The 57,671-nt window shown below is 52.1% G+C and carries 44 protein-coding genes and 1 pseudogene (1 of these 45 running past the window's edge); 36 read left to right on the plus strand and 9 right to left on the minus strand.

Annotated elements, in window-relative coordinates:
- Positions 1-87: 87 nt before the first annotated feature.
- Positions 88-414, minus strand: a complete 327-nt coding sequence (locus TJ79_RS27610) for a NifB/NifX family molybdenum-iron cluster-binding protein (RefSeq protein ID WP_162162980.1) — start codon at positions 412-414, stop codon at positions 88-90.
- Positions 415-541: 127 nt separating this feature from the next.
- Positions 542-1,462, minus strand: a complete 921-nt coding sequence (locus TJ79_RS21750) for a radical SAM protein (protein WP_052339857.1) — start codon at positions 1,460-1,462, stop codon at positions 542-544.
- Between the two features lie 372 nt (positions 1,463-1,834).
- Here TJ79_RS21750 and TJ79_RS21755 point away from each other — a divergent pair, with 372 nt between their 5' ends.
- The 15 genes from TJ79_RS21755 (at position 1,835) to TJ79_RS21825 (ending at position 23,787) form a co-directional block, all read left to right on the plus strand.
- Positions 1,835-2,851, plus strand: coding sequence for a LacI family DNA-binding transcriptional regulator (locus tag TJ79_RS21755; RefSeq protein WP_040952464.1), 1,017 nt, complete (start codon positions 1,835-1,837; stop codon positions 2,849-2,851).
- Between the two features lie 415 nt (positions 2,852-3,266).
- Positions 3,267-4,397, plus strand: coding sequence for a hypothetical protein (locus tag TJ79_RS21760; RefSeq protein WP_052339858.1), 1,131 nt, complete (start codon positions 3,267-3,269; stop codon positions 4,395-4,397).
- Positions 4,398-4,427: 30 nt separating this feature from the next.
- Complete coding sequence (gene wsfD, locus TJ79_RS21765) at positions 4,428-5,990, plus strand: glycan biosynthesis hexose transferase WsfD (protein ID WP_202903358.1); 1,563 nt, start codon at positions 4,428-4,430, stop codon at positions 5,988-5,990.
- Positions 5,987-7,537, plus strand: a complete 1,551-nt coding sequence (locus TJ79_RS21770) for a hypothetical protein (protein WP_040952465.1) — start codon at positions 5,987-5,989, stop codon at positions 7,535-7,537. Before wsfD ends, TJ79_RS21770 begins: the two co-directional genes overlap by 4 nt.
- 9 nt (positions 7,538-7,546) lie before the next feature.
- A complete protein-coding gene (locus TJ79_RS21775; RefSeq protein WP_040952466.1) occupies positions 7,547-8,797 on the plus strand; it encodes a glycosyltransferase family 2 protein in 1,251 nt (416 codons plus the stop codon).
- Positions 8,798-8,815: 18 nt separating this feature from the next.
- The gene (locus tag TJ79_RS21780; RefSeq protein ID WP_040952467.1) at positions 8,816-10,906 is read left to right on the plus strand and encodes a cellulose biosynthesis cyclic di-GMP-binding regulatory protein BcsB; all 2,091 of its coding nucleotides are present in this window, start codon (positions 8,816-8,818) and stop codon (positions 10,904-10,906) included.
- Complete coding sequence (locus TJ79_RS21785) at positions 10,893-11,747, plus strand: diguanylate cyclase (RefSeq protein WP_040952468.1); 855 nt, start codon at positions 10,893-10,895, stop codon at positions 11,745-11,747. The genes TJ79_RS21780 and TJ79_RS21785 overlap by 14 nt, the downstream gene beginning before the upstream one ends.
- A gap of 163 nt (positions 11,748-11,910) precedes the next feature.
- Positions 11,911-15,144, plus strand: a complete 3,234-nt coding sequence (locus tag TJ79_RS21790; protein WP_040952469.1) for a hypothetical protein — start codon at positions 11,911-11,913, stop codon at positions 15,142-15,144.
- A 146-nt stretch (positions 15,145-15,290) separates the two neighbouring features.
- Entirely contained in the window at positions 15,291-15,995 is a 705-nt protein-coding gene (locus TJ79_RS21795) for an ABC transporter ATP-binding protein (protein WP_040952470.1), read from the plus strand.
- Entirely contained in the window at positions 15,992-17,563 is a 1,572-nt protein-coding gene (locus TJ79_RS21800; RefSeq protein ID WP_040952471.1) for a putative ABC exporter domain-containing protein, read from the plus strand. Before TJ79_RS21795 ends, TJ79_RS21800 begins: the two co-directional genes overlap by 4 nt.
- A gap of 311 nt (positions 17,564-17,874) precedes the next feature.
- Entirely contained in the window at positions 17,875-18,561 is a 687-nt protein-coding gene (gene ftsE / locus TJ79_RS21805; RefSeq protein WP_040952472.1) for a cell division ATP-binding protein FtsE, read from the plus strand.
- Positions 18,551-19,456: a permease-like cell division protein FtsX gene (gene ftsX / locus TJ79_RS21810; protein WP_040952473.1), complete on the plus strand. Its 906-nt coding sequence runs from the start codon at positions 18,551-18,553 to the stop codon at positions 19,454-19,456. The genes ftsE and ftsX overlap by 11 nt, the downstream gene beginning before the upstream one ends.
- 128 nt (positions 19,457-19,584) lie before the next feature.
- Positions 19,585-20,793 carry a murein hydrolase activator EnvC family protein gene (locus TJ79_RS21815; RefSeq protein WP_040952474.1) on the plus strand — a complete coding sequence of 403 codons (1,209 nt, stop codon included), beginning with the start codon at positions 19,585-19,587 and terminating at the stop codon, positions 20,791-20,793.
- A 121-nt stretch (positions 20,794-20,914) separates the two neighbouring features.
- Complete coding sequence (locus TJ79_RS21820; RefSeq protein ID WP_040952475.1) at positions 20,915-22,384, plus strand: S41 family peptidase; 1,470 nt, start codon at positions 20,915-20,917, stop codon at positions 22,382-22,384.
- A gap of 113 nt (positions 22,385-22,497) precedes the next feature.
- Positions 22,498-23,787 carry a PDZ domain-containing protein gene (locus TJ79_RS21825; protein ID WP_040952476.1) on the plus strand — a complete coding sequence of 430 codons (1,290 nt, stop codon included), beginning with the start codon at positions 22,498-22,500 and terminating at the stop codon, positions 23,785-23,787.
- Between the two features lie 214 nt (positions 23,788-24,001).
- Here TJ79_RS21825 and TJ79_RS21830 read toward each other — a convergent pair whose 3' ends face one another.
- Positions 24,002-24,811, minus strand: coding sequence for an OmpA/MotB family protein (locus tag TJ79_RS21830; protein WP_040952477.1), 810 nt, complete (start codon positions 24,809-24,811; stop codon positions 24,002-24,004).
- The gene (locus TJ79_RS21835) at positions 24,795-25,589 is read right to left on the minus strand and encodes a flagellar motor protein (protein WP_040952478.1); all 795 of its coding nucleotides are present in this window, start codon (positions 25,587-25,589) and stop codon (positions 24,795-24,797) included. Before TJ79_RS21835 ends, TJ79_RS21830 begins: the two co-directional genes overlap by 17 nt.
- A gap of 307 nt (positions 25,590-25,896) precedes the next feature.
- Here TJ79_RS21835 and uvrB point away from each other — a divergent pair, with 307 nt between their 5' ends.
- The 4 genes and pseudogenes from uvrB (at position 25,897) to TJ79_RS21855 (ending at position 32,032) form a co-directional block, all read left to right on the plus strand.
- Positions 25,897-27,897 (plus strand): excinuclease ABC subunit UvrB, encoded by a 2,001-nt coding sequence (gene uvrB, locus TJ79_RS21840; protein WP_040952479.1) that lies wholly within the window; start codon positions 25,897-25,899, stop codon positions 27,895-27,897.
- Between the two features lie 59 nt (positions 27,898-27,956).
- Positions 27,957-30,842: an excinuclease ABC subunit UvrA gene (gene uvrA / locus TJ79_RS21845; protein WP_040952480.1), complete on the plus strand. Its 2,886-nt coding sequence runs from the start codon at positions 27,957-27,959 to the stop codon at positions 30,840-30,842.
- Between the two features lie 156 nt (positions 30,843-30,998).
- Positions 30,999-31,718 (plus strand): annotated as a pseudogene (locus tag TJ79_RS21850) (AzlC family ABC transporter permease).
- Entirely contained in the window at positions 31,709-32,032 is a 324-nt protein-coding gene (locus tag TJ79_RS21855) for an AzlD domain-containing protein (protein ID WP_040952481.1), read from the plus strand. Before TJ79_RS21850 ends, TJ79_RS21855 begins: the two are co-directional and overlap by 10 nt.
- 712 nt (positions 32,033-32,744) lie before the next feature.
- Here TJ79_RS21855 and TJ79_RS21860 read toward each other — a convergent pair.
- From TJ79_RS21860 to TJ79_RS21870, 3 genes are read right to left on the minus strand one after another with little or no spacing between them, the layout of a single operon-like run.
- Positions 32,745-33,707, minus strand: a complete 963-nt coding sequence (locus TJ79_RS21860; protein ID WP_040952482.1) for a DUF4850 domain-containing protein — start codon at positions 33,705-33,707, stop codon at positions 32,745-32,747.
- A gap of 49 nt (positions 33,708-33,756) precedes the next feature.
- Positions 33,757-35,403 (minus strand): response regulator, encoded by a 1,647-nt coding sequence (locus TJ79_RS21865; protein WP_040952483.1) that lies wholly within the window; start codon positions 35,401-35,403, stop codon positions 33,757-33,759.
- A gap of 55 nt (positions 35,404-35,458) precedes the next feature.
- Positions 35,459-37,213, minus strand: coding sequence for a cache domain-containing sensor histidine kinase (locus tag TJ79_RS21870; protein ID WP_040952484.1), 1,755 nt, complete (start codon positions 37,211-37,213; stop codon positions 35,459-35,461).
- A 270-nt stretch (positions 37,214-37,483) separates the two neighbouring features.
- On the opposite strand from TJ79_RS21870, the gene TJ79_RS21875 reads away from it, so the two are divergent.
- The 8 genes from TJ79_RS21875 (at position 37,484) to TJ79_RS21910 (ending at position 46,406) form a co-directional block, all read left to right on the plus strand.
- The gene (locus TJ79_RS21875; RefSeq protein ID WP_052339871.1) at positions 37,484-38,341 is read left to right on the plus strand and encodes an ABC transporter permease; all 858 of its coding nucleotides are present in this window, start codon (positions 37,484-37,486) and stop codon (positions 38,339-38,341) included.
- Positions 38,342-38,354: 13 nt separating this feature from the next.
- The gene (locus TJ79_RS21880) at positions 38,355-39,233 is read left to right on the plus strand and encodes a carbohydrate ABC transporter permease (RefSeq protein WP_040952485.1); all 879 of its coding nucleotides are present in this window, start codon (positions 38,355-38,357) and stop codon (positions 39,231-39,233) included.
- A 132-nt stretch (positions 39,234-39,365) separates the two neighbouring features.
- Complete coding sequence (locus TJ79_RS21885; protein WP_040952486.1) at positions 39,366-41,126, plus strand: extracellular solute-binding protein; 1,761 nt, start codon at positions 39,366-39,368, stop codon at positions 41,124-41,126.
- 96 nt (positions 41,127-41,222) lie between these two features.
- Positions 41,223-42,560 carry a glycoside hydrolase family 30 protein gene (locus tag TJ79_RS21890; protein ID WP_040952487.1) on the plus strand — a complete coding sequence of 446 codons (1,338 nt, stop codon included), beginning with the start codon at positions 41,223-41,225 and terminating at the stop codon, positions 42,558-42,560.
- Between the two features lie 58 nt (positions 42,561-42,618).
- Positions 42,619-45,363, plus strand: a complete 2,745-nt coding sequence (locus tag TJ79_RS21895) for a GH36-type glycosyl hydrolase domain-containing protein (RefSeq protein WP_040952488.1) — start codon at positions 42,619-42,621, stop codon at positions 45,361-45,363.
- A gap of 164 nt (positions 45,364-45,527) precedes the next feature.
- Positions 45,528-45,713 (plus strand): helix-turn-helix transcriptional regulator, encoded by a 186-nt coding sequence (locus TJ79_RS21900; protein ID WP_474995158.1) that lies wholly within the window; start codon positions 45,528-45,530, stop codon positions 45,711-45,713.
- On the plus strand, positions 45,714-46,163 hold the full coding sequence (locus tag TJ79_RS21905) for a hypothetical protein (protein WP_040952490.1): 450 nt from the start codon (positions 45,714-45,716) through the stop codon (positions 46,161-46,163).
- Between the two features lie 12 nt (positions 46,164-46,175).
- Positions 46,176-46,406, plus strand: a complete 231-nt coding sequence (locus tag TJ79_RS21910; RefSeq protein ID WP_040952491.1) for a hypothetical protein — start codon at positions 46,176-46,178, stop codon at positions 46,404-46,406.
- A gap of 107 nt (positions 46,407-46,513) precedes the next feature.
- Here the strand turns inward: TJ79_RS21910 and TJ79_RS21915 are convergent, their stop codons facing one another.
- Positions 46,514-47,419 (minus strand): hypothetical protein, encoded by a 906-nt coding sequence (locus TJ79_RS21915; RefSeq protein WP_052339859.1) that lies wholly within the window; start codon positions 47,417-47,419, stop codon positions 46,514-46,516.
- Positions 47,420-47,636: 217 nt separating this feature from the next.
- On the opposite strand from TJ79_RS21915, the gene TJ79_RS26245 reads away from it, so the two are divergent.
- Complete coding sequence (locus TJ79_RS26245; protein ID WP_155987991.1) at positions 47,637-49,298, plus strand: transglutaminase domain-containing protein; 1,662 nt, start codon at positions 47,637-47,639, stop codon at positions 49,296-49,298.
- Positions 49,299-49,618: 320 nt separating this feature from the next.
- Positions 49,619-49,849, plus strand: a complete 231-nt coding sequence (locus tag TJ79_RS21930) for a DUF2759 family protein (protein ID WP_040952492.1) — start codon at positions 49,619-49,621, stop codon at positions 49,847-49,849.
- Positions 49,850-50,048: 199 nt separating this feature from the next.
- On the opposite strand, the gene TJ79_RS21935 is transcribed toward TJ79_RS21930, so the two are convergent.
- Positions 50,049-51,017, minus strand: a complete 969-nt coding sequence (locus TJ79_RS21935) for a sugar phosphate isomerase/epimerase family protein (protein ID WP_040952493.1) — start codon at positions 51,015-51,017, stop codon at positions 50,049-50,051.
- 377 nt (positions 51,018-51,394) lie between these two features.
- Here TJ79_RS21935 and TJ79_RS21940 point away from each other — a divergent pair, with 377 nt between their 5' ends.
- From TJ79_RS21940 to TJ79_RS21970, 7 genes are all read left to right on the plus strand, one after another.
- A complete protein-coding gene (locus TJ79_RS21940; protein ID WP_040952494.1) occupies positions 51,395-52,264 on the plus strand; it encodes a BglG family transcription antiterminator in 870 nt (289 codons plus the stop codon).
- 21 nt (positions 52,265-52,285) lie between these two features.
- Entirely contained in the window at positions 52,286-52,780 is a 495-nt protein-coding gene (locus TJ79_RS21945; RefSeq protein WP_040952495.1) for a PTS sugar transporter subunit IIA, read from the plus strand.
- A 57-nt stretch (positions 52,781-52,837) separates the two neighbouring features.
- Complete coding sequence (nagE, locus tag TJ79_RS21950) at positions 52,838-54,316, plus strand: N-acetylglucosamine-specific PTS transporter subunit IIBC (RefSeq protein ID WP_052339861.1); 1,479 nt, start codon at positions 52,838-52,840, stop codon at positions 54,314-54,316.
- 78 nt (positions 54,317-54,394) lie between these two features.
- Positions 54,395-54,673, plus strand: a complete 279-nt coding sequence (locus TJ79_RS21955; RefSeq protein ID WP_040952496.1) for an HPr family phosphocarrier protein — start codon at positions 54,395-54,397, stop codon at positions 54,671-54,673.
- A gap of 5 nt (positions 54,674-54,678) precedes the next feature.
- On the plus strand, positions 54,679-56,415 hold the full coding sequence (ptsP, locus tag TJ79_RS21960; RefSeq protein WP_040952497.1) for a phosphoenolpyruvate--protein phosphotransferase: 1,737 nt from the start codon (positions 54,679-54,681) through the stop codon (positions 56,413-56,415).
- A gap of 171 nt (positions 56,416-56,586) precedes the next feature.
- Positions 56,587-57,153 carry an RNA polymerase sigma factor gene (locus TJ79_RS21965; RefSeq protein WP_040952498.1) on the plus strand — a complete coding sequence of 189 codons (567 nt, stop codon included), beginning with the start codon at positions 56,587-56,589 and terminating at the stop codon, positions 57,151-57,153.
- Positions 57,125-57,671, plus strand: the beginning of a protein-coding gene (locus TJ79_RS21970; RefSeq protein ID WP_040952499.1) for a PT domain-containing protein. 1,223 nt of this gene lie beyond the right edge of the window; the window shows 547 of its 1,770 coding nt (coding positions 1-547); its start codon is at positions 57,125-57,127; the stop codon falls past the right edge of the window. Before TJ79_RS21965 ends, TJ79_RS21970 begins: the two co-directional genes overlap by 29 nt.

Raw genomic sequence — 57,671 nt, forward strand, 5'->3', positions numbered from 1 at the left:
TCCCGTGTGTAAAAATGGTAATTAGTATGCAGCAAGCAGCGCCGCGTACAGGTTAAGCCGGATAGCCGTTTGTGCTATTCGCCGCCCTTAGCCTCGGGGCGCGATTCCCCTCAGCCGGATGAGATAGCGGACGAGCTTATCTATCGCATCCGGTATTAGCTCGCCGGGCGTCTCGAAAGCCTTGACGCCCCGGCGAAGAAGTGCCCGGTCCGCACCTGGACCGATGCGGCTGACCAGCGCGATGCTGCAATCGGAGAGCGCTGCCGCTGCCGCTTCCAAGGCATCCTCCTCGTGGGAGCCGTTGCCGCAAGGGCGGCGCGCTTCCCGCTCCTCCAGCAAAACGGCCCGGCCATCCGCTTCTACCCGGTAGATGAAGAAGCGCTCGGAGCGGCCAAAATGCTGGTTGATCCGCACGCCATCCAGGCTGGCGACGGCCACCCGAAAGCTGTCGCCGGCCTGCCCGGCAATGGCCGCGTCTGCGGCCTCCTTCGCTTCCGCACTTCGGCTGGGCACCTGCTCAGTTGTTCCCTCGGCCGCCCGTTCAGCCATGGGAGAAAGTCTCCTCCAGTGGCTGATCGTAGAGCTGGGAAGCGAAGTCGCGGCCCGCTCCGGGGATGCCGCAGGCATCGGCGCGGCATTGCTGGCAGTGGCGGAAGACGGGCAGATGCTCTTCCGCCGCCCTGCGGGCATCGCTTAGCTGGAAGCAATCGGGCGCGGGGATGTGGCTCAACTCGTGCTGGGGAATGAGCGGAATCACGTTGATCAGCGATGCACCGGCCGCCCGGGTCGCGGCGGCAATCTCGCCGATGTGGCTATCGTTGATTCCGGGAATGAGCACGGTGTTGATCTTGACCACGAGCCCGAGGGACGCTGCCTTGCGGATGCCCGCCAGTTGCGCTCCGATCAGCGTCTCCGCCGCCTCTCGGCCGCGGATCGCCCGGCCATCCAGCACGATGGCGGAGACGATCTGCTCCACGATGCCGGGGTCTACCCCGTTGACCGTCACAGTCACGGTTTGCACCCCGGCTGCGGCAATCCGCTCGGCCAGCCCTTCCAGCAGCAAGCCGTTGGTGCTGAGGCAGTGGATGAGCCCGGGGTGCTCCTGCCGGATCAACTCAAAAGCCTCCAGCGCGTGAGGAGTAGCCAGCGTATCCCCGGGCCCGGCAATGCCGGCTACGGTGATATCCGGGCAAAGAGCAAGCGCCTTCGTCACCGTTTCTGCCGCTTTATCCGGGGGCAGGATGCTTGCGGCTACGCCCGGGCGGTTTTCCGCCTTATTAAAAGCCCGCTTGCAAAACTTGCATTGAATGTTGCATGCCGGACTAACCGGCAGGTGCAGCCGTCCATGTTTGAAATGCCCTTCCGCGCTGAAGCACGGATGCCTGCGGGCCAAGTGCCCGTAGCGTTCTTGCTCCGCGCGATCCGCTTGTACGGCGGCGGTTCCGACACCGCATCCTCCCATAGTGGGGTTCACTCCTTTCTTTGCTCCATTTCTTTCAAATCTGCCGGTTAACGCAAAAGCCGGGCCGCATGCAGGTTTTCCTGTTTACGGTCCCGGCTTCTGGACGACCAGTCAGCTTGGGCGGAGGCTATTTTGCTCAGTGAACAATTCTTACTTATCCAATGAGATTTAATGGTTTTAATCCTATTTCATTTCTTGAACATCTGTCAATGATTTACATGCGCCGTCACTATTTTGTAAATATCTTCAAGATAAATTCTACAATCAATCCGCGCATTTGACGCGTTTTTCCGGGTAACGGTACAATGAGTCAAATGAAAATGCGGGATAATGTAACCGCAGCTCAACTATCGGCAAAAGAGAGGAACGGGTATGGCTACCATTTACGATATCGCAAAACGGACCGGATACTCGCCAGCGACAGTCTCCAAAGCGTTTAACCACTATTCGGACATCAGCCGCAAGACGAGAGATCACATCTTAAATACGGCCCGGGAGATGGGCTACCTGCCCAATACCCAAGCGCGAGCCTTGACGACGAAGCGCTCATGGACCATCGGGCTGCTCTTTTTGGAAAAGACCGGGGTGGGCTTGCGGCATCCTTTTTTCGGCGGCGTCTTGGAGGGCTTCAAACAGACCGCGGCCACGGCAGGCTATGATCTGCTGTTCTTGAGCAAGGATATCGGCGGGAAAGCCAACAGCTACCTGGAGCACGGTAAAATGCGCGGCGTAGACGGAGTCGCCGTGCTTATGTACGACGCAATGGATGCGGATTACGCAGAGTTGCTTCGAGGGGATCTTCCCTGCGTCGTGCTGGATTCGGACACGGAAGCTGCGGTTACCTTGGCCTCGGATAATGCGGCTGGATCCCGACAAGCGATCGACTATTTGTATGGGCTGGGTCACCGGAAGATCGCGCACATCGCGGGCGGACGGGGGACATTTGCCGGCACCAAACGCCGGGAAGGCTTTGAGCAGGGAGTATCGGAGCATGGTTTGGAGTTGCGTCCGGAATGGGTCGTGGAGGCTCATTTCGACTATTCGGTGGAAAGCGGGTATCGGGCGATGGAGGAACTGCTTCGTGCGGAGGAGCGGCCAACGGCGGTTTTTGCCGCTGGTGACAATTTGGCGGTGGGCGCAATCCAAGCGGCGCAAGCGGCGGGTCTTCATGTGCCGGACGATATTTCTGTCATTGGGTATGATGATATTGAACTGGCGCGCTATTTGACACCCAGCCTTACGACAGTGCGGCAGGACATGGCCGGTCTCGGCGCACGGGCGGCGCAGCTGCTCATCCACGCCATCGAGAACGGCGGATCAAAGGAGGCCGTGATTCATCCTGTTGAGCTGGTTGTTCGGCAGTCTTGCCGAGAGCCGAATAGAGGATGAGATTACACAAGATATTTGGAAAACCTAGGTTGATTCAAAAGAACCAGGTTCATCTCTAATGGCGCGGTTGTGGTCGTCACCTAAATTTTCCTTGATATGTAAAAACCATTGGCATTTGTGGGAGAAATGTCCTAGAATTATAGGTGCTTATCGTTCTCGTGGGAAAACTCTTGATCATTTCATAGGTTAGAATACACATATGCTAATCTGGAGAAATTGCAGGGGGATATGATTCTGTCCATCATCGGCCGATCGAGGGCAAATTTTCGGCGAAAAATGTCGATCGATGGTTGTTAGGGATTCGGAAAATGGGTTAATAAGCCTGTAGGACCTAGATTTCATTTTAGAAATCCGCGAGGTTTGGCTGGTTAAATGAAAGTAGAAGAATCATTCTTTAGTAGGGAGGTGGGGATCGATGAGATTGAGGCTTTTTAAGTTTGTGGTTGCCATTGCTATTCTTAGCCTGGTTGCTTCATGCGGAAAGCCGAAAATCGCGGATACTTCACCCCTCAATTCAACTTCACGACCTTCGTCAAATTACGGTGATACCATGGGAATGCAGGAATATCGGGAACGGTTGCAGCGTTTCGTGACCGATCGATTGTCTGGCGGCGATGGTGTATTTACAAATTTTATTGATACCGCTCAGAGAGATGAGGTGGCCACCGGTCATGAAGTGCTGAGCGAATCGGCCGGCATATTGCTTCGGTATTATGCGTTGACTGGGCAACAGGAGCTCTTCGATGAAGCTTGGGCGAACGCAAAACGGGTATTCACGCTGGATTCCGGGTTTAGCTACCGTTATAGTCCAAAGCTGCACAAGCGGTATTCCACGAATGCGGCGGTGGACGATCTGCGGATCATCCGCGCGCTTTCCGAGGCCGGAGCAGCGTTCGGCGACGATCGGTATGCGGAGGAAGCGAGAAGCTATGGGCAGAGATTTTATGAGCACAACGTCGTGAAGGGGTACCTGCGCGACTTTTACGACGACAGCGTTCATACGGCCAACAACTCCGTTACCCTGTGCTATATCGACTTTTCCTCCTTACAGGTGCTTCCTGTGCCGGAGAAATCCCTGCAAAAGCTGAACGCCAACATGTTGAATGTCGTCCGCGGAGGGTATCTCTCCGATGGATTCCCCTTCTATAAGACTAGCTATCTTTACGAGACACGTACATATAGCAAGGGTTCGATCAGTACCGTGCAATCTCTTCTGACGATATTGTCCCTTGCGGAAATCGGCCAACAACAGCCCGCCAGCGTCCGATACTTGAAGGATCAAATTGGAAGAGGCGCGCTATACGGGCAGTATACAGAGGACGGAAAACCAGCTAGCGATGTGCAATCGACCGCGATCTATGCCCTTGCTGCCATGATCGGGTCCGTGTTGGACGATCAAGAGTTGTATGAAATGAGCATCCGCAGGATGAACCAGTATCGGGTTAACGATGGAAATACTCCCTTGCAAGGCGGCTTCGGGGATGTGACGACCGAGCAAGCCTATTCGTTTGATAACCTGATGGCTCTGATCGCATATGCGTATTAACGAAAACGGGAAGAAAGGAATCGGTGTGCGATGGCAGACGATAAGCCGAATCGGCGTTTTAAACAGGGACTGGCACTGCTCGGTCGTTATCTATCGCCATCGTTGGCAGCAGCGTTAGGGGTAATGAGCATCACGATCATCGCTCTGTTCGTGCCGCCTTATATTGGCATGGCGGATAATGGAGACTATTTCCGGATTTTGTACGGCAATGGCCTCTACTTTAACACTCCGGATTACGACAGCCAATATTTTGGTTATTTCGTAAAAGAATTCGGTATTTTTCAATATTTCAACGAGAGCGGCGCCCCCATCTTCTCGTCCCAAACATTAATCATCAAGCTATCCATGTGGGTAAATGAACTTTTTAACGGCAAGGTGTTCGACATTCGGGTACAAGGAGCAATTTTGACCGTATTTTACACGATCGCGATTTATTTATTAGTAGAGGCCGTCACCTGGAAAGTCCCGGCGAAATTCGGCTATCCCATCGCGGCGCTTGCCGTCTTCCTTTTTGCGGATACAGGCTATACGGCTTACTTCAATTCGTTCTTCGGGGAGAGCATTGTTCTCCTATCTATGCTGTTTATTCTCGCCGCTGGCTTGCTTTTGTATCGCAAAAGATACAACGATTACGTCATGCTGGGACTCTTCTTCGCGGGAGCGCTCTTGCTTACGACGAGCAAGCAGCAAAATGCGCCCGTCGGCATCATAATCGCGGTTATGGGAGTCTTCCTGGTCTGGATTCGCCGGGGTAAGCGGTATCGGGCTGGTGTTGCTTTGGCGCTGGTCATGCTCCTGTTGGCGGGGGTGGGCACGTATACGCTCATTCCCAAGGAGTTCGTTAACATCAATAAGTATCATGCGATGACTCGCGGCATCTTGATGGGATCGGACGATCCGGAAGAAACGTTAAAGTCCTTAGGCATCGATCGGCAGTATGCCATTCTGAATAAAAGCATCTATTACGAGCTGTATACGACAGTAGATGTCGATTCGCCCATTCTGGAGCGGGACTTTTATAACAAGTATGGGTTCGGTTCGATCCTGACTTATTATGCCGCCCATCCCGGACAGGCTTTCAATATGTTGAATTTGGCGGCGAAAGGCGCGTTTCAAATCCGGCCCCCGGCTATGGGCAATTATGAAAAATCGGTTGGGAAGGCGTTCGGAGCCCAGACCACGTTCTTTTCCGGCTATAGCCTGCTGAAGGCTGCGGTTGCTCCCAAGACGATCGGATTTATCACGATATGGGTGATCGTGACAATTGGCTTATACGTCCCTTCGTTTATTGCTGCCGTAAAAGCAAGGAGATGGCGAAAGGCTCTTCGTCTGCCACTCATCGTCATGATGATTATGATGGGCTTGTCCGGCATTATGATCTCGATTGTCGGAGCGGGAGACGCCGATTTATCCAAGCACGAGTTCATGTTCACGGCTTCTTTCGATATGGTTACCTTTCTGCTGATTTCGGATGCGATCCGAAAAAGGCTATGGACGGGAGATCTTGAAACAGACAAAGATGGAGAGGATGCCTCCACCCATGGGCCAAACCCTAGGATAGGCCAGCAGGCAAATACGGTGGCAAACTTATGATACGCAACCGGAGAATCAAGTTGCTGCTCTTGTTTATGGCCCTCCTGCTTTCTTTGCCTGCTCCTCCTGTGGCACATGCATCGACAAAGGTAGAGCCAACCCATGTGCTTATCGTCTATGACAGTTTGGTCAAAGGATCATCCCGCCAAGGAAATGTGGAGGTGCTGCAGCGGCTCCTGGCGGCTTACGGAGCGAAGGTTACGATAACCGGGGTTGATGATTATCAACCGGGCACGCTTCGGCAGTATGGGAAGGTGATCGGGGTTGGCAATCGGGAGGATCTTGAGATAACCAATGCGGATTATCTTCAGGATCTCAATACCTACGAAGGTGACTATCTCCACATCGGCGAGCATCCGCCGAAGCGAGTGATGGATGGGCTGGGGATTCGTTTGCGGGAAGCCGGGCAGGAAACGATTCGACTGTCGATGGGCCCATACGCTGAGACGACACGCGAAACATCCAATGTCCCTTATATCGAACAATCCGTCGGCGAGAGATACGGCAGCATTTCTATCGATAGCAGCGGGGTACAGGCACCATATGGCGTAATGGACAAGCATCTTGCTTACGTTCCCTATATGGCTCAGGGCACTCTTAGTGAACTGGCGATGGCTTATCTTCTCAAGGATTGGCTCTCGATCGAGGGAGAAGGGCAGACCTACCTTTTGTTCAAGGAGATCTACCCATTTTCGGATCTAAGTTTGCTGACCCATATGGCGGATAAGCTCTATGATGCCGGGATTCCCTTTATCGTCAGTGTGAGGCCGGTATTTGGCAACACCGATTATCCGGCGATGAAGCGGTATCTGGAAGCGCTGAAATACGTGCAGGCGAAGAATGGAAGCATTCTCGTGAATGCGCCTGTCGTGGCATCCGGCATTCGCGAAAGGGAATCCGCTTTACCCGGTAAAATGGAGTCGTTCATCGATGTTTTGGCCCAGAACGGCATCGTGCCTCTGGGGCTTGGCGCAGACTTGTACTGGTCCTACGATAAGCTATATGCGGCAGAGGGAATGAGCTTTTTTGATTCAACGGTACTATTCGCTAATGAGAACAAACTCTATCGCGATGAGGCCGATACTTCTCTTCCTTTTCTTTCTTCGCTATATAGCATGGGAGAGGATTACCTCAGGCTCATAACGGAAGCAGGCAAGAAGGTGCAGAGTTTCCCGATGAATGCGGCGCTGACCTTCGATTTTCCTGAGGATGAGGCAGGTCTTGACCGGATTGTCGATTTCCTCATGAACAGCTGGGTGGATTTTGCAGACTACAAATATGAATCGCACCAGGTTAAGACGGATTCAAATGTCATGGCCTCTCAAAATGGAATTTTGTACTTGAATGGCCGTTCCGTCTACTTGAACGATAAGCTCCAAGACGTGAGCTCTGACTACTTGTACAAGTCTCATGAGCCCCAACGTCTGAAAAAACTTTTCAATGTGCAGAACAACTTTTTCACGGTGATGATTTCCATGACTTTGTTGATCTTCGGGATCTTCTTCGTTGTCGGGTCCCGGCGATATCGGCGCAAATTTTACAAATAGGAGATTGCTATGAACATCGTGGACGTATTGATGCTGATCGCGGTTACCTGCATCTGGGCATTGCTGCTCGTCAATGTGCTTCTGATCGTGGCCGGCTATTTATACTATTTGCAAAATGAGAACAAGCCTGTGCCGGAATTGGAAGGGGAGGCTCCGTTCGTTTCCATCATGGTGCCAGCACATAACGAGGGGAAAGTCATCGTTCAGACGGTAGAATCCTTGCTCTCGCTGAATTATCCTCATGATCGTTATGAGATTATCGTCATCAACGATAACTCTTCCGACAATAGCAGCTTGCTGCTGGGCCAGCTGCAGGCCGATCATCCCGGACGCAACCTGATCATCATCAACACGGACTCCGTTATTGGCGGCAAGGGCAAGTCCAATGCGCTTAACATCGGATTCTCGCGGAGCAGGGGAGAGTTGATCGCGATCTACGATGCCGACAATACGCCTGAAAAGAACGCACTGCGCTATCTGGTAAGCGAGATTACCCATGATCAAACGCTGGGTGCCGTCATCGGCAAGTTCCGGACTCGCAATCGCAATGCCAGCGTACTGGCGCGCTTTATTAATATCGAAACCTTATCGTTCCAATGGATGGCTCAAGCCGGGAGATGGAAGCTGTTCAAGCTATGTACGATTCCGGGGACGAATTTCATTATGCGCCGAGAGATCGTAGAGAGGATCGGTGGTTGGGATGTAAAGGCCATCGCGGAAGATACGGAAATCAGCTTTCGCATCTACCTGATGGGCTATCGGATCAAATTCCAGCCGAAATCCGTCACCTGGGAGCAGGAGCCGCAGACGGTCAAAGTTTGGTTTAAACAGCGAACCCGCTGGGCAAAGGGCAATATTTACGTCATCGTCAAAAACTTCCCTTTGTTTTTCGACCGTTCGGCCAGGCGGATACACTTCGATCTTTTCTACTTTATTTCTATATACGTTTTATTGCTCTCTTCCATCATTGTGTCTGATCTTCTGCTTATCTTGCGTGCATTTGGTTATGTACATACGACGATTGCCAGCTTCAGCACTTTCCTGTGGGTGCTAGCTATCATTCTGTTTATCACAGGCACCTTCATTACGTTGACGACGGAGAAGGGAGAAATGCGGTTATCCAATCTATGGCTCATTATGCTGATGTACATTTCTTATTGCCAGATGTGGATGCTCGTTTCTGCAAATGGCATGTATGGGTTTGTGAAGGATTTGATTCTTAAACGAGAAGTGAAATGGTATAAAACAGAACGTTATTAAACGCGGGGGAGAGAGGGCATGAACAGAAAGTTTTGGATCATCGGACTGCTGTGTCTGGTGCTGGTAGTCATTCAAACAGGCCCACAAGCGGCGTATGCTGCTGCTGATCGCGATCAGATGGCCTATTCTAGCGCTCTAACAGGCTCGAATCTTTCGATGTCGGGAGCGATGACATCCAAGCAGTTTAACTACTGGATCGAAAAGTATTGGAACGTAAGCGAGGTGAAGGTTAATCTCGATTACCAGGTGACGCAGCTGGCTAAGAATGACAGTTCCAGTATTACGCTAACTATGAATGGAACGAAATTCTATTCGTTCCGGCCCACTGTGAGCGAGGGTAAGCAGCGATTGACAGTGAATGTACCAAAGGAACTCCTTGTCCAAGGCAACAACAGCCTTTCGATCGATGGGGATGTCCGGACGGCTGTCGATTATCAAATTTGCACGCCGACGGATAGTAAAGACGATTGGCTGCAGATTTACGATACTTCGGACGTGGGGATCAGCTATAGAAATGAGGCGCTAAGTGGAGGGATAGCAGACTTTAACGACCGCTTCACGGGGATGGATACGATCCGTTCCGATTTGGGCGTGATCGCGGTGCCGGTTAAGAGTGAAGCTTCCGAATTGGAAGCGGCGGTATATGCACTTTCTGGCTTTGCCAAAGCGAACCAGCTGAAGGAACGGGTTATTCCGATCGATAGCTTTCAATCCGGCGTTCTTGTGAACAAGAAGCTTGTTGTGGCGATTGCCTTGTATGACAGCTTGCCAGCGGAGTACAAGCAATCGATAGACGGCAATGTGCTCCAGGATAAAGCCGTCATTCAAACACTGACGGCAGATGGCCGGCCGACCTTAGTCGTTACGTCAAAAAATCCGGATTTGCTGGTGAAGGCCGGCCGAATGCTAGCAAATCAGGAACTGGTGGCCCAACTGACCGGCAGTACAAAGTGGGTCGATAGCGGCACTAATGTTGATGCGCCGGCTGTCGATATTACCAAGAACATGAAGCTGACCGAGACGGGGGACAAGATCAAGGGCGAAATGCATCAGGAGAAGCAGTATTTCGTCTCCTTGCCGGCAAACCGCACAATCGCCGATGCAAGCAAAATCAGCCTTGATTTTCGGTACGCGAAGAATTTGGATTTCAATCGTTCGATGGTGACGGTTTTGCTGAACGATAAACCAATCGGCAGCAAGAAGCTGACCTCGGAGCTGGCGGACGGCGACACACTGGAGCTGCCGATCCCTCCTAATGCCGGGATAACGGGCAATTTCTCCCTCACAGTGGCGTTCGATCTGCAACTGCAAGCCGCGGGCTGTGTGGAGCCTCCAAGAGAAATGCCGTGGGCTTATATTGATCCGGATTCGGTATTGCGGCTGAATACGAAGGATAAATCCGATTTGCTGTTTAACAGCTATCCGAATCCGTATTTGCGCGATGGTAGATTTAATCAGATTGCCGTTGTGCTGCCCGGGGAGAAGGATGAGTATACGTATCAGACTATCGCCAACTTGTTTAATTTATTAGGTCAATACGCCGAGGGCAATACTGGCGTGGTTCGCTTCTATGACGAAAATGTCGCGGATAGCGAACTGCAAGATTCCAATGTGATTGCGATTGGCACCTATCTGGACAACAAGGTCATCCGGGATCATAACGATAAGTTCTATTTTAAATATGGACCAGGCGGAGAAGGGTTTCAGTCCAACGAGAAAATGAGCATTGATGCCGACTATGGAAAACGGTTGGGTGTAGTTCAGTTGATCGAGTCGCCCTATAAGGCAGGTCTAGCCTTCTTGACTGTTACGGGAGCCAGCTCCGAATCCTATTCTCTGGCTTCTAAACTACTGGATAGTGACAATTCGAGATGGAAAATCTACGGTGACGGTGTCGCCACGGATAAGGACGGAACGATTAAATCCTACCGGTTTAAGAAAGAGATTGAGCAGGAGAAGCCGGATACGGTGAAGGATTTGCTGCAAAGAACGGACGTCATGAGCTTTGTCGCTGTCGCCGCCTTGGTGCTCATCTTCGTCCTGGTTTCTCTGATCCTGCTGCTTAGCAAATATCGTAAGAAGCGGAGGGGAAGCAATGAGACGCGATAAGGGAAGTTTATTCTCGGATATTGCCTTCCTGCTGCTATTGCTCTTCTGTTTCGTGTGCATTGTATTCGTGGCGGGAGACTCCGATCATTATTTTCTCAACATTATTTTATTGAACGTCGCCTTCTTGCTGGCGGTGGTGACTTTCTTTACGTCCGCGACAACGGGGTTGGTCTTGAACATTTTGTTCATATTTGGTTACGGCACGTATTCCCTGTACCGGATTGTCGTGACAGGTGCGACGATAGGGGCGGATAGCTATTTTTGGCTGATCATGACACCGATCTTGACGGTTATTGCTTGGATGCTGACACGGTCTAACAGACAGCTGCAGGATGAAAACAACAGGCTTCGGGAAAAGAACGCATCGCTTGTCATGGTGGACGAGAATACGCGGTTAAAAAACATGCGGTCGTTCCAATCTGACGCGACGGTCTTTATGGCGATTTCGACCCGTTATAAGATCCCCCTTACGTTGTTGGTACTAAGCGTTAAGTACTGGGATGATCTCAAGCGCATCGTAAGCGAAACCGAGCTGATTGACATTATTGCGGATGTGACCAAAATAAACGAGTCAAGTATTCGCACCAACGACTCTCTGTATATGCTCAACCCGTCAGTTCCATTGTGGGGAATGCTGCTCCTAACGGACCGGGAAGGTGCGGAAGTGGTCGTGAATCGGTTAAGAGATAAGGTTTCGGCGATCAACATGAGCGAGATCGAAGATAAATATAAGGTTGAACTGGGACTTAATATAGGCACTTCCGAGTACAAATCCGATGTTCATCCGTCTCCTCTGGAATGGGTGTCGTTGGCCAAGAAGCAAATGGAATTTGACGTATAGCCGATAGATGAATAGGGAATGGGAATTGGAAAAGTAAAAGGAGGGCTGGCGCCCTCCTTTGAAATTTCAGTTCCTTTTTTCATGAAAAGTCTTGCCAACGAAACCGGTTTCGGAAATACTTAAAGGACAAATTCATTTTTGCATTGCGGAGGTTGTATTCGAAATGGCGAACTATTCTTTCGAGCAGAACACGTTTGTAATCGAGAACTATCATGAAGCGAAACCCTTTGCCAGCTTTTTACCGGGTCTAGCCGGACTGAAGGGTATTCCAATGTGGACGTTTTACGTAAACCGGGGGCAGGCGATCAGCGGTTTCGGCATCAAGGATAAAAACAGCCCGATCATGGAGTTTTCGCCGGCCAGCATCGCCTACAAGACGGTGTCAGCCAGCGGGTTTCGTACCTTCATCAAGATTGGTGGAGAGCTGTATGAGCCGTTCCAAACCTTTCGTCCCGATCCCGATATCCATCGCGTCATGCGTGTGAAGGCTAACGAGATTTCCTTGACGGAAACCCATAGCCGCCATGGGCTGAAGGTTAACGTCGTTTATTTTCATGTGCCCGGCGAGGATTTTGCGGCGCTGGTGCGGCATGTGGAGATTGAAAGCCTTGGTGACGGCCAGCGGGAGATCGAGCTGTTGGACGGCTTGCCGGAAATTTTGCCCTACGGCGTAGGAAACGGGGAGTTCAAGGAGATCGGCCATCTGCTTCGCAGCTGGATGGAAGTGGAGAATTTGCCGAACCGCATCCCCTTCTATAAAAACCGTTCCAGCACCCACGACGAGGCAGAAGTGAGCGAAGTGGTCAGCGGCCATTTCTACTTGAGCTTCTCCGATGAGGAAGATCTGCTGCGTCCCATTGTCGATCCCGACCTCGTTTTCGGCGAAAACAGTTCGTTGTCTTATCCTGACGTTTTCGCGGCTGTTCCTTTGGCGGAGCTGAGCGAGCGCATTCCTTACGCCTACAATAAAATTCCATGCGGCTTCAGCGGCAAAAGCGCAAAGCTCGCCCCAGGGGGTAAGCTGAATCTCTACACGTTGATCGGCAACGTATCTCGGGTCGAGCGGATCAATGCCAAGGCCGCGAGTGTTTGCTCCGCTGCCTATATCGCGGAGAAACGGGAGGAAGCGAACCGGTTAGTGGACGAACTGACGGCGGACATCAGCACCCGCACCGGGGTGCCGGTGATTGACGCCTACGCCCGCCAATGCTACCTGGACAACTTTTTGCGGGGTGGGTATCCATTTATTTTCGGCGGCGACGGCAACAACGGTTCAGGCACTACATCGAAGGTCGTTCATCTTTTCTCCCGCAAGCACGGCGACCTGGAGCGGGATTATAACTTTTTCTCGCTGCTGCCGGAGTTTTATTCCCAAGGTAACGGCAATTTCCGCGACGCCAACCAAAACCGGCGCAACGATGTCTTTTTCCAGCCGAAGGTGGGCACCTTCAACATCCGCATGTTCTTCAGCCTGATGCAGGCGGACGGCTATAACCCGTTGGGCGTCGAGGGTACCACTTTCACGGTTCCTGCGGCAAAAGCGGCTGAACTGGACGCTCATCTCGCGGCATCGGTCAAAAACGGTCAGGCCGATCTGACGGCTCTGGCGCGTAAAGCCTTCACACCGGGCAAGGTGATCAACCTGATCGCTGACCGGAACATCGAGCTGCTCCAGCCGGAAGCGGATTTCCTGAACGGTCTGTTGGGGCTGGCGGAGCAAAATATCGAAGCCCGCTTCAACGAGGGCTACTGGTCCGACCACTGGACCTATAACATGGACCTGGTGGATGCGTATCTGTCCGTGTTCCCGGACAAGAAAAACGAGCTGTTGTTCGGCGACGAAACCTATGCCTACTTTGACAGCCCGGTGCGGGTATTGCCTCGCAGTGAAAAATATGTGGTGAAAGACGGAGCCGTACGTCAATATGGCTCGGTTGTCCACGATGAAGAGAAGATGCAGACCCTCGGCATTGCTCTGAACGGTACCCATTGGTTGAAGACACAGCAAGGCCGCGGAGAGATTTATCGGACTAATCTGCTGGTGAAAATCCTTTCCCTGTCCCTGAGCAAATTCGCCACCCTCGACCCGTACGGCATGGGCATCGAAATGGAAGGCAACAAGCCGGGCTGGAACGATGCCATGAACGGACTGCCCGGCCTCATCGGCTCCGGCATGAGCGAAACCTTTGAGCTGAAGCGGATGCTTCAGTTCCTCGCAACCGCATGTGCGGAAGCATCCGACCGCGAAGTGCGGGTGCCGGAGGAAATCTACCGCTTCCTGCAAAAGACGGCGAACCTGGCGGAGCAGCGTGAAAAGGGCGAGCTCGACGCCTTCCCTTATTGGGATGGAGTAGCGGCGGCGCGGGAAGATTACCGGGATGAAATCCGCTTCGGCATCACAGGGGCGGAAACAGCCGTCTCCTTGAAGGATCTGCATGCGATCAGCCGAACTTTTTTGCAAGTGGTGGATCTCGGCATCGAGCGCGCGGTAGAAATGGGCGGCGGCATCGTGCCCACTTACTTCCGATTTGAAGCGGAAGAGTTCGAAACGATGCTGGACGCATCGGGGAAGCCGGCGATGAGCCACTACGGACTGCCCAAGGCAATCGTGCGCAAGTTTCAAGGCATCGCGCTGCCACACTTCTTGGAAGGGCCGGCTCGCTGGCTAAAAACGGTGGATAACGCCGAAGAGGCACGCGATATCTATAACCGCATCAAGGCGACGGACTTGTATGATCCCAAACTGAAGATGTACAAAACATCCGTCAGCCTGGAAAATGAATCTCTCGAAATTGGCCGCATCCGTGCCTTTACTCCGGGATGGCTGGAGCGGGAATCCGTATTCATGCATATGTCTTACAAGTACGTGCTGGAGCTGCTGAAAAATGGTCTCTACGAGGAGTACGAGGAGGAAATGCAGCATTCCCTCGTGCCGTTCTTGGACCCGGCGATTTACGGCCGCAGCACGTTGGAGAACTCCTCCTTCATCGCTACCTCGGTGAATCCCGATCCGCAAACGCTGGGACGTGGTTTTTATGCGCGGCTGAGCGGCTCTACGGCGGAATTCCTCAGTATGTGGGTGGGCATGATGGCGGGAACGCCCTTCCACGTAACGGAAGATGGACGTTTGGCGTTAGAGTTCAAGCCGGTACTACCCGGCTGGCTGTTCGATGCTGAAGGCCGAATTGCCTTCCGCTTCCTCGGCAAAACGGAGGTCAGCTACCGCAACCCGCGCAAAGCCTCCACATACGGAGAAAACGCCGCGCGCATCGCATCCCTGAAGCTGACCGCCGAAGATGGCGAACAACATACAGTAAACGGTTCTGTTGTATACGGCGAATGGGCGGAGAAAGTACGCAATGGCGAGATTGCCGCCATCGAAATCGAACTGCGATAAGACTGGTAAGCTAATAGAAGGGCCATGCCCTGCACATCGTGCAGAGCGTGGCTCTTTTTAACATGCCGTTTCTATTCTTCCAATAATATCTAATAATAGGTATACTTTTGAAAGGATGCTTTATTGCGGAAAAGGGGGCGGATGAGATGCTGCTTGTGAAAGATGTTTCAAAACGGTATGAGAACACCCTGGCGGTCGATCGTGTGAGCTTTGAGGTGGAACCTGGCGAACTGGCGGTATTATTGGGACCCAACGGAGCGGGCAAAAGCACGACGATCAAGTGCATCATCGGTCTGTTGAACGGAGAGGGCGAGATCAGAATCGACGGACATCCCAACAAAAGCCTGGAGGCGAAACGGCAGTTCGGTTACGTGCCCGAGACGCCGGCACTTTACGATATGCTCACCGTTTGGGAGCACATGGTGTTCATTGCCCACGCCTATGCCTTGAAAGATTGGAAAGAGAGAGCCGAGAGGCTGCTTACCCGTCTTGATCTTTGGGACAAGAAGGATAAGCTCGGCAAGGAGCTCTCCAAAGGAATGCAGCAAAAAGTCAGCATTTGCTGTGCCCTTCTCCTGAATCCGAAGCTCGTTTTTTTCGATGAGCCGATGATTGGCTTGGACCCGAAGGCGATCAAGGAACTGAAACAGATTTTTCATGAGCTGCGGGATACCGGTACGAGTCTCTTAATCAGCACTCATATTATCGAGAGTATGGAAGGGCTGTGGGACCGGGCGCTGATCATGAAAGAAGGCCGCATCCTGTTTTCCGGAACCCGGGAAGAAATCACCGCCGGCGGCGAGAGTCTGGAGGATATATTCTTCCGCCTGACGGAAGGGGAATCGGTATGAAGCCTCTTTTCTATTTATTGCGACGAACTTTCACCAACCATGTCAGGCAGGTTTTGCGCAAGCCTGGATTGCTCATTTCCTATTTGGCCATAGTGGTGTTTATGGGCCTGCTTCTCCTTTCCAGCGGACTTTCATCCAATCGGCCGAAAACGGCTTCCCCCGATACCTATGGCTCCATTATTAGCATCGTGATCTTGATCTTCGTCTACATGACGATCCGGAGTGGCATCAAGAAGGGGAGCAGCTTTTTTCGCATGGCCGATGTCAACTTGGTGTTCACAGCTCCCATTTCTCCGAAAAGAGTGCTGATCTACGGATTCATCAAGCAGGTAACGTTAACGCTGCTCACCGTCTTTTTCTTCATTTTTCAAATTCCGAATTTGCTCAACAACTATAACGTGAACGCCGGCGGTGTTCTTGTTCTGTTGGCTGCCCTTTATTTGCTCTTGCTTATGCTTCAGCTTCTCAGCATGTTGATCTACTCCTGGACTTCCTCCTCCCGCAAAGCCAGGAAAATGACGGAACGCATCTGGAATCTGTTGGGGTTGGCCATCGCTGCCGCGCTGGTTGGAAAGTTGGTAGTCACTGGAGACATCCGCAAGACCGCAAACGACTTGTTAAATTCCTCCGCCTTTGAACATGTTCCGGTTGTCGGCTGGTTCAAAACCGTACTAATGGCGCCTGTCATCGGCTATTCATCTTCCTTTGCTTTGGCTTGCGGCCTCATTGCCGCCGGGTTTCTTCTGGTTATCCTCGGTTTCGTGTTCATGCGGACGGATTTTTATGAGGATGTGCTGGGGCAGACGGAGACGATGGAAACTATGCGCGCGATGAAAAAGGCCGGCAAGGTCCAGGTGGACCGCTCCTTCGGTTTGAAATTGCGTAAAGCCGAGCAGCGCTACTTGGGGACAGGGGCGAAGGCGATCTATTACCGGCATATGTTGGAATATAAGAAATCGGGATTTTTCTTCATCGGCCGTTCCTCTTTGTTTTTGGCGGCGGTGGGGTTCGCCTCCCGCTATGTCATCAAACCGGATCAAATCATTTACATGCTGATGGCTGCCGCTTACTACTTGCTTATCATCGGGCAGTTTACAGGTAAATGGGTGGCTGAAATGGAGCGCCCTTATATTTTCCTTCTCCCCGCAAGCTCCGGCGCGAAGTTGTTTCACGCTACCCGCGCAGAGACGGTGAAGCATTTGTGCGACGGCATCGTTCTCTTCGGGGTAGCAGCGGCGTCGCTTCAGGGGAACCCTCTGGTCGCTCTGCTGTGTGCCGTTGGCTACACGAGCTACGGTGTCTTGTTAACTTATTCCGATGTGCTGTACCGCCGGTTGTTCGGACCGCTGCATAGCAAAGTGTTTCAAATGTTCATGGGGATGCTGATGATTGTGCTTGTCCTATTTCCGGGCACGATCATTGCCCTTGTCGCCAAATTCGCGATCCATGGTGGAGCAGGCGCTGGCAATATCATTTTTTGCCTCGTTTTGATCGGTTTTAATCTATTGGTGGCTTCCGCCATTTTTGCAGGCAGCAAGGGGATTTTCGACAAATTGGAGAGCAATTAGCGTTTCTCTATTTGTTTTTAGAATTTTCGGAATTTTCGACAGAATGGCGACCAATTGCCTTGAACATCCTCTATAACTCTTGTACAATGTTAAACGTGCCAGGGCGGCCATGCTCGATAGCCGCTCTTTTTCTATCTCCGGAAGTCAGAGGAGGTGGATTTGGCGCGGCCGTTTTTCGGAGATATGGGAAGGTAAGGGCTTTCGAACGGATGTTTGCTAACGAGACTCTATTATTTTTTTGACGGAAGTGCAGAGGAATTTACGTAGATTTGTCGAAGTTATCAAGGCTATAAGCGACAGGATGTGAGCGAATGATAGAAATGAACGACGTCTGGAAAAAATACCCGGACGGAACTGATGCCATTCGAGGAATTGACCTGAAAATCGACGCCAATGAATTCGTCTATATTGTTGGGCCGTCAGGCGCCGGCAAATCGACGTTTATGAAAATGATATATCGCGAGGAAAAACCGACTAAAGGCACCATTTTTGTCAACGGATTTAACCTAGGCAAGCTGAAGCCGAGGAAAATTCCCTATGTGCGCCGGAACATCGGCGTGATCTTCCAGGATTTCCGGCTGTTGCCGAAGCTGACTGTAGCGGAAAACGTCGCTTTTGCGCTGGAGGTTATCGAGGCACCAAAGCGGCTCATCAAGAAGCGGACGATGGAAGTGTTGTCACTCGTCAACCTGCGGGAAAAAGCCAATTCACTACCAACCCAGTTATCGGGCGGTGAACAGCAGCGGGTGGCCATCGCCCGCGCCATCGTCAACAATCCGGCAGTTATCATCGCCGACGAGCCTACGGGAAACTTGGACCCTGATACCTCCTGGGGGATCATGAAGCTGTTGGAAGAGATCAACTTCAGGGGCTCGACCATCGTCATGGCGACGCACAACAAAGAGATTGTTAACAGCACAAGACGCCGGGTCATTGCGATCGAAAAGGGACAAATCGCCCGCGATGAGCAAAGAGGGGAGTACGGCTATGAAGATTAGCACGTATATCCGCCACTTCCGCGAAGGCGGCAGGAGCATCATCCGCAATGGCTGGATGAGCTTTGCGTCCATCAGCTCGATTACGATCTCTCTTTTTATTCTTGGGTTGTTTGTTGTTTTTGGGATGAACATCAATCATTTGTCCAAGCAGTTGGAGGATCAAGTGTCCGTCCGGGTGTACCTGGAAATCGGGACGAAGGCCGATACCATTTCCGACTTGCAGAAGGCGATTGAGCAGCTGCCGGAAGTGAAAGGTGTTACCTTCATATCCAAAGAAGAGGCTTTGCAAACCATGCGCGAGCGTTTGGGAAATGCCTTGGACGGGATGGATGGGGCCGATAACCCATTAAACGATTCTTATAACGTGGAGTTGAAAGAACCGCGAAATGCGAAAATGGTCGCGGATCAGATTAGCGCCATGAATGATCAATGGGATGAAAAACCCATCAATAAGGTGGATTTCGGCGAAAACACCGTTACCAACCTGTTTAAATTCACGAAAATCATTCGCTGGGTTGGCGTCGTTTTCATCGTATGTCTCGTATTTACCTCGATGTTCCTGATTTCAAACACTATCAAGCTGACGATTTTAGCCCGCAACCGGGAGATCCGCATCATGAAGCTGGTGGGAGCAACCAATAACTTTATCCGCTGGCCTTTCTTTGTGGAAGGGGCGCTTACCGGATTCATTGGGGCGTTAATCCCGACCGTGGTGATTTTAATAGGATATGGTCACTATCATGATTCAATGAATGCGCAGATTCTACCATTTGGTTTTAGTATCTTGGCTACTTCGAGCATCAATTTTTGGATTATCGGTTTGCTGATGGGAGTCGGACTGGTTATCGGGATTTGGGGCAGCCTCATCTCGGTGCGAAAATTTTTGAAGGTATGATTAGCAGGCACTTCCTTTCTTCATCAGACTTTATAAGTTTGTCACTATAAATAGCCTGATTCCGCTACGGTAAACGTCGCGCGTCCTACATGGACGGCGGCAGCCGTTTATCTCGAGGAGGACGAATATTGAAACGGACGCTAATGTCTCTTGTCGCTCTCGTTACCGCCCTGAGCTTTTGTACGCAGCCTGTAGGGGCTATGACCAAAAAGCAGATCCAGGACCAACTGAATCAAGTCAAGCAGCAGGAAGCCGAACAGGCCACGCAGCGCGCGAATGCTCAGAAGAAAGCGAGCGAACTGTCGCAGACGAAGACCCAGGAAGTCGTCTCCCTGAACCAATTGCAGAAGGAAATTGAAGATGAGGGAAACAAACTGACCGATCTGGCGAATGAAAGAACGGACAAGCAGCTCGCGCTGAATAAAACTAGCGCCGAGCTTGAAGCGGCAGAAAAACGGGTAGAGGAGCGGGATGGTCTGCTCAAGGCCCGTGTGCGACTGTTGTATATGAATGGCAGCGTCTCTTATCTGGATGTGCTGTTCAATGCCACTAGCTTCTCCGATTTCGTTGAGCGGTTTAATATGCTGAGTTCTATCGTCGGGCAGGACAAGAAGATCCTCGAAGACAATGAACGGGACCGGAATACCGTCGCCGAAAATAAAGCGAAGCAGGAAACCCAGCTGACTGATCTTAAGAGTCTCATTGCTCAAGAAGAGGACGCAAAGGTGGCAATGGAAGGCAAGGAGAAGCAAAAGAAGGCGTTCATCGCCAGCCTTGGCCAGCAGCAAGAGCAGGCGGAGGAAGATGACGAAGCGGCGGAAGCGGCTCTCGTTGCCTTGGCCAGCAAACGGGCCAAGCTGTACGCCGAACAGAGGAAGATCGAGGATGAGGAGAAGCGCGCAGCGGCGTCTAAAGCAGCAGGGAAGTATACCGGCGGCAAGCTTCTGTGGCCGGTGCCGGCCAGCAGCACCATCTCCTCGGGCTTCGGCTACCGGATGGACCCCATCGCAAACGTGAATAAACTGCACAAAGGCATTGATATCGCCGCACCGCAGGGAACGCCGATTTTAGCGGCAGAGTCAGGAACGGTGCTCATTGCATCCTGGGTGAACGGTTATGGGTATACCGTGGTGATCGATCATGGCGGCGGACTATGGACCTGGTACGGCCATATTATGAAGGGTGGCATCTATGTAAACGAGGGAGATACCGTTAAACGCGGGCAAAAGATCGCCGGCGTTGGTTCCACCGGTGACTCAACGGGGAACCACTGCCACTTCGAGGTTCGCATTAACGAGAAGCCGGTAGCTCCGCTTCCATATCTTACGAAATCCTGATCGGACGACCGATCTGTTGCGCCATCAGAGGTCCAATGATAAATTAAATAATAAACCGTGCGAGTGCCTCATATAATGACATGCATAAGACGGGCCTCTTGATAAGGGTGGTGTTTGCCTAATGGTTTTTAAAGGACGTACGGTTCTTGCTTTTGTGCTGCTGGCGCTGTTTGCCGGCAGCCTTTTGACCATGACGGCCGGTGATATTTCTTTCCGCGACAATGCGTCATCTCCAAAAGCTTCGACAACTCCTCAAGCAAGTGCATCCGAGGAAAACGGAATCACTCAAAAAGATTTGGATAAAGTAGAAAAAACCTACAGCCTGATTGAATCCAACTATCTGACCAAGGTCAATCACGACACCATTGTGAATGGTGCCATCAACGGCATGCTGGCAGCGTTAGACGATCCGTATACGACGTATATGAATCAGGATGAAGCCAAGGAATTCAGCGAAAACATCAACTCCTCCTTTCAGGGCATCGGAGCGGAATGCTCGATTGTAGACGGCAAGGTGACGGTTATGTCTCCGCTTAAGGATTCTCCGGCAGAGCGGGCGGGCATTCGGTCCAACGATGTCATCTCATCTGTCAATGGCGAGAGTTTGGATGGGTTGACCTTGAACCAAGCGGTGATGAAAATCCGTGGGCCCAAGGGTACCCAAGTCAAGTTGGCCATCCTGCGCGCGGGCTCCAGCGCCCCGATCGAGCTCTCGATTGTGCGTGACGATATCCCGCTCGAAACGGTATATGGTGAAATGGTTACGGACACGATCGGTAAAATCGAGATCACTCAGTTCTCCACCAACACCGCGGAACGTTTCACGGAGGAATTGAACAGCCTGGAAGCGAAAGGCATGAAAGGGCTGATCATCGACGTGCGCGACGACCCGGGCGGCCTACTGCAGTGCGTAATCGACATTGCCGAGCATTTCGTTCCGAAAGGCAAGCCGATCCTTAACGCAGAGGATCGCGACGGCAACCGTCAGCCCTATCTGGCTCAAGGCAAATATCCCCTTAAAACGTATCCGGTCACCGTTTTGACCAATGGCGGCAGTGCCAGCGCTTCCGAAATTCTGGCGGCCGCGATTCGAGAATCGGCAGGCGGCAAACTGATCGGGGAGAAAACCTATGGAAAAGGTACCGTTCAGGTTACTTATGAACGGGAGATGGGCGACGGCAGCAATATTAAGATGACCATCAATAAATGGCTGACTCCCGACGGCAATTGGATTCATAAGAAGGGAATTGAGCCCGATGTCGCCGTTTCTCAGCCGGAGTATTTCCGGATGCTGGCCATGACGATGAAAGAGACGCTCAAGCCGGATACCGTAAGCGATGAAGTAAAGAAGCTCCAGGTCATGCTACAGGCGGTCAAGATGGACCCGGGCCGGGAGGACGGTTATTACAGCGATAAAACGACCCAAGCGGTCAAGGCGTTTCAGAAGAAATCAGGACTGAAGGAAACCGGCTTAGCCGACCAAGCGACCATGACCAAGCTGGAAGAAGCCGTCGTTCAACTGATCCGCGATCCGAAAAATGATGAACAGTTGAAGGCTGCGGTTAAGGCTACCGAAGACCGGCTGAAATAGACCTAAGATAAGGCTGGCGGTAAAAGGGAGACTGTTTCGAAGGTCTCCCTTTTCTACACTTATAGGTGCGCAAATCATGAAGTAAAAAGGTTCGCAAAGGAGCTATGACTAATATGGAGATCGTAGAACTGTGGCTGGAGCGGTTGCTATGGGCGCTGGTTCGTTTGGCGCTAAATCCATTCTATTATCTGGGCATCCTCTTTATCGTGCTGCAGTATCGGCGGCAGATCGCGTTGGAGCGTCGTCTTTTTGCCGTAAAACTGCGGTCTCTCGTTGCCGAAACGGGAAGAACCTGGCTGTGGGGGCTCCTTGCAGGCGCAGTAGCATCCATTCTGATGACAGGAACCGGAATCCGTCTTCAGCCGGAGACGGTTCTATTGCTTTGGGCAATTACTTTCGTGTTGCTATTCTTCCGAATCCGGCATTTATGTTTGGCCTATGCGGCTGGGATACTCGGTATTATCCATGGTATTCTTTCGTATATTCCTGCATGGGACAAGACAGAAGGAATCGATTGGCTGCACCGGGCAGTAGATGGAGCTGATCTTCCTTCCCTGTTTATCTTGGTCGGCGTGCTCCATCTATTGGAAGGAGTGCTGCTCCGCTATCAGGGTCACCGGATGGCTTCTCCCCTTTTCGTAGAGAGCAGACGAGGCAAAATTATCGGTGGTTACCAGCTTCAAGGGTTTTGGCCGATTCCTCTGTTTCTGCTGGCACCTCTGTCAGGAGGAGATTTGCACCCGGCTTGGGAGCCGCTTTTCTCCGGCAATTGGCAGGCAACCGGTTGGGACTTCCTTGTTTTTCCTGCCGTTATCGGTTTCTCTCAAATGAATTTCGCTCATTTACCGAAGGTCAAGCTCCGGCAGAGCTCCGGTCTGCTCTTCGGTTATGCTGCGATCATGATCGCCGGAGCGGTATTGACCTACTTTTGGGACGGAGCGGGCCTTTTGATCGGTTTGCTTTCCATCGTGCTGCATGAAGCGATCGTCTGGATTGGTAGTCACTTGGATGCGGGGCGACGGCCCCTTTTTGTCAACGATGAGCGGGGACTGAAGATACTTGCCGTCATTCCCGGCAGCGCAGCGGAAGAAGCCGGATTAACGGCGGGGGAAATCGTGCATCGAGTAAACGGAGAACAGGTGCGGACAAAAGAAGAGATGCACCTGGCGATGCGCCTCAATTCGGCCTTTTGCAAGCTGGAAGTGTTGAATTTGGAGGGGCACAGCAAGTTCATCAACCGTCCGCTGTTCGCCGGTCAGCATCATCAGCTGGGACTGGTCCTGTGCCCGGATGATCAAGCGCCTTTTTACGTGACAGAAAAGCCGTTTTCGCTGCTGGCCTTCATGCGGAAAAAGAAGCTTGGTCTCATTCGTAATGATAATGAAACCGGTATAGACCTTTAAGGTTCTCATACAAAATAAATTCGTATCTATATAAGTTGAGCGAAAGAAAGGGATGAAGGAGCGGAGAAACCGATTGTTCTGGAAAAGCGTCAGCGGTCGCCTTTGCGATCAGAAGAATAATCAGGTTTTGCAGTGACGGAATCCTTGCAGTCTTTAGTTCAACTTATATAGCAAAAAAGCAGCACCTCGTTGGGTGCTGCTTTTGATTTTTGCGTTAGCGCAGAACGACGATCTCGACGCGGCGGTTTTTTTGCCGGTTCGCCTCTGAATTGTTGGGAGCGATAGGGCGGGTATCGGCATAAGCGACCGCTTGGAAGGTAGTATCCGGTAGTTTCGACGTATCCGTGAAATAGCGTAGAACCGAAAGAGAGCGTTCATAGCTTAACTGCCAGTTGTCGTGGAAATAACCGCTGCGGATAGGCAAATCATCCGTATGGCCCTCGACGCTGATAACAGCTCCCGTAAGGGAAGGGAACAGGCTAGCCATCTGCTGTAAAATCGGGTAAGCGCCTTGACGCAAATTCGCGCTGCCCAGATCGAACAGGAAATAATCTTTTAACGTGACGACAATGCCCTTTTTTGCATCCTGTACGGATACTTGGGCTTCCAACTTGTTGTCGTGTATGTATTGCTTGATGATGTCGTACAAGTTTTGCAGCTGGGCTTCTTTTTCCATCGCTTCTTTACCCATTTGCTCCGCTGTTTTGCGGTCTTGATCCGTTTGAGTCGAATCCGTGTTACCGCTGGCTGTATTGTCTTTCTCGGAAGGAGCCGGACTTGAAGGCGGATTAAGGCTGCCGACGACCCCGCCTGCACCTACATCATGCGGAATGAAGGTATCGGATTTCTGGAACTGGTAATGCAGCGATTGGGCCAGCATATTGTATTTGGCAACATCGACCTTGCTCATAGAATACATGACGACAAAAAAGACGAGGAGCAGCGTGATCAAGTCCGAGTAGGTAATCAGCCAGCGCTCATGGTTTTCATGCTGCTGATGCTTTTTTTTAGCTCTCCTGGACATCGGCTACCACACTCTCTTCCTGAGCGGCTTTGTTCTTCACATGGAGGAAGGAAGACAGTTTTTTCTTGATCAATTGCGGGTTTTCCCCAGCTTGGAGGGCCAGAATGCCTTCCAGCATCAGTTCGCGCTCATTCATCAGTTCGCTGCTGCGGATTTTGATTTTGTTGGCGATCGGCAAATAGATAACGTTGGCGCTGGCGACACCATACAAGGTCGCGGCGAAGGCAACGGCGATTTTCGGTCCGAGACTGTTCGGATCCTCCAAATTGCCCAGTACGTGAATGAGTCCGAGCACCGTACCGATAATACCCATGGTGGGCGCATAGCCGCCGGCGGATTCGAATATTTTCGCGTAGCCTTCGTGTTCATGCTCCAAGGCGTCCATTTCCAGCTCGAGGATTTGCCGGGTCAGCTCCGGATCGGTACCGTCGACAACCATCATCAGTCCTTCTTTGAGGAAAGGATTCGGGTTGTCTTGGGCGCGCTGCTCCAGAGCGAGAACGCCTTCCCGCCGGGCGATGGTGGCCATTTCAACGATTTCGTCGATGGCTTGCTGGGGGTTGTGCTTTTGCTCGATGAAGGCCATCCGAAGTGCACTCGGAATTTGCTTCAGTTTGGATAGCGGGAAGCTCACGATAACAGCGCCAAAGGTGCCGCCGAAGACGATGATCGCCGCCGTATAGATCATGAGGGCGCCCATATCCCCGCCTTCCAGCATAAAACCGCCAAGGAGTGACAATAATCCGAGTATAAGGCCTATAATTGTTGAGATATCCACTAAATCCACGCTCCGTCCGACTAGTTGGGTTCCGTTTGTTCGTTATTGCACTCGGTCACCGATTGCAACCGAAAAGGGAAATAAGGTATAATATATCGAACACATATTCCTATTTTCCTGCGGTTTTTACCGATTCCGAACCTCGCTAGCCTTTTTATCGGAATTTTATTAATAAAACTTTAGAGGCATCGTCCGTATTTAACATGCAGCCGCTCGGGCACGCCAGCAAACGCATGAAGAAGCGGCGCTGCCGCCTGATTGCTAGCCTTCGTTCGAGAAGGTCATTTCAGAATGAGGAGGGGATTTCATGAGCGATCTCAGGATCAGCGACAAAAAATTCCAATTGGTATCGGAATTTTCTCCTCAAGGAGACCAGCCCCAAGCCGTAGAAAGCTTGTTGGAAGGCTTGCAGGCGGGAAAGAAGCATCAGACACTGCTGGGTGCCACCGGTACCGGCAAAACCTTCACCATCGCCAATACCATCGCGAAAATCAACCGACCGACCTTGGTTATCGCCCATAACAAGACGTTGGCGGCGCAGTTGACCAGCGAGTTCAAGGATTTTTTTCCGGAAAATGCGGTGGAGTACTTCGTCAGCTACTACGATTACTATCAGCCCGAAGCGTATATCCCCTCCTCAGACACCTTCATCGAAAAAGATTCCAGCATCAACGAAGAAATCGATAAGCTGCGGCACTCGGCTACCAGCTCGCTGTTCGAGCGCCGGGACGTCATCGTCGTCGCTAGCGTTTCCTGCATCTACGGCCTCGGTTCTCCAATGGAGTACCGGGATTTATCCATGTCTTTGCGGGTCGGGATGGAGAAGTCGCGCAACGAGCTTTTGCACCGGCTTGTCGATATTCAATATGAACGCAACGATATCAACTTCGTGCGCGGCACTTTCCGGGTTCGGGGGGATGTGATCGAGATTTTCCCGGCATCCCGAAGTGAGCACGCGGTGCGGGTGGAACTGTTCGGAGACGAGATTGAAAGAATCACGGAAATCGATACGCTGACGGGAGAAATTCTCGGAGAGCGGGAGCATATTGCGATTTTCCCTGCATCTCACTTTGTCACCCATGAAGATTCATTGAAACGGGCTATCGTCGATATCGAACGAGAGCTGGAAGAAAGACTCGCCGAACTGCGAGGATTAGGCAAGCTGCTGGAAGCCCAGCGTTTGGAGCAGCGGACACGCTACGATATTGAGATGATGCTGGAGGTGGGCTTTTGCTCCGGTATCGAGAACTACTCCGGCCCGCTGACCTTCCGTCAGAGGGGAGCGACTCCATATACGCTGTTCGATTACTTCCCGGACGACATGCTCATCGTCGTGGACGAATCCCACGTCACGCTACCGCAGATCCGCGGCATGTATAACGGCGACCGCGCGCGCAAGGAAGTGCTGGTGGAGCACGGTTTCCGTCTTCCTTCGGCACTGGACAACCGGCCGCTGCGTTTCGAAGAGTTCGAAAAGAAGATCAATCAGATCATTTACGTATCGGCGACGCCGGGACCTTTTGAAATCGAGCATTGTCCGGTGATGATCGAGCAAATCATTCGGCCGACGGGTCTTTTGGACCCGCTCATCGAAGTGCGGAAGACGAAGGGGCAGATCGACGATCTCATCGGCGAGATTAACGACCGAGTGGCCAAGGACGAGCGGGTGCTGGTGACGACGCTGACGAAGAAGATGGCGGAAGATTTGACCGATTACTTCAAGGAAGTCGGCATCAAGGTTCGGTACCTCCACTCGGATATCAAAACCTTGGAACGGATGAGTATTCTCCGTGAGCTGCGGCTCGGGACCTTTCACGTACTAGTGGGGATTAACCTGCTGCGGGAAGGCCTGGACTTGCCCGAGGTGTCCCTGGTGGCGATCCTTGACGCGGACAAAGAAGGCTTCCTGCGGGCGGAGCGCTCGTTGATTCAAACCATCGGACGGGCGGCGCGGAACTCAGAGGGTAAGGTTATCATGTATGCCGATAAAATGACCGACTCTATGGACAAGGCGATCCGCGAAACGGAACGCCGCCGCAGCATCCAGATCAAATACAACGAGGATCACGGCATTACTCCGACGACGATCCAGAAGAAGGTCCGCGATGTCATCGAAGCCACGAAGGTGGCGGAGCAAAAGGCGGATTACCTGGCCGGCGTCAAGGAATCTGGCAAGTTGTCCAAGCGCGATCGGATGTCGGTTATCGAACGGTTGGAGAAGGAGATGAAGGACGCCGCCAAAAACCTGCAGTTTGAGCGGGCTGCCGAGCTTCGCGATGCGATTATGGAATTGAAATCGATGGATTGATCTTTCGTTCAATTTATATAGAGTTGATTCAAGCGCAAAATCGGGAGGAGTGCCAAAGCGTGGCCATTGAAAACATCGTCATCAAAGGGGCGAGAGCCCACAATCTGAAAAATATCGACGTCACCATTCCCCGGGACAAGTTCGTCGTCTTAACCGGTCTCAGCGGCTCGGGGAAATCGTCTCTTGCCTTCGACACCATCTATGCGGAAGGACAGCGTCGTTACGTGGAATCCCTGTCCGCCTACGCCCGCCAGTTTCTCGGGCAGATGGACAAGCCGGACGTGGACTCCATCGAGGGGCTGTCTCCGGCTATCTCTATCGATCAGAAGACGACGAGCCGCAATCCCCGGTCCACCGTAGGCACGGTGACGGAAATCTATGATTACCTGCGGCTTTTGTACGCCCGTATCGGCCACCCGCACTGTCCGATTCACGGCATCGAAATCACCTCACAGACCGTTCAACAAATGGTGGACCGGCTGATGGAATATCCGGAGAAAACTAGGTTGCAGATCTTAGCGCCGCTTATTTCCGGCCGCAAAGGCGAGCATGCCAAGCTGTTCGATGAAATCCGCAAGCAAGGCTTCGTGCGCGTGCGGGTAGACGGGGAGAATCGCGACCTGTCCGAGACTATCGAATTGGAAAAAAACAAAAAGCACACCATCGAGGTCGTCGTGGATCGAATTGTCATCAAGAGCGATGTCCATGCCCGGCTTGCCGATTCCTTGGAAACGGCGCTCAAGATGGGGGAAGGCAAAGTGCTGGTTGATGTGATGGAGCACGAAGAGCTCCTGTTCAGCCAAAACTTGGCTTGTCCGGAATGCGGCTTTAGCATGGACGAGCTTTCGCCGCGAATGTTTTCCTTCAACAGTCCTTTCGGGGCTTGTCCGGAATGCGACGGCCTGGGCAGCAAAATGATCGTCGATCCGGAGCTTCTTGCGCCGGACCGGTCGAAGACCATCGAGGACGGCGCCTTCGAAGCGTGGGCAGGCAGCACGTCTAATTATTACCCGCAGTTTCTGGCGGCGGTTTGCCGCCATTACGGCATCCCGATGGATATTCCCGTATCGGAGATGCAGTCCGACCATTTGGACAAGATCATTTACGGAACCGGCGGGGAGCGAGTGCATTTCCGATATGAAAATGATTTTGGACAAGTCCGGGAAGCGATGGCTAGCTTTGAGGGCATCGTGAACAATCTGGAGCGCCGTTATCGGGATACTGCATCCGAAGGGATTCGCGAATTCATCGAAGGCTTCATGACCACCAAGCCCTGCGAGAAGTGCAAAGGCAAGCGGCTGAAGCCGGAGATTTTGGCGGTGACCGTGGGCGGAGAGAATATTGCTCATGTTACCGATTTGGCGGTGGGCGATGCCCAAGGCTTTTTTAACGGGCTGACGCTGACGGAGCGGGAAAATTCCATCGCCCATCTGATCCTGAAGGAGATCTGCGAGCGTCTGGGCTTCCTGGTCAATGTCGGTCTCGACTATTTGACCATGAGTCGGGCGGCCGGCACTTTATCCGGGGGCGAAGCCCAACGGATTAGGCTGGCGACGCAGATTGGTTCGAGTTTGATGGGCGTTCTGTACATTTTGGACGAACCCAGCATCGGGCTGCACCAGCGGGACAACGACCGGTTGATCCAGACTTTGGCGCATATGCGGGATCTGGGCAATACGCTGATCGTTGTCGAGCACGATGAGGACACGATGCTCGCCGCCGACTACATCGTCGATATCGGCCCGGGGGCCGGCATTCACGGAGGACAGGTGGTGGCCATTGGCACGCCCCAGGAGATCATGGACAACCCGAACTCCTTGACTGGGCAATATTTGAGCGGTCGCAAGATTATCCCCGTGCCGGAAAACCGGCGCAGCCCCCGTGAGGAATGGCTGGAAATCCGCGGCGCTAAGGAAAACAACTTGAAGAATGTCAATGTGAAGATTCCTCTGGGTGTGTTCACCTGTGTTACGGGTGTTTCCGGTTCCGGGAAGAGTACATTGGTCAATGAGATTCTCTATAAATCCATGGCTCGGGATTTGAACCGGGCCAAGGTTCGTCCAGGCGCTCATAAGGAGATCCTCGGCTTGCAGCACGTCGAGAAGGTCATCGACATCGATCAATCGCCCATCGGCCGTACGCCGCGCTCTAACCCAGCTACGTATACCGGCGTGTTTGACGATATCCGCGATTTGTTCTCCACCACCACCGAGGCGAAGATTCGTGGCTACAAGAAGGGCCGCTTCAGCTTTAATATCAAGGGTGGACGCTGCGAAGCCTGCCGCGGCGACGGTATCATCAAGATTGAGATGCACTTCCTGCCGGACGTTTACGTCCCTTGCGAAGTGTGCAAGGGCAAGCGCTACAACCGGGAAACGCTGGAGGTCAAGTACAAGGGCAAGAACATTGCCGAAGTGCTGGAGATGACCATCGAAGACGGCACCCACTTCTTTGAAAACATTCCGCGCATCCATCGCAAGCTGCAAACGCTCCTTGATGTCGGATTAGGCTATATGACCCTCGGCCAGCCGGCGACGACCCTCTCCGGCGGAGAGGCCCAGCGGGTGAAGCTGGCGTCAGAGCTGTACCGGCGCAACACCGGCAAGTCCTTCTACATCCTCGACGAGCCCACCACCGGGCTGCACGTCGACGATATCGACCGGCTGCTGAACGTCTTGCACCGGCTGGTGGACAGCGGGGAGTCGGTGCTGGTCATCGAGCATAATCTCGATGTGATCAAAACGGCCGATTATTTGATCGACTTGGGCCCGGAGGGCGGTAACAAAGGCGGAACCATCATCGCCAGCGGTACGCCGGAGCAGATATGCAAGGCGCCTGCTTCTTATACCGGCAAATATCTGCTGCCGATTCTGGAAAGGGACCGTAAACGGACAGCTGAATTGCAGAAAACGGAAGCTTTAGCAGCCAGCAGCAGCAACGTGTAAGGTGGACCACAAACCGATGAAAGCACTCTTTTCTTCCTGTTTTGGGAGAAGAGAGTGCTTTTTTTTACGGGCATATTCAGCTTTTAGAAGGAGTCTGCTACTATATGAGCTAGGAATGGGATAGTGCGGAAGGAACCGGTGGAATCGTTGAAATCGATGGATGTGCAGGGGACGGGCGAGCGCAGGCCGTTCGAAACCTTTTTACAAGGAGTAAAGGATTGCGTTCCGACCCTTCTCGGGTATTGGAGCATCGGGTTTGCCGCTGGGGTGGTGGAGCGGACCGCAGGCTTGAGCCTCGCGGAAATCGCCTTGCTGTGCTTGCTGCTCTATGCGGGCTCGGCGTAGTTCATTTTCGCTGGAATGATCACCGTCGATCACGGCGGAGCGGCGGTAGTCGCGACCATTTTCTTCGTGAATCTGCGCATGCTTTTATTGAGCGCGGCGTTGTCACCTTATTTCCGCCAGTTGACTCCGCTGAAAAATATGCTGATCGGCTTTCTACTGACGGATGAAACGTTCGGCGTCGCCTCGGGAATCACCCAAGGGCGAACAGCCATCAGCGAAAAATGGATGCACGGCCTGAATGTGACGGCCTATTTGAACTGGTTCGTCGCGAATCTGGTCGGGGCGGTCTTCGGCCAATGGATTTCCAATCCAGAGGCACTTGGGCTGGATTTCGCTCTGCCAGGGATGTTTATCGGCCTCTTGGTGCTGCAACTGGCGAGCCGCAAACAACTTCGTACCGATCTCATCGTCGCCGTGGCGACGGGAGCTGCTGTCGTTGGGCTAAGCTTTTTTGCAGGCTCGAGCATCGGCATCATTGCGGCAACGATTGTCGGGTCGACATTGGGGATGGTGATCGATAAATGGAAGTAAGAATGTCGGTTTTCCTCCTGATCGCCGCTTCGGCTATCGTCACCATTCTCCCGCGGATCATTCCTTTGATGGTGCTGAGCCGGCTGCAGTTGCCGGACTGGCTGATGAAGTGGCTGAGCTATGTGCCGATATCTGTCATGGCGGCGCTGGTCGCTCAAGAAGTGCTGGTACCTGGTGGCTCATTTTCACTGTTTCATAATGTGGAGTTGTGGGCGGCGCTTATTACCTTCTGGGTGGCTGCAAAGACACGCAGCCTTCTTGGCACAGTGATTGCCGGGGTTGTGATTGTGATGGTGTTACGCTTCATCGTGTAGCAGGGTACCGGAATGGTTCAATAGAGAATGCAAGCGGCCCACCGCTTGCATTCTTTTTTTTGTATAACAATACCCCCAGTTCGACTGGGGTTCGGGAAAGCTTAAAGCGATGAGTAGAATATCTCTTGAAATTGATCATTGAAATTGATCATGAAGTGAATGCCGGTCTACCAACAGTACATATGAAATCTATGGAGATTAAAGGATGGATAAGAGTTGTCTCAATAAGTGCCATTAAACCGAGCAGGAAGCGAAGAGCGAGTGGATGAATACCTGCAAATATACCGTTATTGCTCTTCCCGTGAAAGGAGTTTTTGAAATACCTGCAAACTTACAGGTATTTCGAGCTCAAACTCTTCATTCATAACCATGGGACAAAAATACCTGTACAATCACAGTTATTTCTGCTAACGGGCCAACATTGTTTGATTTTACTGCATTTTCGCAGCTATTCGCCACAACGCTGTTCCAAGCCCCACGCAGGATCACGTCCACACGTAGGTAGGTATTCGAGAGTAGAGCGAGCTCATTGATCCGTTTACGGGGGAGTCAGTCAATAAGGGCAGGGGGTAGGTAACGTGACCCCTTTTGGGGCTACCCTGTGAACGTTCCGCGGTTGGCATTCAGTGCGCAATTGAGGCGCTGGCTTGCACCATGCCCTTATAGGGCTGGCGGAAGCCACCGGCTAAGCCTGCGGTTATGATTTACGGGGTTAATTCATTTCCTTAACCTCGTTCATAAACTCGTAATATGACAGCATCGTTTGCGCTAAATCGTTCCGATCTTTGGAGATGGACAACTCGATACCGCCGAACCAGGCGCCGCCTTCATGGCGTTCGTACGCTGTGCCTCTTGTCACGTAACCGTTGTTTTTGTTCTTGAGCTCATATTCGATCTCGTGCTCGCCAATCATTTTGTAGTTTAGATAAGATAAGGGGTCGCCGGGAAACGATTGATCTTCCGCCCACTTGGAGAGCTTTGGGAAATAACTGCCGATACTCGAGATCGCACATCCCTGGCAGCCACCAGCCGTATCCATGGTCGATAATCCTTCGTGGTTGTCAACGGGGTTAACCAAGTTGATGCCGAAGGAACCGTTAGCGCCGACGGTTGCTCCACTCGCAATCCAATCTTTTGGCGCGATGATGAGCATCCCCTGACCACCATAACCGAGATTCATCCAAAAAGCAGCGAGCTTGCCGGCTTGTTCCGCCGGGATGCGAAAAGCAACAGTTGGAAGAGGATCAGGCGGCGTGATCGAGGGTGGCGCATCACCTGAATCGGCACTATAGGTGGTTTCGACTCCGATCAGCGGTAATTGCACCGCATCTTTGTCTCCATCTGTCTGAAACGTGACAGTCCCCTTCTTGATGAGCCTTGGAAGGGGATTTCCGTTTTCGTCCAGAGCAGGAGACGGTAAAGCCTCTGCTGGCGTAGTGGCAGAAACAGACGGTCCGGCAGAAACAGCAGGGGAAGCTGGTGGCGATAACGATGGCTCCACTGAGGGTGATTCGACTGCGGTTGCGGTGCTGGTCACAGACGGCGCAGGGCTCGCCATCGGCGTGGAAACCGTCCGTGTCGAAGGTTCTCCGCACGCCGAAAGCAATGCGAGTGCGATGAAGACAGCAGCGCTGATTGCTTTTTTTGAAGTTGAAGAGAATTTCGGCAAGGTCATGGGAACCTCCAAATGGCGAAGTAATCGAACCTTTTCAGAGAACCACAATTTACAGCGAATCCCGGTACTCTTGAGGCGTCAAGTTGAAGTTCTCTTTAAACAGCTTGATGAAATAACTGGTTTTCATATAGCCGAGTTTCTCGGCGATTTCATAGATTTTATCGCTGGTTTCTTTCAGTAGGTAGGCTGCCCGTTCCATTTTCATGCGGAAAAGATAATCGCTGATCCCTTCACCGGTTTCCACTTTGTAGACCTTGGACAGGTACGAGGGATTCAGGTGAACGTGGCTGGCGATATTTTGCAGAGAGGCTTGACTCAAATTGGCGGATACGAATTCATGCACCTGCTTGATCACGACGTTGCGGGTATCCTTGACTTGGCTTTCCGTGTCCTGCCGCAACTGATCCAATAGCCGGAACGACCACTCTTTCAACTGTTGGGCGCTCTTAAAGCCGTTGTCGTACAGATGGCGTTCGTTTTCGCTATCCATAAAGCCGGACATCCACTTACCGCTCTTGTGAATGATATAGGACATGGCGCCGGCAATGACAAAGTAGGTTTCCAAAATATGCTCCTGGGTTTCAAACGCTTCCGCGCGCAGCTCATCGAATATGGTGTCGAGCTTTTCTTTGGCTGCGTTCCATTGACCGGCCTCTAGCAAGTGCAGCAGCGTTGGCGGCGCGTACAAAGCGGACAGGGACTTGGCGCTGCCCGGATGGATATCGTCGGATACCGTCATCAGCAGTTCCTCTTCTCCACCTATGCGCAAACGGAAAGTCGATAAGGAAGAATCGTAAAGCTCGTCCAACTTTTCGGGGAAAATCGCCGCCGGCGACAGCAGTGCCGAAATGGTCCCGCGCAAATAATTTTTCACGTTGTGCTGAAGCTGCGTCGTTAAGTGCTCCATCGTCTTTCTTTGGTTTTGCAAGCTCTCCAAGTCCGCTAGACGGGTGTCACCGGATTCATCGGAACTGATCTTTGGCGTGAGCAGAAGCACCAGGTAATCGTGGGAATCTTTGCAATACCAGAGATGATAGCTTTCGGAAAAAATCTCTTCGGCAATATTGCAGATGGCATATTCATAGAGCGATACGGACTTGCTGTCGAAGTGCGAAAAGGTCTCGTCCAACCGGATCAACAGCATGCAGTAAGGGGAGCCGATGGTAAAAGGGAGGTGGAACATCTCCAGCTTTTCTTCCAGCATATTGCTGGTCAAGCTGCGGCTGCGCAGCAGCTCCAGAAGCAAGTGTTCCCGTAAAGTGGGCATATTCGTGCGCAGGGAAAATTGCAGCCGCTGCAAGGAGCGAAATTCTTCGCCTTCCCGTTTCAGCTCGGCGATGGCTTTTTTGACGGATGCAATGATCTCATCGTCCTCAGCCGGCTTGAGCAGATAATCGACGGCGTTTTGTTTAAGAGCTACTTTGGCGTATTCGAAATCGGCATAGCCCGACAGCAAAATGCACTTGATGTTGCGGTTGCGTTTGTGCAGCTCGCCGAGGAGTTCCAGGCCGGACATGCCAGGCATACGGATATCGGTAATGAGAATGTCGATGGCGTTCGCTTCGATAATTTCCAGCGCGTCATAAGCGGTGTAAGCTTTGTGGACGACGCTGATTTCGTGCTGCGCCCAAGGGATCATGCTGGCTAAATCGTCCGCCAGAAACATTTGGTCATCGACAATCAAAAGCTGGTACATGGTGATCTTCCTTCCTGTGTCTCTTGCACCTATTCTATCATTTTCCGCAAGTCGCTTACTCAGATTTGGCAGCTGTCCATTCCCATTCCATCACAACCTTTAAGCCTTCGGGTTGATGGGATTCAAAACGCAGCCTGGCGGTAGGACCAAAATGCAGCTGTAGCCGTTGCTGGATGTTCCATAAAGCGCAGCCTTCCTCCTCGGAGGGAGGCTTGGAGATTGCCGTTACCAGCTTGCTCAGCTCCTCCGGGGTCATGCCCACGCCGTTATCGGAAACGATCAGGCGGCAGAAGCGGTTGTCCTGCTCGGCAGAGATTTGCACCCAGCCGTCCTCCAGTTTGTGATCGAGGCCGTGAACGATGGCGTTTTCCACCAAGGGCTGTAAAAGCAGCCGGGGAATGGTCATATCTTGGATTTCCTCGGGAATCTCCACTGCATAATCGAAGCGCTGCAAGTGCAGCTTTTGGATTTCCAGATAACTGACGATCAACTGAAGCTCCTCGCGGATGGTGGTCGTCTGTTTTTCTACCCGTGTCGAATAGCGGTAATACTTGCTCAAATGCATCGCCAGATCCATGACGGATTCCTTTTCGCCGAGTCGGGTAAGGCTGCGGATCATCGCGAAGCTGTTGTATAGAAAATGGGGGTTGATCTGGGACTGCAGCTGCTTCAAGTTGGCTTCCCGGGAGCGCAGTTGCTCGGCGTACACCTTATCGATCAACTCTTCGATTTCCGCCGACATTTCGTTAAAGCGATGGAACAGGAAGGAGAACTCATTGTTACCCCGCACTCGGATCCGGTTAGAATAGTTGCCTTTGCGCAGCATTTGGACGCTGCGGATCAGTTCGCGAATCGGCACGTGGACATTCATGTACAGCATGAAAGCTGCTACGACACCGAGAGTGAACAGTACAGCCAACGATCCGTAAAACAGGGTATTGCTTTTGCTGATCGGTTGCAGCACTTCGCTCAGCGGTTCCGCTTCGATAACCTGCCAGCCTAGGGTGGCGATGGGGGCGCTGTTGACGAGGAACCTTTTTCCGTCGACCTTCAAGGTTAGGTTCTCGGAATCCGACAACCCTTTGGTTCCTCCCGCCTGGATCAGGCTGCCGATGACGTCACCATCGGAGGAATCGCCGCTAATCACTTCACCGTTGGGCCCGTAGAAAAACAGTTCTCCTTTGCCCCCCGCTTTATATTTTTCCAGCATCTTTCCCAGTTCTGAAGCCGGGAAAGCAATTTCGACGATAATGCCGGAGTTGGCATCGGCGGACGCCTGTTTCAACACGATGTGCTTGATGAACGTCATTTTGTCACGGGTATACTGATTTCCTTGAACAAAATCGGAGCGCATATACGTCCAACGATTGGGTGACAGTTCTTTTGCCAGCATGTCCGCATCATAATGCATATTGTTCGTGGAAGAGATCACTTCCTGGCTTTCAGGAAAATAAACGCTAATGCGGGTATCGAGACCGGAGGATGGCGTCAGCAGGCGGATGCGTTCAAAAAGGGAGAGCTTTTCATTCTGGATTTCGTAGGTCGTATAGAGACTGAGAAAACTGGGGTCGCCGAGCTTTCTTACGTTGCTGTCTTCGCTTAACAGCATGCCGAGGGTGGATAACAGTTCCACCTTGGAGTTGGCTTCATTGGCGAAATAGGTGAGATCCTTCTTTTTTAACAGCTGGATTTCGTCGTGAATGACCCCAACGCTGATCTGGTTGGAGGCGCTGTACAAATACAGGATGGGAATGAGCAGCAGGGTGATTAGGAGCACGATTTTGGTGAAAATACTCATTTTTATTTTCATGGCTTCCATCCTTCAATGGATAATAAAGTGGCATCATTCTAAAGAATTTGGGGCTATCTGCTAACCAAGCGTCATTCTATAATTTTAATACAAAGTATACGATAAACGATCTTATCGCCTTTGGGAATACGGATTTTAGAGAGAAAGGATTAGGACCAAATGGAGATTAAAGAAACAATCCCGAGCTACTCACCGGTAGCCGGCGGAAGCGCAACGTTGGCCCGACCAAGGAAATTCAAGGCCTTGCGGAAAAGCTGGCCGCTCCACGTCATGCTGCTGCCAACAGTACTTATACTAATTATTTTCGCTTATGTACCGATGGGTGGCCTCATCATGGCCTTCGAAAATTACAAGCCAATCACGGGAATGTTACATTCGAAATGGGTTGGACTGGAACACTTTCGGTTCATGTTCACCTATCCGGACAGCAAGCAGGTCATTATCAATACCCTTGTGATCGCCTGCATGAAGTTCGTGAGCAACCTAATCGTTCCCTTCGTCATTGCGCTGCTGCTTAACGAAGTGCGCAACCGGAAATTTAAGCGTTCCGTACAGACGCTGATTTACATGCCTTATTTTATTTCTTGGGTTATTCTTGGTGCTATTCTAACCGACATGCTCAGCAGCGACGGCCTGGTCAATAAAATGCTGATGGATTGGTTCCACATGTCGCCGGTGCTTTTCATGGGCAATGGAACCATCTACCGCTTCACGTTGGTGTTTAGCGATACGTGGCAGACCTTCGGTTATAATACGATTATTTATTTGGCCGCGCTGGCTGGGGTTAATCCGAACTTGTACGAGGCTGCGGAAGTGGACGGCGCAACCCGTTGGAAACAAACGCTGCATATCACCATTCCTTCGATCATGCCGACGGCGATCGTCGTTGCCACATTGGCGCTTGGCGGTATTTTGAATGCAGGCTTTGATCAGATCTTCAACACCTATAACCCGTTGGTTTACGCCAAGGGCGATATCATCGACACCTTCGTTTACCGCATGGGGATTCTTGGCGGACAGTTCAGCTTCGGGACGGCCATGGGCCTGTTCAAGTCCTTCGTCGGCATGCTCCTAATCATCACATCCTATTGGATGGCCAAAAAATTCGCGAAATACAGCATCTTTTAAAGGGGGATAGAGAATGTACCACAAAACACCAGCGTACCGTACGTTTACCGTATTCAACTACCTTATTTTGGGCTTGGCCGGACTTCTCTGCCTGTTGCCCCTTGTTCACATATTAGCCGTCAGTTTCAGCGCCAAGGCGCCGGCCGACAACCATCTGGTCGGTATGATCCCGGTAGACTTTAACTGGACTTCCTATCAAAAAACGATCAATAATCCAAACTTTGTTCACGCGTTAGGGATTTCGGTTTTCAGGACAATCCTCGGCGTATCGATTACAATGTTTGAGATTACCTTAGCGGCCTATGCGCTTTCCAAAAGCAAGCTGGAGTTCCGCAGCCGGAATATTTATTTGTGGTTTATCGTTTTCACGATGCTGTTCAGTGGGGGATTGATCCCCTCTTACCTCTTGATTCGTAAGCTGCATCTGGTGAACACCATCTGGGCGCTTGTGCTTCCGCAATCCGTAGCCGTCTTCAGCCTGATCCTGCTGATGAACTTCTTCCGTGCTACGCCGAAGGAGCTGGAGGAATCGGCGATGATTGAAGGGGCGGGATATTTCCGCACATTGGTTCGGGTTGTGCTGCCGATCTCGCTGCCATCGCTTGCAACTATGACTCTGTTATCCATTGTCGGGAACTGGAACGAATGGTTCAGTGGCTTGATTTACATCAACGATTATCGTAACTATCCGATGGCTACTTTCTTGCAGACGATTATCGTCCAGCAGGATTTCAGTAAAATTAATCCAAATGCGACGGAGATGGCGTTAATATCTACCCGGACGGTAAAATCTGCGCAAATCTTCATTGCTATGCTTCCTGTCCTGATGGTTTATCCATTCCTGCAGCGGTACTTTGTGACAGGTCTCGTGCTTGGAGCCGTCAAAGAGTAGTGGATGAATTTGATCATTTAGATAACAAATTGGCATACAAGTAAAAATTAGGGCATTCCAAGCCCGATATGTCGGATTTATAGTGTAGTTGTGATAACGATTTCAAAAAAATGAATTGGGGGAATACGGTACATGAAGAAGCTTCGCAAATCTGTGGCTGCGTCACTAGCACTCGTTCTCAGCATGAGCGCGCTTGCAGCTTGCTCGAAGGACAAGAAAGATGACGCGTCCTCAACACCTGCACCTGCATCGACAACGAAAAGTTCCACAGCTCCGACCAATGCATCGGGCGGTGCGGATGAAACCGGGTTCAAAGACGGTAAATATGATCCGCCTATCACGATTTCCAGTGTAAAGGGTGTGAACATTAACGCCCGCTACAAAAAAGGCGAAACCATTGAAGACAACATCGAATCCAGAACCATTTCCAAAGAACTGGGCTTGGACGTCAAGTACGACTGGACCGTAACGGACACTAATGACGCCTATAAGACCAAGCTTCGTCTGATGCTCTCTTCCGGCGACAAAATGCCTGATGTGGTTGCATGGCGCGGTGATGACGACACGACCAACATGTTGATCGACTCCGGTCAGTTCATGTCCGTAAACGAACTGTTCGATAAATATGCCGGCGACAAGTACAAAGCAGCCGTAAACGTCGATTCGGACATGTGGATGAAAGTAACGAGAGACGGCAAGAAGATGGCGCTGCCGATTACCGACTACGCCTACAATGACGATATGGTGCTCTGGCTTCGTGAAGACTGGATGCAAAAGCTGAATCTGCAAGCTCCGAAAACACTGGCCGATTTCGAAAACATTATGGATGCTTTCGTGAACAAAGATCCGGACGGTGATGGCAAGAAAGATACGTACGGTCTGGCTCTCGGCTTCAAAACCACCTTCAACAACTGGATGACCGACGCCGCATGGCTATTCGGCGAATTCGGAACCATGCCGGAACAGTGGAACAAGCTGGCTGACGGCACCCTGGAATATGGCTCCATCGACCCAGGCGCCAAGCAAGCCGTATCGAAGCTGAAAGATTGGATGGATAAAGGCTACATCTCAAAAGACGCCGGCCTGAAAGATGAAATCGGTGGCATGGAGCTCTTCACCAAAGGTCAAGCTGGTGCCGTCGTTGGCCGCAACTGGCTGCCTGACTGGCCGCTTGGAGACCTGACCGCCCTGAACCCGAACGCCAAGTACAAAGCTTATCCGATTCCTGTTGGTCCTGACGGCAAGATCGGTACCGGCAGCGGCGCACCGCCTGTAAACGGCTTCCTCTTTGTGAACAAAAACGCCAAGCACCCGGAAGCGATTATTCGTTACTACAACTGGCTGTTTGATAACATTTCCGACCCGCAAGTTGGCAGCAAATACGAAAACGGCTTCGCCGAAGGCTACGACTGGGCAAAACTGCCGGATGGAACCATCACCAAGGATCCGAAAGCCCATCCGGAACTGTTCCCGAATAACGTGGACGAATTCTTGACCGATCCGGCTACTTACAGTTTGACTTACGACGGCGCCCGTATTCCAACGCAATATGCAGATGCTTTGACCAAATTGGCTAACGGCGGCACACCGGAAACGCCTTACGAAAAAATGGCCGCTGGTATCCGTAAGAAAGAAAATATCGACGCCATGAAGATCGTCATGGACCAAAAAGATATTCGAATGAAGAACTACTTTATGGGACCGTTGACAGATACGATGACCAGCAAGAATGAGCTGTTGAAGAAAATGGTTCTTGAAACCTATAACAAGGTCATCTACGGTCAAGCTTCCATTGACGAGTTCGACAAGATGGTAGAAAACTGGAAGAAGTCCGGCGGCGACACTATTACCAAGGAAGTCAACGACTGGTACAAATCCGTTCAAACTAAATAATGTAAAGTTTCATGCAGGAAGAGAAAACTGTGAAGAGATACCCTCTCTTCACAGTTTTGTTGTAGATCGAAAAGTCCGAAATCGGAGGAGAGAACCATGAAAGAGACAATTCGCGTGATTCAAACGGTAAAGGACAATGGAGATCGCTTTACTGAAAAAGCCAATTTGCAGTGGAAGAGCGGGGCATCGGATCAACCGGTGAAGCTGGAGTTGAACGGTGAAATCCGCTTCCAACGCATCATGGGCTTTGGTGGCGCTTTTACTGAAGCGGCTGCCACGACTTTGGCCAAGATCAGCCCAGAATTGCGTGCGGAAGTCATCCGCAACTATTATCACCCGACCGAAGGATTAGGGTATACGCTGGGAAGAACCCATATTCACAGCTGTGACTTTGCTTTGGGTAACTATACTTATGTAGCAGAGAATGACGAGAAGCTGGAAACCTTCGATATTTCTCATGAAAAAGAATACGTCATCCCGATGATCAAGGATGCCATGCGGGAAGCGGGCCAGCCTTTGACGGTGCTGTCTTCGCCCTGGAGCCCCCCGGCTTGGATGAAAACGAACGGCGAGATGAACAATGGCGGTAAACTGAAGCCGGAATTTCGTGCCGCATGGGCGCGCTATTTTGCTAAATACATTAGAGCGATGGCAGCGGAAGGAATCGACGTCTGGGGCGTAACGGTGCAAAATGAACCGGAAGCGACGCAAACCTGGGATTCCTGCCGGTATTCGGCTGAGGAAGAACGGGATTTTGTCCGGGACTATCTCGGCCCGATTCTAGCGGAAGAAGGATACGGCGACAAGGCCATTGTTATCGTCGATCACAATCGGGACTTGCTGCCGGATCGGCCGGAACGAATTTTGTCCGATCCTGAAGCCGCTCGTTACATATGGGGAACCGGCATTCACTGGTACGTGTCCGAGGAATTTGAAAATTTATCCAAAGTGCATGACGCATTCCCTAATAAACATTTGCTGTTTACGGAAGGCTGTATTGAAGGAGGAGTGCAACCGGGGTCTTGGGCTACGGGAGAACGGTATGGCCGCAACATTATTGGTGATCTGAACAACTGGCTGGAAGGCTGGTTGGACTGGAACCTGGCCCTAAATGAATTTGGCGGACCGAATCATGTCGGCAACTATTGCGATGCGCCTGTGATTGCCGATACGGTGACCGGCGAAGTTCGGTACAACAGTTCCTTCTATTATATCGGCCATTTCAGCAAGTACATCCGCCCAGGCGCCGAGCGCATCCGCTGCAAGCAGAACTCGCCGCTGCTGCAATCCACTGCCTTCATCAATGAAGACGGAACGATTGCCGTCGTTGTGATGAATGTTCAGGATGCGCCGGTAAAATTCGCATTGACTCACGGCGGTCTGGCCAGCGAGACGGAAGTCCCGGCTCACTCCATTACGACGTACTTGTTTTAATCCGGTATATCTGGCATCGAGCAAAACCGCATAACTTGAATAGAGAGGAAGTAGAACCTTGGATAAGGAGAAGATCAGCAAGAAGTGGGAATTCAAAGGAGATGGGCGATTCACCCTGTCGCAGCCGGATCGTTCCCGGTATTTGTATTTTCCACTCGTCAATGAGAGCGGCATGATGTCGACGATTACGCCGGTTTTGCATGGACATATTACGACGGGGCAAAACCATTTCTGGATGGAGCCGGTTTCGGCGGAAACGCTCCACAATCACCGGGGTGCCCGGAACTTCTGGTGCCTGCTGAACGGCAAGGACGTATGGTCCGCAACCGGCAATTCGCCAGAGCAATCGGTGGACCGGTTGAAGCCGGAGTCTGTGGAAAAGGTTAGTTTGGAAGCAGGCTTTCTCTGGCATAAAGTAACCCGCGAGAATAAGAGCCTTGGCATCCGCTCGGAAATCGTCAACTTCGTTCCCTCCGGCGGCGAACAAGCCGAGCTGATGAAGGTGACGCTCACCAACATCGGGGAATCTGATCTTGCGATTACGCCTACTGCGGCAATTCCTTTCTATGCCCGTTCGGCAACGGACATCCGCGATCATCGTCACGTCACGTCGCTGCTGCACCGGATCTATACGTCCGGCAGCGGCATGGAAGTGTTCCCCACCTTGTCTTTCGACGAACGGGGTCACAAGCTGAACGATACGAGCTATGCCCTAGTAAGCCGTGATGAGGAAGGCAATCCGCCGGTGGGATTCTTCCCGATCGTCGAAGATTTCATCGGCGATGGCGGTTCCCTCGACTGGCCGGAAGCTGTCGTGTTGAACCGCGAGCCTCATGCGGTCGGGGAAACCTACACCGAGGGTTATGAAGCGGTGGGTGCACTCCGGTACGCAGAGACGTCGTTGAAACCGGGCGAGTCCCGCTCCTACTATCTGGCCATGATCATCGGAGAGGACCGTACTAACTTGGAAGCGGCGGCGGCTAGCTACTGCTCGGAGCATGAATTTCAGGCGCTTCTCGCGCGAACGGAAAAGTTTTGGCAGGAGAAGCTGTCCCGCTTTCAGGTTCATACCGCTGACGAAAAGTTCAATCAATGGATGCTGTGGGTGACGATTCAGCCTTATCTGCGGCGCTATTACGGAAATTCCTTCTTACCGCACCACGACTACGGAAAAGGCGGCCGCGGCTGGCGCGATTTGTGGCAGGATTGTTTGGCGCTCCTGATGATGGAGCCCAATGAAGTGCGGGGGCTATTGGTGGACAACTTTGCCGGCGTCCGCTCCGACGGCTCCAATGCCACTATCATCGGATCGAAGCCAGGCGAGTTTATTGCCGACCGCAACGGCATCTCCCGGGTTTGGATGGATCACGGCGTTTGGCCGTTCCTCACCACCCGGCTTTATATTGAACAAAGTGGAGACTTCGCCTTTCTGCTGGAGGATCAAGCCTATTTTAAGGATGCTCAGTTGAAGCGGGCAAAGGCGCTGGACAGCGAATGGAAGCCAGCCGCCGGCACGCTGCTGAAAGATCAAGCGGGCGAGACCTACCAGGGAACGTTGCTGGAGCATCTGCTGCTGCAGCATCTCGTTCCATTCTTCCACGTCGGCGAGCATAATAATATTTTGCTGGAAGGCGCTGACTGGAACGACGGCATGGACATGGCGACGATAAAAGGCGAGAGCGTCACGTTCACTGCCCAATACGGCGGTAACATGCGGGATATCGCCGCGCTTCTCGAACAGTGGTCGGGCAAAGGTGGGCCAGCTCAAGTGGCGCTCATGGAAGAGATGTTGATGCTTCTGGATACGGTAGGATCGGCGGCTGCAGCGGTTTCTTATGATTCCGTTTCCGCGAAAAGGGAGCTTTTGGATAAGTATTTCAACGCGACGGGAAGCCGGGTTTCCGGCCGGAAAGTTCAAGTGAACGTAGCCGATCTGATCGCCGATCTGCGTGCAAAAGCGGACTGGACCGCCGCACACTTGCGGAAGCAGGAATGGATCGAAAACGCCGCCGGACACCGCTGGTTCAACGGCTATTATGATAATGACGGAGCCGCCGTGGAAGGCGACAACCCTCTGGGCGTGCGGATGACCCTGACCGGTCAAGTCTTCCCGATCATGTCTGGCACGGCGACGGATGAGCAGGTGTCAGATATCGTACAGGCTGTCGATGCCTATCTGCTGGACCCGAAAATCGGCTACCGGCTCAACTCCAATTTCCACGGCATTCAGCTTAACCTGGGCCGCTGCTTTGGTTTTGCCTTTGGGCATAAGGAGAACGGCGCCATGTTCAGCCACATGACGGTAATGTACGCCAACGCCCTCTATCAAAGAGGATTCACGGCCAAAGGCCACGACGTGCTGCAATCCATTTACAACCTCGCGTCAGACTACGCAACGAGCGGCATATATCCCGGCGTTCCGGAGTATATCAACGAAAAGGGCCAAGGGATGTATCACTATCTCACTGGCTCCGCCAGTTGGTATTTGCTTACGGTGCTTACGGAGACGTTCGGCGTTAAGGGCTATGGTGGTGACTTGGCACTTGAGCCGAAGCTTACGGCGGAGCAGTTTAATGCGGAAGGACGGGCTGCCGTGACCACCCGTTTTGCCGACCGCACCCTTTATGTTGAACTGGTCAATAAGGAGCGGAAGGACGCCGGAGAATACGAAGTCCGGAGCGTCAAGCTGAACGGCCAGGATGCGGCTTACGCCACAATCGACGGCGCTGCCGTGCTGAGCCGGGATTTGCTGCTGGATCTTGCAGACGAGGGTACTCACCGGATTGAAGTAACATTGGCATAAGCGGAATAGAAAAACCTGCGGATCTCCCGTATAACCAGGGGGCCGCAGGTTTTTTTGACGTATAGATGCAAAGTGAGCTTGACAAAATATGCAAAGCTTGCTTTACTAATTATGCAAAGTAAACTGTTCATACAGGTGATGATGTGAAAACAAGGATACCAGAGTTGCGAAAGCAGCGTAAACTCTCTCAGGAGGAGCTGGCACTGGCCGTTGGGGTTACACGACAGACCATCACATCCATTGAGGTGGGGAAGTACACAGCGTCGCTTGTACTGGCTTACAAAATAGCAAAGTATTTTGGCAAAACCATCGAAGACGTTTTTGATTTCTCGGATGTGGAGGAAATGTAGATGGAACAATTTAAGAAAAAGCTGTTAAGTCGACAGATTTTACTTACGAGCGGACTGCTCTGTTCGTGCAGCGCAATCATGTTCAGTCGCTATTTTGTAAAAGAGCCATCTTCTTCCGAACATTTGCAAGGATTTATTGAAGGTTTTCAGGTAGGAATTGCTTTGGGTCTTCTTGGTTTTTTGATTTTCTTTTTGGTCAGAAATGTTATGGCAATGAGTAATCCGGAACGGCTTAAAAAACTGTACATTTCCGAAACGGACGAACGTAAACGGTTCATCATGCAAAAATCGGGTTCTGTCGGAATGAATATCGTTATGTACGGTCTAGCTGTCAGAACTGCTGTCTCAGGGAATATCAACGACATCGTTTTTTTCACGCTGTTAGGTGCTTGCCTTTTTGTCGCGTTGATTCGAGGGTTTTTGAAGTTTTACTATCGCACCAAATTTTAGGGGGGAATCATGATGAGTAAAATCAAACCAAATCTGCCGTTGGTTATCGGATTGTTTCTCTTTTCCGTTTCGCAAATCGTCAGAATGTATGGACATATACCGGATACTCTACACAAAGCTTTGATGCTAACTGCACTTGTTTTTGAACTATGGGGATTAATCATGTTTGCCCGGTCGCCGGAGATAAAAAACAGTAAACTAAGGCAGTGGAAGCTGCGACTAATCGGTAAAGGGCAAAAATAGTAACCTAATACACGAGGCCACCATCAAAAATGGTGGCCTCGTTGTTGCATGTCATCAAGGGTGCGCGCCGCGTAACGGACATAGGGTGAGTAATAGTTGAACCGAGGTTAGTGGGGATCGCTGAAGAAGGTGTATTCCCGCGACCACTTCATCGTTTCGCCGGGCTCCAGTCGGATGCGAACGAATTGCTCAGGACTGATCACATGAGGCATCCCCCACAAAGCGAAGCGGAATAGCGGGGCGTGCAGCGTTTCCTGCATACCGGCGCCGGTTGCTTCATGTTCCAACCGCCAGCAGGAGCCAGCAGGGGAAAGGACTTCGTCGCCGTCCTCTGGAGCATCCAGCCGGGTGTAAAAAACCTTCTCGACGGGACGCGGCCATTCGACTCCTTGTTCATCGGCGTGAATGCTATCCGGCCACGGTGTGATTGCGTCAGGATCAAAAGGCACGGTCAATCGGTAGCCAGGACCGATCGCCCGCTTGTCCATCGAAACAAAATTATGGTTGTATTCGATGGTGTCGATGGAGTTCGTTCCCACGTTAGTCAGCTCATAATCGATACGCAGTTCCGTTCCGGCGAGGGTCAAGGTTTTGATCAACACTGCTTCATAGCCCCGGCAGGGAAGGGGCGTTTGGGTGAATCGGACGGATGTTTCCGTTTGCTCTACTTCAAGGGGAAAAGGCTGAACCGCGTAGGGCTGGAAGAAGTCGTAGGGTTCATCGTTCGGGCGAGTCAGAAGGCCGACGCCCAGCTTTGGAAACGTTCCTCCAACGGGGCAGTCGTCATACCCGATAGGATATTCGATACCGAACTCGTTACACAGACCGAAGCCGTGGTTATAGGAGATCTCTTTTAATTCGGTGGAGCCGAACGTATGCGCACCGTCCAATTCAACTTGCTCCACCCAGCCGGTCCAGTCAAACCGGGAGCCGACATACCCTTCGCCTGGGGGCACGATGGCTACTTTTAGCCTGTCATTTTGCAGAATGATCCGCTGTTTATTCATGAGCATGGATTGCCTCCTTCATGTTCGTGAGTCCATATATACAGTTTAAATCAGGCCCCCGATCCTCCTCAATACGGGTTGGCGAATACGCCAACAAAAGGGTATAAACCGAAAAAAGATGGCGAATTTTCCTGTCTCTGCGTAACTTTTCGAACCCTTTGTCGTCATATGTTAAAGATTTCAAAATGAAAGGGGTACGTTTGTGTTTCCTTTCCTAAGAAAAATGGCAGCCACGTTGGCGTTATCTGCAGTGCTCGTCGGAGCAAGTCCATTTCTTCCGGCAGGCCACGCAGCGGCGGCATTTAAAGATGTACCCGAGAAGCATTGGGCCAGCGGCTCCATTCAGTGGGCAACGGAGCATGGCATCGTCAGCGGCTATCCGAACGGCGTGTTCAAACCGGAGGCTCCGGTACAGCAGGCGGAATTTCTGGCCATGCTCGTCCATATGTACAAGTCCGATCTGTCAACCGGCGGCGCAAAAACGTGGGAGCAGCCTTTTTACGATTATGCCGCATTAATGAGTTGGGCTCCCGAAGGCAAGCGGTTTGACGCTTTAAAGCGGGGGCAAGCGGCGCAGCTCTTGACCCAGGCGGCGGGCTATGCGCTCTCCGAAAATGAAGCGATCCAGTACATGCTGGACAAGCAATTAGTAAAAGGAAAAACGGCGGCCACACTCGAGGGCTTTGACGCCAAAGGAGCCTTGACCCGGGCGGAAGCCGTCCAAATGCTGCGCAATTTCAGCCAAATCTATACGGAAGCGAAGCCGGCAAAAGCAGCCGTGTACATGGATTACAAGCAGAGTGGAAGTAATACGGTTCATGCCCCGGGCGACTCCTTTGTTCTGCTTACGACCCATTATATTGGCAAAGGCGCGACGATCGGTTGCGTGAGTCAATCTTTAAACGAAGCCAATGCCATCCAATTGCAGCAATTGAACGAAGAGCAAACAGTGACTCTTACCAACGGGTTCTCCGATGGAAGCATTTCCTTGAGCGTTGACACTAATGGGGAGTCGGAGGCGCTAAGCTTTTTCTATTTCAAAAGCAGCGGAGTTTCTCCGACGTCAATCAAAACTCCCCGTTTCGAGTTGCCGCACTTAACCTCGGATGATAGCCGTCTACCTATCATTTGCAGTGAGGTTGCGGGTTACCCGCATCCCTTCGCTGCGGTTGTTCATAAAAGCGACGGTGAGACCGACAATTACCGCGATTTTTGTGAAAAAGACAGCGGCACAGTATATTTACGCCATGGAGCAGGTGCTTACGAGATTTACCTCTATTACTTGAACGACGCGGATCAATTCTTGTCCGACGGGTCTTTTCTCGTAACGAATAACGATACAACCGATCTGGATTACGTATTGCCGGAATCCGATATTGAAAGCGACAATCCGGAGATCATCCGGTTGGCTGCCGAGATCACAATCGGCATTGCCGATGATTACAGCAAGACGAAGGCGATCCATGATTGGGTCGCCCGGAACATCGGCTATGATATCGAGCACGGCTCCCCCGATACTTTGCAGTACGCGGACAATTCCGCCAAAGACGTTCTAAAGAACCGGATCGCCATCTGTACGGGGTATGCCAATCTGACTGTCGCGCTCAACCGGGCTGCAGGCATTCAGGCCCGTTTTGTGGCCGGGATTGCCGGAGCCGCGGAAATCCGTGAAGCGTTATCGAAATCGCCCGATAATCTGTGGTCAGCCGCCAATCACGCCTGGACTGAAGCCCTCGTTGACGGTAGGTGGATCATTCAGGACCCGACATGGGATGCGGGTGGTGTGACGGAAGCAGATCCGGACACCTTCATCTTCCGTTACAGTTCGAAATACTTCGACCCGACGGAGCAAACCTTTGCCCAGGATCACTTGAAAGTCAAATAGACGTGGGTTCCACAAGATGAAGTAGACGCCCTTCCTCTCCGGTTCCGGAGAAGAAAGGGCGTTTTGTATGTTGTTGTTCGATTAATCTCTATTCCGGTAGGAAAGTCGGCGAATGGCTGAGAAATGTCGAAATGTGCAGATTACTTTTTTTGTTAAGATGGGTTTGTCAAATACATAAGTAGCTTAAATTATAATATATAGTGACAAAATTGTTACAAATATAAGAATGCGCTTGCACTTCCCAGGATGTGCCTTTATCTTTATAAGTAGTGTGTTTAGGCGTCCGGTTTGGAGTTTCTCACACAGAGGAGGATTCCCTGATGTTTTTTCTCGCTGACGATAAGGCTGCAACGGCTACGGATGCAGTCACCCGGTTTGATCCCTTCGACCTGTTCATGATCGCCTTTACCGTCATTCTTGTTTGGGGCGTCTTTCGTTCCCTTAAAACACGCCCGCAAAACAAATTCGCCATCGGCTTCGGCGTTTTGGCGCTGCTTGTTTTTCTCGCTCTCGATATGGTTATGGTCATGCATTGGATCAACCCTGCTTGAATATGAAATAACAGACCGCCGAATTGGCGGTCTTTTTTTGGGTTGAGTCCACCCTAGAGCAGGTTCGAGATTTTCGATTTCTAAATAGGGATCGATTCTTACTTTTTATGAAAAAGTATACTTTAACGAAAAAAAGCCAAACCCGCTCTTCCGAGCAGATTTGGCTTTCATTAATTATATTCGTTACCTGATTAATCTGTTACACCCACCACATTTGACCCAGAGGCTCGCGGATCAGCACTTGCTGCAGGTTGGCGACGGCTTTGGAGAAGCCTTCGTCTACGGACATCAATCCGTCTTCGTGTTCGATGCTGACGACATAGTCGTAGCCGACGAGACGCAGGGCACTCATTAGGTCGGCCCATACCTTCATGTCGTGGCCATATCCGACGGAGCGGAATTGCCAAGCCCGGTCCAGCATCAGTGTATAGGATTGCATATCCGTCACGCCGTGGCGGTTGACGTTGGCTTGATCGAAGGAAGCGTCCTTGGCATGGAAGTGGTGGATTGCTCCGGCTCGGCCGAGAATATGTACCGCCTGCACCGGATCAATGCCTTGCCACCACATATGGCTCGGGTCCAGGTTGGCGCCGATGACTTCACCGGCTGCTTCGCGAAGGCGCAGCAGCGTGCCTGGGGTATGCACGGAGAAGCCGCCGTGCAGTTCGAGGCCGATTTTGATGCCGTGGTCTGTGGCGTATTTGCCGGTTTCGGTCCAGTAAGGGATGACCTTGTTGTCCCACTGCCAAGTCAGGATTTCTTGGTAGTCGTTGGGCCAAGGAGCTACCGGCCAGTTGGGGTACTTGGCGTCTTCGTGATCGCCGGGGCAGCCGGAGAAAGTGTTGATCACCGGAACCTCCAGCTTTTGCGCCAGGTCAATGGTTTTCTTGATGAGTTCCTGGGCCTCTTTGGCGATGGCCTTTTGTGGGTGCAGCGGGTTGGCGTGGCAGCTCAAGGCGCTGATGATCAGGCCACGGGATTCGATGGCGGCTTTATATTCCTTCAGCTTTCCGTTGTCGGCCAACAGTCCGTCCGTATCGCAGTGAGCGTTGCCGGGATAGCCGCCGGTACCGATTTCAATGGCTTCCAGTCCTTTTGACGCGATATAGTCCAATGCTTCTTCGAAGGGCTTGTCTTGCACAAGGGGGTTGAATACGCCCAGTTTCATGGAAACACCTCCACGAGTATTTGAATGCCAGAATCGATTATACCATTATTTTTGCCTAAAAAGGTATTGACGACCCATAATGAAAGCGTTATTATAGCGGTGTTGGAAAAAGTTTGGCTGCCCGCTCGGCAGCTTCATATGAACTTTTCGGCGTGTTACTGATGAGTCAGGCATGAGCCGCGAAGACTAACCGATTGAATCCTATCGGCAAGGTCTTTGCGGCTTTTTTACGATTTCAGAAGGTTTGAACTTCGAAGTGGCAGCTTCCTGAAATCGCAAGAAAAACGTCCTCTAAACGCGGTCTGTCTACTTTGAATGTACGTCGATAAACGTTTTTCTTATTTGACTGGGGTCCTTCCAAGGAAAGGGGAGAAGCCATGGATATCGGAGGGCAATGGAGGATCGACCGAGTAATCGGCAACAACGTTCTGCTGGTGACCAGCCCCGTGACCGGCAAGGAATCGATTTTGTTGGGAAAAGGCTTGGGCTACCAAATGAAGCCTGGCGGTTGGATCGCGCCGACGGATCCGCTCATCGAAAAGCGGTTTCGCATGGATGATCGGGAACAGATGCGCCAATACGAGATGCTGGAAACCATCGATCCTGAAGTCATCAAAATCACGGAAGCGATCATCGCTATCATGGCGGCGGAAATCAGCGGCAATTTGAACGAAAACGTCCATACCGCATTAGCCAGCCACATCCAGTTTGCCGTTTATCGTCTGCGCAATGGAATGGAGATATTGAACCCGTTCTTGATGGAGACCAAGACGTTATTTCCCCAGGAGTACGAGGTGGCCCGCAGCGCAGCGGAGCTCATCTCCCATACGTTCCAGCTCAAGGTGCCGGAGGATGAGATCGGTTTTCTGACTTATCATGTCTATTCAGCGGCTCAGCACATCCCGGTGGGGCAACTGGTCAAAATCTCCGGCTTGATCACTGAAATGGTGGAACTGGTAGAGCGGGTGAAGCGCATTTCCATTCCCCGTGACAGCATCGATTATGTCCGGTTGATTACCCATCTGCGTTTTGCCATCGACCGGATCAAGCGGAGCGCCACAGAGAAGAACCCTTTTGTCAAAAGCCTGAAGAGCAAATACCGCGAAGAGTACACCATCGCCCGGCAAATGGCGAAGCTAGCGGAGGAGCATCTGAAAATCGACGTTCCCGAGGATGAAATCGGATATATCGTCATGCACTTATACCGATTGTTTCAGCATTACCCGTCCCAGACGGTACAAGAGTGAAGAAAGAAGGAGGAGGTCTACATGGCCAACTGGTTTAGCAAGAAAACGAAAAGCAAGACGGTGGAAATCGCCGCGCCTTTAAGCGGAGTTTCCGTTCCTTTGACGGAGGTGCCGGACGAGGCTTTCGCCGGGAAACACATGGGGGACGGCGTAGCCATTCAACCCTCGGAGGGTGTGCTGTCGGCGCCTTTTGACGGCATTGTCGCCCATCTGATCGATACCCATCACGCGGTGATTGTCGAGCACGCTACGGGTTTGCAGCTTCTGCTCCATATCGGGATCAACACTGTCGGACTGCGGGGCAAAGGTTTCCACGCCCTGGTGAAAACGGGGGACAAAATCAAAGCCGGCCAGCCGCTCATCGAGTTTGATCAAGCGGTGCTTATGGAAGCCGGGTATCCAACCATCACACCTGTCGTTATCGCTAATCAGGAGATCGTCGAAAAAATCGAATGCCGGTTCGAACCGGTCAAACGGGGCGAGGAACGCCTCATCACGGCGGCTTTACAAGCTTAACATAGATAGGGTGGCTGCTTGGGAGCATCATTTTATCAATCATGGGAGGTTGTGTGGATGTTAGCTTTTCTGCAAAAAATCGGCAAGTCCTTAATGCTTCCGGTTGCGGCCATGCCGGCCGCGGCGCTTCTGCTTCGTTTCGGCAACATCGACTACGTGAAGGATTTTCATCTGGGGCATACGGTAGGAGATTTTCTTAATCAGTACATCGCACCGTTTCTCGCGGCCGGCGGGTCGGCTATTTTCGACAACCTGCCAATGATCTTTGCCGTCGGCGTAGCCATTGGCTTAGCGGGAGATGCTGTAGCAGCGCTGACAGCCGTTATCGCGTACTATGTTTGGACTAACGTCTTTGCGAAGGTGCCGGTAGCCTTTGCCGATCTTGTGGGCAAGGACGTCAAACTGGATGCCGGCGTGCTCGGCGGTATCATCGTCGGCGGCGTCTCCGCCTTCTTCTACAAAAAGTATCACAATATCAAGCTTCCCGACTGGTTGGGTTTTTTCTCAGGGAAACGCTTTGTACCCATCATCACCTCATTCTCCATGGTTATTCTTTCCCTTGTATTAGGTCTCGTTTGGGCGCCGGTACAGCATGCCATCGACCAATTCGGTAACTGGATCGTGGATCTTGGCGCTACCGGGGCCGCCATCTTCGGCGTCGGCAACCGTCTCCTGCTGCCCTTCGGTTTGCACCATATCTTGAACACCATCGCTTGGTTCCAGATCGGCAGCTTTACCGATGCCGCTGGCAACGTCGTTCACGGCGACCTGACCCGCTTCTTCGCTGGCGACAAGACGGCAGGGATGTTCATGACCGGGTTCTTCCCGATTATGATGTTCGCTTTGCCGGGTCTTGCCCTTGCCATTATCCATACTGCCAAGCCGGAAAAACGCAAATATATCGCATCCGTCTTCTTCGGCACCGCCCTTGCTTCCTTCTTGACGGGGATTACCGAGCCCCTCGAATTCTCCTTCATGTTCCTGGCACCCGCTCTGTATGTCGTGCACGCCGTTCTTACCGGCGTCTCCGGCGCGATTATGTATGCCCTGCACGTAAAGCTTGGATTCGGCTTCTCTGCCGGTCTGATCGACTATTTGGTCAACTATCAGATTTCGACAAAGCCACTCTTGCTGATTCCCGTCGGCCTTGCCTATGCAGTTGTTTATTACGTTATCTTCCGTTTCCTCATCGTCAAGATGAACCTGAAAACGCCGGGACGCGAAGACGACGTGGAGGAAACGACCGTTTCAAGTTCTTCCAAGCTGCTGCGGGATAAAGCCAGTGATGTCATCGTCGCACTTGGCGGCGCTGCGAATCTGATAACCGTAGATGCCTGCATCACCCGTCTCCGTCTCACGCTAAAGAACGATAAAGAAGTTAACGAAGCCGCGCTCAGGCGCTTGGGGTCTTCCGGCATCATCCGTCTCGGTCAAGGCGCCGTCCAGGTCATTTTCGGTACCCAATCGGAAATGCTGAGCGACTCCATTAAAGAAGTTTTGAAGTCCGGAAATGCATCCGGCAACGTAACAGCCTAAGAGGCAAATCGGACAATGATAGCGAATAAAAGAGAGATAATGAGCACGGCCCATTTTCACAACAGGAGTGGTGACATCATGCAACAAAAAGACTTTATCATTCAAAATCCCAACGGTATCCACACCCGTCCCGCTCGGAAAATCGTAACGGCGTCAAGTGCGTATCCATGTGAGGTTTTTCTGGAGAAAAGCGGGAAACGGTTCTCCGCCAAACGGCTTCTCTCCGTTCTGTCTGTTAACGGCAAGCAAGGAGATGCGATTACGGTTGTTACGGAAGGCGAACAGGAGCAAGAAGCGCTAAACGAGATCGGCACCATCCTGGAATTAGTATGGGATGAAGCCCCGGCAGGGGAGTGAGCGGCATGGAACTGAGGGGAATCGCGGCATCTTCCGGTTATGCAATCGGCAAAGCCCGGCTTCTGGCGGAGTCGGCGACTGCGGCAGTGGAGCCCCGGCTGATTGAGCCGGATGAAATTGACGGAGAGCTGGCCCGTTTTGAAGCGGCAGCTCAAGCGGCGTCTGCCGAACTGAACGAATTGGTCCGTATGACGAAGATGAAGATGGGAGAGTACGAAGCGGAAATCTTCGAAACCCATCTGATGCTGCTGGAGGACGAGGAATTTTTCGGCGGCACCTTGGATAAAATTCGCGCGGAACACAAAAACGCCGAGTGGGCGCTGCAGGAGACGGCGAATGAAATCGCCGCCACCATCGAAAGCATGGATAACGAGTATTTGCGAGAACGGGGAGCGGATATCCGTGATGTCAGCCGCCGGGTGCTGAACAAATTGACGGGAACATCCCGTCAATGGGGAGAAGAGGAGGACGGTCCCGTCGTCCTTCTCGCCTCTGAGCTGACGCCGTCGGATACGGCTACGCTGGACGGCGAGGTCATCGCCGGATTCGCGACGGCAACCGGCGGGAGGACGTCCCACTCCGCCATCATGGCCCGGTCGCTGGAAATTCCGGCGGTGGTCGGCCTCGGCAGCGCGCTGGATGCCGTGAATGATGGTCAAACCGTCATCCTCGACGGCGTGGCGGGCATTCTATACGTCGACCCGGATGCGGAAACCGTAGCCCGTTACAGGGAGCGGATGGAAGCGAGCGCCCGGCAAAAAGGCGACCTGCAAGCATTCTTGCAGGAGCCTTCTGTCACCCGTGACGGCCATCGTGTGGAGTTGGCGGCGAACATCGGCAATCCCAAAGACGCTGCCGGTGCCAGGGAAAAAGGCGCCGAGGGAGTCGGCCTGTTCCGTACTGAGTTTCTTTACATGGATCGGGATACGATGCCGACGGAGGAGGAGCAGTTCGCCGCCTACAAGATGGCCGCTGAGGAATTTGCCGGCCGGCCGGTGGTGATCCGCACCCTCGACATCGGCGGAGACAAGAAGCTGCCGTATTTGCCCCTTCCCGCGGAAGAGAACCCGTTTCTCGGCCGCCGGGCCATCCGGCTTTGCTTGGATCCGGAGGGAAGGCCACTGTTTAAAACCCAACTGCGCGCCATCCTGCGCGCCAGCGCCTATGGAAACGTGAAGATCATGTTTCCCATGATTGCCACGGTGAGTGAGTGGCGGCAGGCTACCGCCGTGCTGGAAGAAGTCAAGGAAGAGCTGACGGCCCAGTCGATCCCCTTCAATGGAGAGCTGGAAACGGGCATCATGATCGAAATTCCGGCGGCTGCCCTGATGGCCGATCAACTGGCGAAGGAAGTGGATTTTTTCAGCATCGGCACCAATGACCTAGTGCAGTACACCATGGCGGCGGACCGGATGAACGAAACTCTCGCCTATCTGAACGACCCGTTGTACCCGGCCGTGCTGCGGCTCATTCATCAGGTGATCCGGGCAGCGAAAAAGGAAGGGATATGGGCGGGCATGTGCGGCGAGATGGCCGCGAGTCCACATGCCATACCTGTACTGCTGGGCATGGGTCTCCACGAATTCAGCATGTCGGCATCCTCTGTCCTGCCGGCTCGGGAACTCATCTCCCGGCTCGACATGGCGGAGATGAAGAAGCTGGCCAAGGAAGTGCTGGAGCTGGACGATCCGGCGGCGATCAAGAAACATATCGAAGCGCGAGTGTCTATTTTGCAGCAGTAGCTTGGAAGATCTTTAAGATCATCAATCATTTTGGACATAAGCCATTACAAGAGCAAGCCTTCCGGTGCTGAGGCGGGTCGTCCCGTGCAGACTGGAGGGTTTTTGCCTTTTTACGGGAGAAATGCAACCTGAGAGGGGCTTTAGTAGTCTAATCCTTTGAGGTGAAGGTGAGTGGAAAAGGAAGAGTATTTGAAGCACGCCTCCAATCTGGACGTTCCCCAGTTCCGCGAGTTGATGGAGACCTATGGTCAAGAGGTGTGGAACTTTGCTTTTTTGATGACGAAAAAAAGAGATCTAGCGGATGACGTCACCCAAGAGGTATTCCTTAAGGTACTGCAAAAAATCGGTGCCTTCCGCGGAGAATCTTCCTTTAAAACATGGCTGTTTTCCATAGCTCGCAATACGTCTGTCAGCATGCTGCGCTCATCCTTTTTTCGCCGGGTGACGCTGGTAGAGTTCATTGCGCCATCCTCGGGCCATCCTTCGGCGGAAGAGGAAGCCATGGAAAATATGTTTGCGGATGAAATATGGACGCAAGTGCTGAAGCTACCCGGAAAATATCGGGAGGTGCTGCTTCTCGACGGAAAGTACGAATTGAGCGTGAAAGAGATCGCACAAATATTGGGCGAGCCGGAAGGCACCGTCAAATCCAAGCTGTCCAGGGCCCGGGCGAAAATGAACGAACTAGCTAGAGAGGAGGAGTTGCGCTATGAACGAGCAAAAGATTCCGTGGTATGACCGCCTGAAGTCGCCGGTTTTCAAGGAAAAGACCTTTACCCGAGACTTGGCCCGGGAAATCGAGCGCAGGGGGTTTGCTTCCGGAGGCATCAAGCGGCGGCGTCCGTGGTTTGCCCCTTCGGCCGTCACGGTTTGTTTCATCGCACTGGCGGGGTTGCTGGTGTTCCGTTTTTCCGGCTGGGAGTTGCAAAAGACGACGGTCTTGAATCCCTCTCCAATGCCGGTAGTGACGGCTCAGCCAACGGCCGTTCCGACGATTGCTCCGACTGCAACTCCTGCCCCGCAAGAGAGCTCTTCACCCGAGCCGACAGGTAAGCCGCCGGTAAGTCCGCAGGCAGTGAAATGGAATCCGAAGTTGGCGAGTCAGGTGACCATCACGGTGGCAGATGAACCCAAAGTGGGGATTCGGGTTTGGAATCGGATCGCTATATCGGTTACGGAAGGAACCCAAACGTTTGCGATGTCATTCGCGGAGCCGATGAATCGAGAATCGGTCGAGAAAACGTTGAGAGGGAATC

The sequence above is a fragment of the Gorillibacterium massiliense genome (assembly GCF_000455485.1).
GTDB classification, from domain to species: Bacteria; Bacillota; Bacilli; order Paenibacillales; family NBRC-103111; genus Gorillibacterium; species Gorillibacterium massiliense.

Bases quoted from the DNA above. Each gene is read 5' to 3' on its own strand.
- TJ79_RS21865 (WP_040952483.1), bottom strand. From the start codon at position 35,403: ATGTACCAGCTTTTGATTGTCGATGACCAAATGTTTCTGGCGGACGAT.
- TJ79_RS21910 (WP_040952491.1), top strand. From the start codon at position 46,176: ATGAGTAAAATCAAACCAAATCTGCCGTTGGTTATCGGATTGTTTCTC.
- ftsE (WP_040952472.1), top strand. From the start codon at position 17,875: ATGATAGAAATGAACGACGTCTGGAAAAAATACCCGGACGGAACTGAT.
- nagE (WP_052339861.1), top strand. From the start codon at position 52,838: ATGTTAGCTTTTCTGCAAAAAATCGGCAAGTCCTTAATGCTTCCGGTT.
- TJ79_RS21780 (WP_040952467.1), top strand. From the start codon at position 8,816: ATGAACAGAAAGTTTTGGATCATCGGACTGCTGTGTCTGGTGCTGGTA.
- TJ79_RS21760 (WP_052339858.1), top strand. From the start codon at position 3,267: ATGAGATTGAGGCTTTTTAAGTTTGTGGTTGCCATTGCTATTCTTAGC.
- TJ79_RS21770 (WP_040952465.1), top strand. From the start codon at position 5,987: ATGATACGCAACCGGAGAATCAAGTTGCTGCTCTTGTTTATGGCCCTC.
- TJ79_RS21930 (WP_040952492.1), top strand. From the start codon at position 49,619: ATGTTTTTTCTCGCTGACGATAAGGCTGCAACGGCTACGGATGCAGTC.
- TJ79_RS21775 (WP_040952466.1), top strand. From the start codon at position 7,547: ATGAACATCGTGGACGTATTGATGCTGATCGCGGTTACCTGCATCTGG.
- TJ79_RS21885 (WP_040952486.1), top strand. From the start codon at position 39,366: ATGAAGAAGCTTCGCAAATCTGTGGCTGCGTCACTAGCACTCGTTCTC.
- TJ79_RS21800 (WP_040952471.1), top strand. From the start codon at position 15,992: ATGAAGCCTCTTTTCTATTTATTGCGACGAACTTTCACCAACCATGTC.
- TJ79_RS21940 (WP_040952494.1), top strand. From the start codon at position 51,395: ATGGATATCGGAGGGCAATGGAGGATCGACCGAGTAATCGGCAACAAC.
- TJ79_RS21870 (WP_040952484.1), bottom strand. From the start codon at position 37,213: ATGAAAATAAAAATGAGTATTTTCACCAAAATCGTGCTCCTAATCACC.
- TJ79_RS21860 (WP_040952482.1), bottom strand. From the start codon at position 33,707: ATGACCTTGCCGAAATTCTCTTCAACTTCAAAAAAAGCAATCAGCGCT.
- TJ79_RS21820 (WP_040952475.1), top strand. From the start codon at position 20,915: ATGGTTTTTAAAGGACGTACGGTTCTTGCTTTTGTGCTGCTGGCGCTG.
- ftsX (WP_040952473.1), top strand. From the start codon at position 18,551: ATGAAGATTAGCACGTATATCCGCCACTTCCGCGAAGGCGGCAGGAGC.
- TJ79_RS21890 (WP_040952487.1), top strand. From the start codon at position 41,223: ATGAAAGAGACAATTCGCGTGATTCAAACGGTAAAGGACAATGGAGAT.
- TJ79_RS21795 (WP_040952470.1), top strand. From the start codon at position 15,291: ATGCTGCTTGTGAAAGATGTTTCAAAACGGTATGAGAACACCCTGGCG.
- TJ79_RS21750 (WP_052339857.1), bottom strand. From the start codon at position 1,462: ATGGGAGGATGCGGTGTCGGAACCGCCGCCGTACAAGCGGATCGCGCG.
- TJ79_RS21945 (WP_040952495.1), top strand. From the start codon at position 52,286: ATGGCCAACTGGTTTAGCAAGAAAACGAAAAGCAAGACGGTGGAAATC.
- uvrB (WP_040952479.1), top strand. From the start codon at position 25,897: ATGAGCGATCTCAGGATCAGCGACAAAAAATTCCAATTGGTATCGGAA.
- TJ79_RS26245 (WP_155987991.1), top strand. From the start codon at position 47,637: ATGGCAGCCACGTTGGCGTTATCTGCAGTGCTCGTCGGAGCAAGTCCA.
- wsfD (WP_202903358.1), top strand. From the start codon at position 4,428: ATGGCAGACGATAAGCCGAATCGGCGTTTTAAACAGGGACTGGCACTG.
- TJ79_RS21915 (WP_052339859.1), bottom strand. From the start codon at position 47,419: ATGCTCATGAATAAACAGCGGATCATTCTGCAAAATGACAGGCTAAAA.
- ptsP (WP_040952497.1), top strand. From the start codon at position 54,679: ATGGAACTGAGGGGAATCGCGGCATCTTCCGGTTATGCAATCGGCAAA.
- TJ79_RS21905 (WP_040952490.1), top strand. From the start codon at position 45,714: ATGGAACAATTTAAGAAAAAGCTGTTAAGTCGACAGATTTTACTTACG.
- TJ79_RS21855 (WP_040952481.1), top strand. From the start codon at position 31,709: ATGGAAGTAAGAATGTCGGTTTTCCTCCTGATCGCCGCTTCGGCTATC.
- TJ79_RS21830 (WP_040952477.1), bottom strand. From the start codon at position 24,811: ATGTCCAGGAGAGCTAAAAAAAAGCATCAGCAGCATGAAAACCATGAG.
- TJ79_RS21785 (WP_040952468.1), top strand. From the start codon at position 10,893: ATGAGACGCGATAAGGGAAGTTTATTCTCGGATATTGCCTTCCTGCTG.
- TJ79_RS21955 (WP_040952496.1), top strand. From the start codon at position 54,395: ATGCAACAAAAAGACTTTATCATTCAAAATCCCAACGGTATCCACACC.
- TJ79_RS21825 (WP_040952476.1), top strand. From the start codon at position 22,498: ATGGAGATCGTAGAACTGTGGCTGGAGCGGTTGCTATGGGCGCTGGTT.
- TJ79_RS21875 (WP_052339871.1), top strand. From the start codon at position 37,484: ATGCTGCTGCCAACAGTACTTATACTAATTATTTTCGCTTATGTACCG.
- TJ79_RS21755 (WP_040952464.1), top strand. From the start codon at position 1,835: ATGGCTACCATTTACGATATCGCAAAACGGACCGGATACTCGCCAGCG.
- TJ79_RS21880 (WP_040952485.1), top strand. From the start codon at position 38,355: ATGTACCACAAAACACCAGCGTACCGTACGTTTACCGTATTCAACTAC.
- TJ79_RS21790 (WP_040952469.1), top strand. From the start codon at position 11,911: ATGGCGAACTATTCTTTCGAGCAGAACACGTTTGTAATCGAGAACTAT.
- TJ79_RS21935 (WP_040952493.1), bottom strand. From the start codon at position 51,017: ATGAAACTGGGCGTATTCAACCCCCTTGTGCAAGACAAGCCCTTCGAA.